The organism is Streptomyces sp. NPDC004721, from assembly GCF_053601495.1.
The window spans coordinates 1-57,671 of sequence record NZ_JBSGBZ010000050.1 but is presented as its reverse complement, the minus strand read 5'-3'; the positions used below and the strand labels follow the sequence as shown (position 1 = coordinate 57,671).

General features: G+C 70.0%; 43 protein-coding genes and 4 pseudogenes. 31 read left to right on the top strand and 16 right to left on the bottom strand.

Features of this window, described 5'->3' with window-relative positions; all coding sequences use genetic code 11:
* The first annotated feature begins 165 nt into the window (after positions 1-165).
* Positions 166-1,083 carry an IS5 family transposase gene (locus tag ACWEK3_RS32815; protein ID WP_453251290.1) on the top strand — a complete coding sequence of 306 codons (918 nt, stop codon included), beginning with the start codon at positions 166-168 and terminating at the stop codon, positions 1,081-1,083.
* On the opposite strand, the gene ACWEK3_RS32810 is transcribed toward ACWEK3_RS32815, so the two are convergent.
* Positions 1,040-1,591, bottom strand: coding sequence for a hypothetical protein (locus ACWEK3_RS32810; protein ID WP_453251289.1), 552 nt, complete (start codon positions 1,589-1,591; stop codon positions 1,040-1,042). The genes ACWEK3_RS32815 and ACWEK3_RS32810 overlap by 44 nt on opposite strands.
* A gap of 253 nt (positions 1,592-1,844) precedes the next feature.
* Here ACWEK3_RS32810 and ACWEK3_RS32805 point away from each other — a divergent pair, with 253 nt between their 5' ends.
* The 6 genes from ACWEK3_RS32805 (at position 1,845) to ACWEK3_RS32780 (ending at position 11,032) form a co-directional block, all read left to right on the top strand.
* Entirely contained in the window at positions 1,845-2,321 is a 477-nt protein-coding gene (locus ACWEK3_RS32805; protein WP_453251288.1) for a hypothetical protein, read from the top strand.
* Positions 2,322-2,643: 322 nt separating this feature from the next.
* On the top strand, positions 2,644-3,609 hold the full coding sequence (locus ACWEK3_RS32800; RefSeq protein WP_453251287.1) for a hypothetical protein: 966 nt from the start codon (positions 2,644-2,646) through the stop codon (positions 3,607-3,609).
* 104 nt (positions 3,610-3,713) lie between these two features.
* Positions 3,714-5,687, top strand: a complete 1,974-nt coding sequence (locus tag ACWEK3_RS32795) for a vWA-MoxR associated conflict system protein (RefSeq protein ID WP_453251286.1) — start codon at positions 3,714-3,716, stop codon at positions 5,685-5,687.
* Complete coding sequence (locus tag ACWEK3_RS32790; RefSeq protein ID WP_453251285.1) at positions 5,684-6,670, top strand: AAA family ATPase; 987 nt, start codon at positions 5,684-5,686, stop codon at positions 6,668-6,670. The genes ACWEK3_RS32795 and ACWEK3_RS32790 overlap by 4 nt, the downstream gene beginning before the upstream one ends.
* A complete protein-coding gene (locus tag ACWEK3_RS32785; RefSeq protein ID WP_453251284.1) occupies positions 6,663-9,965 on the top strand; it encodes an SAV_2336 N-terminal domain-related protein in 3,303 nt (1,100 codons plus the stop codon). The genes ACWEK3_RS32790 and ACWEK3_RS32785 overlap by 8 nt, the downstream gene beginning before the upstream one ends.
* A 485-nt stretch (positions 9,966-10,450) precedes the next feature.
* On the top strand, positions 10,451-11,032 hold the full coding sequence (locus ACWEK3_RS32780; RefSeq protein ID WP_453251283.1) for an HXXEE domain-containing protein: 582 nt from the start codon (positions 10,451-10,453) through the stop codon (positions 11,030-11,032).
* A 272-nt stretch (positions 11,033-11,304) separates the two neighbouring features.
* On the opposite strand, the gene ACWEK3_RS32775 is transcribed toward ACWEK3_RS32780, so the two are convergent.
* On the bottom strand, positions 11,305-12,003 hold the full coding sequence (locus ACWEK3_RS32775; protein ID WP_450541253.1) for a glycerophosphodiester phosphodiesterase: 699 nt from the start codon (positions 12,001-12,003) through the stop codon (positions 11,305-11,307).
* Between the two features lie 29 nt (positions 12,004-12,032).
* Positions 12,033-13,196, bottom strand: a complete 1,164-nt coding sequence (locus tag ACWEK3_RS32770; RefSeq protein WP_450541255.1) for an adenosine deaminase — start codon at positions 13,194-13,196, stop codon at positions 12,033-12,035.
* 133 nt (positions 13,197-13,329) lie between these two features.
* On the opposite strand from ACWEK3_RS32770, the gene ACWEK3_RS32765 reads away from it, so the two are divergent.
* Positions 13,330-14,019, top strand: a complete 690-nt coding sequence (locus tag ACWEK3_RS32765; RefSeq protein ID WP_453251282.1) for a DUF4190 domain-containing protein — start codon at positions 13,330-13,332, stop codon at positions 14,017-14,019.
* 119 nt (positions 14,020-14,138) lie between these two features.
* Here the strand turns inward: ACWEK3_RS32765 and ACWEK3_RS32760 are convergent, their stop codons facing one another.
* The gene (locus ACWEK3_RS32760; protein WP_450541258.1) at positions 14,139-14,708 is read right to left on the bottom strand and encodes an NADAR family protein; all 570 of its coding nucleotides are present in this window, start codon (positions 14,706-14,708) and stop codon (positions 14,139-14,141) included.
* A gap of 211 nt (positions 14,709-14,919) precedes the next feature.
* On the opposite strand from ACWEK3_RS32760, the gene ACWEK3_RS32755 reads away from it, so the two are divergent.
* The 8 genes and pseudogenes from ACWEK3_RS32755 to ACWEK3_RS32720 all read left to right on the top strand — a co-directional run bounded on the left by ACWEK3_RS32755 (position 14,920) and on the right by ACWEK3_RS32720 (position 24,764).
* Complete coding sequence (locus ACWEK3_RS32755) at positions 14,920-16,455, top strand: gamma-aminobutyraldehyde dehydrogenase (protein ID WP_453251281.1); 1,536 nt, start codon at positions 14,920-14,922, stop codon at positions 16,453-16,455.
* A gap of 47 nt (positions 16,456-16,502) precedes the next feature.
* Positions 16,503-17,750: a polyamine ABC transporter substrate-binding protein gene (locus ACWEK3_RS32750; RefSeq protein WP_450541260.1), complete on the top strand. Its 1,248-nt coding sequence runs from the start codon at positions 16,503-16,505 to the stop codon at positions 17,748-17,750.
* The gene (locus tag ACWEK3_RS32745) at positions 17,747-18,919 is read left to right on the top strand and encodes an ABC transporter ATP-binding protein (RefSeq protein ID WP_450541262.1); all 1,173 of its coding nucleotides are present in this window, start codon (positions 17,747-17,749) and stop codon (positions 18,917-18,919) included. Before ACWEK3_RS32750 ends, ACWEK3_RS32745 begins: the two co-directional genes overlap by 4 nt.
* Complete coding sequence (locus ACWEK3_RS32740; RefSeq protein WP_453251280.1) at positions 18,919-19,842, top strand: ABC transporter permease; 924 nt, start codon at positions 18,919-18,921, stop codon at positions 19,840-19,842. Before ACWEK3_RS32745 ends, ACWEK3_RS32740 begins: the two co-directional genes overlap by 1 nt.
* Positions 19,843-20,643, top strand: coding sequence for an ABC transporter permease (locus tag ACWEK3_RS32735; RefSeq protein ID WP_361421546.1), 801 nt, complete (start codon positions 19,843-19,845; stop codon positions 20,641-20,643).
* A gap of 49 nt (positions 20,644-20,692) precedes the next feature.
* Positions 20,693-22,120 (top strand): NAD(P)/FAD-dependent oxidoreductase, encoded by a 1,428-nt coding sequence (locus ACWEK3_RS32730; RefSeq protein WP_453251279.1) that lies wholly within the window; start codon positions 20,693-20,695, stop codon positions 22,118-22,120.
* A gap of 201 nt (positions 22,121-22,321) precedes the next feature.
* Positions 22,322-24,196: a chitinase gene (locus ACWEK3_RS32725; protein WP_453251278.1), complete on the top strand. Its 1,875-nt coding sequence runs from the start codon at positions 22,322-22,324 to the stop codon at positions 24,194-24,196.
* Positions 24,197-24,310: 114 nt separating this feature from the next.
* Positions 24,311-24,764: pseudogene (locus ACWEK3_RS32720) on the top strand (hypothetical protein).
* Between the two features lie 41 nt (positions 24,765-24,805).
* Here the strand turns inward: ACWEK3_RS32720 and ACWEK3_RS32715 are convergent.
* Together ACWEK3_RS32715 and gabT are read right to left on the bottom strand one after the other, a co-directional pair.
* Positions 24,806-25,429, bottom strand: a complete 624-nt coding sequence (locus ACWEK3_RS32715) for a phosphatase PAP2 family protein (protein ID WP_450541268.1) — start codon at positions 25,427-25,429, stop codon at positions 24,806-24,808.
* A 464-nt stretch (positions 25,430-25,893) separates the two neighbouring features.
* Positions 25,894-27,228, bottom strand: coding sequence for a 4-aminobutyrate--2-oxoglutarate transaminase (gabT, locus tag ACWEK3_RS32710; protein ID WP_390723662.1), 1,335 nt, complete (start codon positions 27,226-27,228; stop codon positions 25,894-25,896).
* A 280-nt stretch (positions 27,229-27,508) separates the two neighbouring features.
* Here gabT and ACWEK3_RS32705 point away from each other — a divergent pair, with 280 nt between their 5' ends.
* The 4 genes from ACWEK3_RS32705 (at position 27,509) to ACWEK3_RS32690 (ending at position 34,049) form a co-directional block, all read left to right on the top strand.
* A complete protein-coding gene (locus tag ACWEK3_RS32705; protein ID WP_450541270.1) occupies positions 27,509-29,941 on the top strand; it encodes an ATP/GTP-binding protein in 2,433 nt (810 codons plus the stop codon).
* 190 nt (positions 29,942-30,131) lie between these two features.
* Positions 30,132-31,799, top strand: a complete 1,668-nt coding sequence (locus ACWEK3_RS32700) for a PucR family transcriptional regulator (RefSeq protein ID WP_450541271.1) — start codon at positions 30,132-30,134, stop codon at positions 31,797-31,799.
* Positions 31,800-31,973: 174 nt separating this feature from the next.
* Positions 31,974-33,419 (top strand): aldehyde dehydrogenase family protein, encoded by a 1,446-nt coding sequence (locus ACWEK3_RS32695; RefSeq protein ID WP_450541273.1) that lies wholly within the window; start codon positions 31,974-31,976, stop codon positions 33,417-33,419.
* Between the two features lie 282 nt (positions 33,420-33,701).
* Positions 33,702-34,049, top strand: a complete 348-nt coding sequence (locus ACWEK3_RS32690) for a helix-turn-helix domain-containing protein (protein ID WP_390723666.1) — start codon at positions 33,702-33,704, stop codon at positions 34,047-34,049.
* A 10-nt stretch (positions 34,050-34,059) separates the two neighbouring features.
* Here ACWEK3_RS32690 and ACWEK3_RS32685 read toward each other — a convergent pair whose 3' ends face one another.
* The 5 genes from ACWEK3_RS32685 to ACWEK3_RS32665 form a co-directional block, all read right to left on the bottom strand.
* A complete protein-coding gene (locus ACWEK3_RS32685) occupies positions 34,060-34,296 on the bottom strand; it encodes a hypothetical protein (RefSeq protein ID WP_453251277.1) in 237 nt (78 codons plus the stop codon).
* Positions 34,257-35,009, bottom strand: coding sequence for an IS3 family transposase (locus tag ACWEK3_RS32680; protein WP_450541277.1), 753 nt, complete (start codon positions 35,007-35,009; stop codon positions 34,257-34,259). Before ACWEK3_RS32680 ends, ACWEK3_RS32685 begins: the two co-directional genes overlap by 40 nt.
* A gap of 218 nt (positions 35,010-35,227) precedes the next feature.
* The gene (locus ACWEK3_RS32675) at positions 35,228-35,917 is read right to left on the bottom strand and encodes a hypothetical protein (protein ID WP_453251276.1); all 690 of its coding nucleotides are present in this window, start codon (positions 35,915-35,917) and stop codon (positions 35,228-35,230) included.
* 33 nt (positions 35,918-35,950) lie between these two features.
* Complete coding sequence (locus tag ACWEK3_RS32670; RefSeq protein WP_450541279.1) at positions 35,951-38,077, bottom strand: hypothetical protein; 2,127 nt, start codon at positions 38,075-38,077, stop codon at positions 35,951-35,953.
* Positions 38,017-38,229, bottom strand: coding sequence for a hypothetical protein (locus ACWEK3_RS32665; RefSeq protein ID WP_361425617.1), 213 nt, complete (start codon positions 38,227-38,229; stop codon positions 38,017-38,019). The genes ACWEK3_RS32670 and ACWEK3_RS32665 overlap by 61 nt, the downstream gene beginning before the upstream one ends.
* A 734-nt stretch (positions 38,230-38,963) precedes the next feature.
* Between ACWEK3_RS32665 and ACWEK3_RS32660 the strand changes: the two genes are divergently transcribed.
* Complete coding sequence (locus tag ACWEK3_RS32660) at positions 38,964-39,290, top strand: hypothetical protein (protein ID WP_450541282.1); 327 nt, start codon at positions 38,964-38,966, stop codon at positions 39,288-39,290.
* Positions 39,291-39,418: 128 nt separating this feature from the next.
* Here ACWEK3_RS32660 and ACWEK3_RS32655 read toward each other — a convergent pair whose 3' ends face one another.
* Entirely contained in the window at positions 39,419-39,658 is a 240-nt protein-coding gene (locus ACWEK3_RS32655; RefSeq protein WP_453064735.1) for a hypothetical protein, read from the bottom strand.
* 96 nt (positions 39,659-39,754) lie between these two features.
* Complete coding sequence (locus ACWEK3_RS32650) at positions 39,755-40,255, bottom strand: helix-turn-helix domain-containing protein (protein ID WP_384438584.1); 501 nt, start codon at positions 40,253-40,255, stop codon at positions 39,755-39,757.
* A 211-nt stretch (positions 40,256-40,466) separates the two neighbouring features.
* Here ACWEK3_RS32650 and ACWEK3_RS32645 point away from each other — a divergent pair, with 211 nt between their 5' ends.
* From ACWEK3_RS32645 to ACWEK3_RS32635, 3 genes are all read left to right on the top strand, one after another.
* On the top strand, positions 40,467-40,736 hold the full coding sequence (locus ACWEK3_RS32645) for a helix-turn-helix domain-containing protein (RefSeq protein ID WP_453251275.1): 270 nt from the start codon (positions 40,467-40,469) through the stop codon (positions 40,734-40,736).
* A 102-nt stretch (positions 40,737-40,838) separates the two neighbouring features.
* Positions 40,839-41,414, top strand: a complete 576-nt coding sequence (locus tag ACWEK3_RS32640) for a sigma-70 family RNA polymerase sigma factor (RefSeq protein ID WP_384438578.1) — start codon at positions 40,839-40,841, stop codon at positions 41,412-41,414.
* Positions 41,411-42,364, top strand: a complete 954-nt coding sequence (locus ACWEK3_RS32635) for a BN159_2729 family protein (protein WP_450541288.1) — start codon at positions 41,411-41,413, stop codon at positions 42,362-42,364. Before ACWEK3_RS32640 ends, ACWEK3_RS32635 begins: the two co-directional genes overlap by 4 nt.
* Before the next feature lie 73 nt (positions 42,365-42,437).
* Here ACWEK3_RS32635 and ACWEK3_RS32630 read toward each other — a convergent pair.
* Positions 42,438-45,065: pseudogene (locus ACWEK3_RS32630) on the bottom strand (glycoside hydrolase family 3 C-terminal domain-containing protein); the annotation flags it as partial.
* Between ACWEK3_RS32630 and ACWEK3_RS32625 the strand changes: the two are divergent.
* The 3 genes and pseudogenes from ACWEK3_RS32625 to ACWEK3_RS32615 all read left to right on the top strand — a co-directional run.
* Positions 45,053-45,745: pseudogene (locus ACWEK3_RS32625) on the top strand (beta-galactosidase); the annotation flags it as partial. The pseudogenes ACWEK3_RS32630 and ACWEK3_RS32625 sit on opposite strands and share 13 nt — an antisense overlap.
* The gene (locus ACWEK3_RS32620) at positions 45,742-47,979 is read left to right on the top strand and encodes a glycosyl hydrolase family 95 catalytic domain-containing protein (RefSeq protein WP_453251274.1); all 2,238 of its coding nucleotides are present in this window, start codon (positions 45,742-45,744) and stop codon (positions 47,977-47,979) included. The pseudogene ACWEK3_RS32625 and the gene ACWEK3_RS32620, both read left to right, overlap by 4 nt.
* 39 nt (positions 47,980-48,018) lie before the next feature.
* Positions 48,019-48,733, top strand: a pseudogene (locus tag ACWEK3_RS32615) (glycoside hydrolase family 12 protein).
* A gap of 72 nt (positions 48,734-48,805) precedes the next feature.
* Here the strand turns inward: ACWEK3_RS32615 and ACWEK3_RS32610 are convergent.
* Positions 48,806-50,857: a glycoside hydrolase family 31 protein gene (locus ACWEK3_RS32610; RefSeq protein ID WP_450541294.1), complete on the bottom strand. Its 2,052-nt coding sequence runs from the start codon at positions 50,855-50,857 to the stop codon at positions 48,806-48,808.
* 302 nt (positions 50,858-51,159) lie between these two features.
* Positions 51,160-52,173, bottom strand: a complete 1,014-nt coding sequence (locus ACWEK3_RS32605; RefSeq protein WP_453251273.1) for a LacI family DNA-binding transcriptional regulator — start codon at positions 52,171-52,173, stop codon at positions 51,160-51,162.
* A gap of 349 nt (positions 52,174-52,522) precedes the next feature.
* Here ACWEK3_RS32605 and ACWEK3_RS32600 point away from each other — a divergent pair, with 349 nt between their 5' ends.
* From ACWEK3_RS32600 to ACWEK3_RS32585, 4 genes are all read left to right on the top strand, one after another.
* Positions 52,523-54,463, top strand: a complete 1,941-nt coding sequence (locus ACWEK3_RS32600; RefSeq protein ID WP_453251272.1) for an acyl-CoA dehydrogenase family protein — start codon at positions 52,523-52,525, stop codon at positions 54,461-54,463.
* Between the two features lie 230 nt (positions 54,464-54,693).
* A complete protein-coding gene (dxr, locus tag ACWEK3_RS32595; protein ID WP_453251271.1) occupies positions 54,694-55,956 on the top strand; it encodes a 1-deoxy-D-xylulose-5-phosphate reductoisomerase in 1,263 nt (420 codons plus the stop codon).
* Between the two features lie 8 nt (positions 55,957-55,964).
* On the top strand, positions 55,965-57,257 hold the full coding sequence (locus ACWEK3_RS32590) for a M50 family metallopeptidase (RefSeq protein WP_453251291.1): 1,293 nt from the start codon (positions 55,965-55,967) through the stop codon (positions 57,255-57,257).
* Between the two features lie 171 nt (positions 57,258-57,428).
* The coding region (locus ACWEK3_RS32585) for a flavodoxin-dependent (E)-4-hydroxy-3-methylbut-2-enyl-diphosphate synthase (RefSeq protein ID WP_359863214.1) at positions 57,429-57,671 on the top strand (243 nt) is incomplete at its 3' end.

Below are 57,671 nucleotides of genomic sequence, written 5' to 3'. Positions count from 1 at the left end.
AGCGGGGATAAAAATCAAGCTGAGAGGCTGTTGTCTTTTCGATCTTGAGCGGTGGCAGTCGAATGCGGGTTCCCGGTCGGGTGATCCTGCCGTGGCGAGGGCATGAGGAAGGGACCTCCTGAACAGCTCGTGGGTGTCGAATCCATAGAGCAACAGGAGGCCCCGGTGCCGCAGTCTTCCGTGTCGATGGCGGGGCAGTCCAACTCGGCCGCTCCATCGTGTGATTGCCTCGCGCACGTGTACGGCAACGCGGCTGACCGGCCCGAGCGGCAGCGCCGGTACCCGTCGGACATGACGGACGGGGAGTGGGCTGAGGTCCGGCCGCTGCTGCCGGTGCCGGGCTGGATGCGCGGGCGGGGCGGCCGGCCGGAAGGGTATTGCCACCGCGGGCTGCTGGACGCGGTCCGGTATCTCGTGGACAACGGGATCAAGTGGCGGGCGATGCCGGCCGACTTCCCGCAGTGGGACCGGGTGTATGCCTTCTTCCGCCGCTGGCGCGACCACGCCCTGGTCAAGGAGTTCCATGACCGGCTGCGCGCGCAGGTCCGCGAGCGGCTGGGCCGGGACGCAGAGCCGACGGCGGGCGTGATCGACTCGCAGTCCGTCAAGGCGGACGCCGTCGTCGGCGCCGACAGCCGCGGCTTCGACGGCGGCAAGAACATCAACGGGCGCAAGCGGCACGTCGTGGTCGACACCCTCGGCCTGCTGCTCGGCGTCATGGTCACCGCCGCGGATGTCGGCGACCGTACCGCCGCCCAGGTGCTCCTGCACCAAGTCGCCGATGCGCACCATCGCCTGGCCCTCGTCTGGGCCGACGGCGGCTACACCGGCAGCCTCGTCGAGCACTGCCTGGCCGCGTTCGCCCTGGTCCTGGCGATCGTCAAACGCAGCGACGACCAGAAGGGGTTCGTGGTGCTGCCCAAGCGGTGGATCGTCGAGCGCCTCTTCGCCCACCTGATGCGAAGTCGCCGCCTGGCGCGCGACTTCGAACGCCGCACCACCAGCGCCGAGGCGATGATCTACTGGTCGATGACCCTGCTCATGACCCGCCGCCTGGCCCGCTCACCCCGCGGGCGGGCGTGAACCGGCCCGGTGCCGCCTCGGCCAGCCAGCCGCGCGCGACCAGACGTTTCGCCTTCGACCTCAGCGCCTCCACCCGCGCCGGAACCACGTCCATGCCGAACAAAGCGGCCATCTCCTGGCAGGTCATCGGCCCCTGCCCGAGCCGGGCATGGTCCGCGAGTGCGGTGAGGATGCGCTGGTAGTCCGCCGACAACGCCGACCACGCAAGCCCTTCACGCCACACCGGCACCTGCGACTTCATCTTCTCCGCTTCCGGCGTTGACGATGCCTTCCCGGCCTGCCCGTCGGCGGTCGGCGCTGTCCGGTCGGCCCGGTCGTGGCCATGCCCGGTCTCATCCGCCGGGGCAAGCAACTCGCCCACCCGCGAGCGAGCGATGGCCCATTCCTTCCAGTCCCGCTCGGCCACGGCCAGTTCAGCCTGGACGCGCTCGGCCTCCTCCCGCAGCTCCTCCACACGACGGCGAGCGACGAGCTCGCGCTGTTCCAGCAGCCCCACGACCGACGGCATCCATGACCTCCACAGCAGCGGCGACACGACAGACCACCACTCCCACAGGATCGTCGACCCTACGCCCGACCAGCGAAAACGCCGTCCTCAAGCCCGGAAAGACAACAGCTTCTGAGCACGGCGAAGCCCCGGCCGGGTGCCAGATCACGGTTGCGTCATGTGTGTGGAACCCATGGAGGTCTCGTGGTTAACCTGTGTCGCCCGACTCTCTGTGCGCGATCTGGCTGCCGGTCAGGGCCTTGAGGAGCTTGCGGTGGAGAACACGTCGCCACTTCCCCCGAACGTCCCCCCATGCCCTTCCCGCGCTCCCACGGCGCACATAGCGGCAGACTCGACGGACTCGCCAAACGGCTGGCGGGATGAGTACGAGAACCATCCGGAGTACCAGCGCATCCTGGCAGGGCTGGAGAAGCCGTGGTGGAAGCGGCCGGTAGCCCTGTGGGGTGGCGTCGTCGCGGTCGCCGTCGCGTCGTTCTTCCTGGGCGGTGTGGTCCTGGGCTCCAATGGCGGCTCGGACGCCTCTTCCCCAGACCCCTGGGTGCAGGGGCAGGTGGATGACCAGTCGCAGAGCAACCAGCCGGCTGGAGTGTCGGCCGCAGAGAAGTTCCAGATCCTCAACAAGTTCTGCAACCAACAGGCTGGCGGCCCGTACAACGTCTCGGAATCCGCGTTCATGGAGTGCAACCGCAGCTACTACGTGACGGATCAGGGTCAGGTACTGCCGAGGTAGCCGGGATCGCCAGTCCGCGCTTGGCCTTGGCCCTCGCGACGCTGCCGCCCGTCAGCTGACGGCCTCCCGGACCGTCAGCCAGATCTCGTTCTCCACTGAAGCCCTCCGGGCACGCGAAAGGTCCCGGTTTCCTGAGAAGTCGGGAGTCGCGCGAGGACGTACTGGTGAGCGTCATGACGGGTCACAGCGGCGCGTGTCCCTGCCGCGCAACCACGTCACATCAGTGTGTCTTTGAGGTTTCAGGCCAAAAATGCGGTCCAGCTGCCTGGCGGCATCCGGATCTAGCAGAATGTTCTCTCCGCCGGGAAGGGGAAAGGGCGTCATGGCCAGGGGGAAGCCTCAACTGTTGTTCATGCATGGCATCGGCGGTCTGCGGGACACCGCTACTGACCGCCGCGAATGGCTGGAGGCGCTTGCGACCGGAGCACGGGACGCCGGGATGGCTGATGCGATCTCCGGACTGACCCAGGGCTGGCTGGCGGATGTCACGTTCGCCAACTACAGCGACCTGTTCAACCGCAGAGGAGCCCAGGGCGACACGGCAGGGGAGCTCGGGGAGGATGAGTTTCCCTTTCTCGCAGGGCTAGTTGACGCGATGCTGGAGGAACTTGCCGAACGGTTCCCGGCCGAGAGTAGCCCGCAGAATGCCCGGGTCATCGCTGACGCGCGGTACCAGCTCGACGCTGCCACCCAGGGACGGCAGTCCCAGGGGGTGGGAGAGGGCTTCCGTGGGCTGGTCGGCGTCACGACGACGATGCTCCGCCTGCCGGGGTTACGTCAGGCGGCACAGTGGATGAACGGCCGGGCGGTCCTGTTCCAGCTCGCTCAGGTCGGCCGGTATCTCGATCGTCGTGCCAGGAAGACGGAGCTCGGCGCGGCTGTCCGTGCGCGGGCGCTCGAGGGTCTGGACCCGGCGCGGCCTCTCGTGGTGGTCTCGCACAGCCTGGGCACGGTCATTGCCTACGAGGCGCTACACGAGTACGGCGGAGCGGTGCCTGTCTGGATCACTGTGGGCTCTCCTCTGGCCCTGGGCGCGGTGGTGCTGGACCGCCTGGTCCCGCGTCCGGCGTCCTGCCCGGCGAACGTTGCCTCCTGGCGCAACTTCTGGGATCGCGACGACGTTGTGGCGGGCCGGCCGCACCTGGCCAACTGGATCGGTCCGAGTAAGAGCGGAGTCAAGGCCGTGACGGAGCGGGTTGACTCCCATGGGCTATGGACGCACACCGCGACGAAGTACCTGGAGCACGGGGCTGTGGCCCGTCCGGTGATCGAAGCGCTCAGGCCGTGACCGCCTTTACGAACCCACCGCGCCACGTGCTCGTGGTGGGCGCTCAGTGCGAAGGCGGTGCGAGGCTGGAGGGGCTGGAGGACGCTGCTCGTAGTCTTCACGCGGTGCTGGTGGACCCCAGGCTGGGGGGCTGCGTCGACCGTGGTAGCGACTCCCTGCTCGTCGGTACCGGCCTAGGCAAGACCCAGGTCGAGGCCGCCGTGGAGAAAGCCGCTCAGCTGGCACGGCGTGACGGCGGCACCCTCATACTCGCCCTGCTCGGTCACGGTGAAGGCTCTAGGGGGGCTGCGCTGCACTTCGTCACGTCGGGCAAGAGGAACGACCCGCCACTGACGAACGTGAACGTCACCTCCCTGTTGAACGACACGCTTAACCACCCTGGTCTGAACGGGCTGGTCGCCATTGTCGACACCTGCCTGTCCGGCGGCGCGGTACCGGCCGCTCCGGACGTCACTTCGGGTCAGCAGGAGGGCGATGTAAGGTTCTCCCTCCTCTTCGCAGCCACGGCGCATCAGCCTGCTTTCGACATGCGACTGAGTACGGAACTCACTCGTCTCATCGCAGAGGGCCTGCCCGACTCCGGGAAGTTCCTGAAGGTTGACGACGACTTGATGGAGCGACTTCGTGAGCGGATCCGTGGTCAGCATCCGGGGCGGAACATCTTCGACGGAGGCTCACGCGTCGGTGATGCTCTCTGGCTGGCCCACAATCGCGTGGCCTTCCGTAACGGCCCGCTTGGACCGATCGCAAAGCAGGCGCTGCAAGATGCCAGCCGGAGGGTCGACAGCAGCCTGCTGTTGTCCACGGAGGACGAGCTTGCCACCTGGCTGAAGGAGAACGCGCACACGACCGGCGGCGGCTCCTGGGTCGCCGTGCAGCGGCTGCGCGAAGTACGGGCTGAGCTGGAGGCCGGCCGCAAGACGCTGAACGTCGTCAGCAAAGTGTTCGGTCCGGTCCTGACCGAGGAGAGCCTGCGGCTAGTCGGTGTGCTGGCCGGTCTTCCGCTGGGCTTTATGCGACAGGAACCACCCCGGACTTTGCGGGACACCATCGAGCATGCCGCTCACCACGGGAGCACCGCAGAGGGCCAGCAGCGCGCCTTGGCCCACGTGGTCGCGGCCATGACCCACGTGACGGGACACCGGGGCCAGTTGCCGCCAGAAGTCCTCGCCTGGGCGCAGGACCTTGAGCTCACGGCCGTGGTCAACAGCCGCCTGGACGAGCTCAATCATCAGCCTGACGGTGACCAGGCACCGCGCCTGGTTCTGGTGCTCGCCGACGACGGAGGCGAGAGCGTCGTCCGCGTGGACGCCTGGCTGCTCTTCGGACGCGCTGTGCTGAGTAGCAGCCGCTTTCCCTGTGGTACCGGGGACAAGGAACTGAAGTTGGCCATGGCCGAAGCCGTCGCGTGGGCGTTACCGTGGGCCAACATCGCCGAGCGGCCACTGCAGCGCATCGACGTGGCCGCACCCACCCTTGTGCTGCTGGACAGTCCTCCGGAAGAACACGTCGTCCGCAAGCAGAAGCTGGCGGTCAACTACACCGTCACAACACGCTGGTCCGGGCTTCTGGCGCCGCCTGTCGGCTTTACGGTCGAGGACATGATCCAGGTGGGCGCACAACTGCTGGCCTCCCTGGACGACAGCGACTGCTGCGGCCCCAAGTGGCTCCAAGGCGAACATCTGCAAAACGTTGACCATCTACAGCAACACCTGAGCAACCACGGCTTTGGACAGCACGTTTGGGCGCTGTCCTCCCTGCCGGAGTCGGATTGGGATTACGTGGCGCAAGAGCTCCTGGAGCACACGCCCGCGCTGGTCTGGCCTCGGCGGAAGGACGTCAGCGATGAGCTGGTTATCCAGGCATCCGTGGGAAAGCACTGGCAGGCACTGCCACAACAGATCTCCCACGCCTACCGAAAGCATCTGAGCGGGGCCGGCCCGAGCGACGATGACCTAGGACCCCTCGCGACCGTACGCGCCGCCTGGCATGACGGAGACTGGCATGCGTTCTGCCTTAGACGGGCGGACACGGTTGTGGCAGCACCGGACGAGATGGCGTCGAAGGAGCGAGCATGAGCTGGACCCCGTACTACAGGGGCACGGGTGTTTCTCCGCTGGACGGTGTGGAGCTGCCGAAGCTCCCGGCGCCGCCTCCGTGGCGCGCCCCGTCTCGGCAGCAGGAGGCCGAGTCGGGCAAGGACCCGGCGACTACCTACCGGCCCATCCCCGGCCTCGTCGATGCGGTGAACGCCGCCCTGCACCTGCGCCGCCCTCTGCTGCTGACCGGCCGCGCGGGCTCGGGCAAGTCCACCGTCATCCGGCAGATCGCTGTCGAGCTCGGCCTGGGCCAGGTACTTCACTGGCACATCACCTCGCGCAGCACGCTCGCCGACGCGCTCTACCGCTACGACGCGCTTGGCCGCATCCACGCCCACAACCTGCGCACCGTCGATGGCAAGATCCGGACCGACAGCGAGGACCACGGGGACGACATTGGCGAGTTCGTCCAGCTTGGGCCTCTGGGCACCGCTCTCCTGCCCGGCGACCGGCCCCGCGCCCTGCTGATCGACGAGATCGACAAGAGCGACCTTGACCTGCCCAGCGACCTTCTCGACGTCCTGGAACGCGGCGGCTTCGAGATCCCCGAACTGGCCAGGCACCACAAGGCAGAGATTGCGGCCCGCACTGCCGACAAAGACGGCACGCACGTCATCGAGCGTGGCTGGATCCAGTGCACCGAATTCCCCGTCATCGTGCTGACGAGTAACGGCGAACGCGACTTCCCAGCCCCCTTCCTGCGCCGCTGCATCCGCTTCAGCATGCCAGCGCTCTCCGAGGAAACGCTCACAGATATCGTGACCGCCCATCTCGGCGACATCGAGGACAGCACCACCGCCGCCCTCGTGCAGGACTTCCTCAAGAAGTTGAACGCTGGTGAGTATGTCGCAATCGACCAGCTCCTGAACGCGGTCTACCTGCTGCGCGGCGGCCAGATCCTGGACTCTGACCAGCGACAGAGCCTTAAGGACATGTTGTTGCAAGGGCTGGGCCGTGGCTGAGGACGCCGCCGCCCTCCTGGCGCGGCTCGCTTCGGCGGAGAGCGGCGAGATCGATGTCAAGGAACTCCTCGACGCCGTCGTCCTCGCCTCCGCCTGGGCCCACTGGGACCAAGGTGACGCCAGCAGCGCGTCCACCGATGCCACAGGCGACGCGGAACGGCACCACAAGCCAGAACAAGCCGACAGCACCGCCCTCGCACATCGGGCCCGGGCCGAAGCAAGCGGGCACACGATGGGCAGAGCCCGTGATCCTGCCGCCTCGGTGTGGCTCGAGGACCAGACGGGATCTCACACGATCACCGGCAAGCGGACCAGCGTGGGACGTTCCCCCGCCCTTCCTGACGCCCTCGACATCGGCCGTGCGCTGCGCCCGCTGCGCCGCCCCTGGCTCTCCGGCGTCCACCAGCGCCTCGACGTCGACGCTACCGTCGAGCACTACACCCGCACCGGAACGCTCGTCCCCCGCCTCACCCCCGCGCCGGAACCATGGCTGGAGGTCATTGTCGTTCTGGACCGCGGCACCGCCATGGCGGTCTGGGACGAGACGGTCCGCGCCCTTACCAAGACCCTGCGCGCCCTGGCGGCCTTCCGTGACGTCCGCGTCTGGCACCTTGAGCACCCGCCCGGCGAGGACCCCGTCCTGCACGACCATCACGGCGGTGTTCTGCCCCTGAATGGGGACGCCACTCACCGCACTCAGCCGGCACGCCGCCTCCTTCTCGTCGTCACCGACTGCGCGGCACCCGCCTGGCGGCAGGACACCCTGTGGAAGACCCTTCACACCTGGGGCCGCACGGCTCCGGTCGCTCTCATCAACCCGCTGCCCAAGCGGCTCTGGCAGCGTTCAGGCTTGGACCTCCCGCACACCACCGCGGCCGCAACCATCCCCGCTTCTCCCGGCCGGCTGCTGTCCTACCGACGCCCACGGCTTCTGCGTGAAACCCAGGACACGAAGCCCTGGCAAGCACTGCCCGTGCTCCAATTCGACCCCGCTCAGATCCTGGCGTGGGCCCGCACACTGATGCGCACTGATCCGTCCGGCTGCGAGGCCGTCCTCGTCCCCTCGACCGGCCGACCACCCATGCGTCGGCGCCTTCCCGGCCCGACCGGCCAGCCCGCCCCTGCACCCACCGGCGAGCAGGTGCGCGCGCGAGCTGAGGCATTCGCGGACGACCGTGAATCACCTGCCGTCCGCCTCGCCATCGCGGCTTGTCCGCTCGGCTCCTTCACGCTGCCCGTCCTCGACGTGCTCCGCGACCGCCTCGTCCCGGAGGCCGCGCTCGCCGACACTGCGGAGTTCCTCACCGCCGGCCTCCTCACCGCCACCCGCGCCGAAACGGCCGACACGATCTACCGGTTCCACCCCGAAGCGGTCGACCACCTGACGAGCCTGCTCACCCGAGACCAACTCTGGGACACCCACTTCGCCCTCAGCGACCACCTCGCCACCCGTCTTCAATCCCCTCACGGCATTCCAGTCATCCTCCGCTCCGCCCACGCCGACGAAACCCTGCCGGCTGGCATTCGCCCGATCGCCTACGCGGCAGCTACTACGGCAAGGATGCTGGGCGTCGAGGCAGGGGATCATCTGCCTGAAGCCAGACCCTTCTTGACGCCCGGTCCAACAGCGCCATCACCGGGTGAGGTACAACACCGGCCTGCCCCCGCCACCGTGAAGAGACCGCAGGACAGGCTCCGGGTGGACCTGTACAACACTCTGGCGCAGCTCTTCCACTCATTGCTTGCCAGGACCTCGGACAGTCACACAGCCCGCCCCGGTGGGTCGGTGCAACCTCCAAGCCCAGTCGAGACGACAAGCGGAAGCGGACCGGACGGGCAGAGGGCAGCGGCGGCCAGCGACGCCCTGAAACTCGGCCCAACGAATGCCGAGCTGGTTATCATGGTCGACGTCGTCGCTTCCGGAATGCACAACCATGATGATTTCGTGGCAAGACGTCAGCAAGTGTTTCAGGTGCTGGCAAGGGCATTCGAATACGCCGACGTTCCGCCAGAGGCCGTACACATGGAAGACCGCGGCGACGGCGCACTGTTCACAGTCGACGGCCAGGTGCCATCGGCCCAGATGGTCGGCCCTTGGCTTATCTCCCTGTACGAGGAACTGCGCTTCGCAAACCGTGGGCGGCGTCCGACGCTGAGGCTGCGGATCGGCATGCACGACGGCCCGGTCAGGCGCGATGCCACAGGCATCAGCGGTAGCACAGTCAGTCACGTCAGCCGGCTCGTCGACTCCCCGATCACCCGGCAACTGCTCGATGTCGAAGATGCCGACCTCCTTATCGTAGCCTCTCAGTCACTGTACGAGGGTGTGATCAGGCACGGCGGTAGTTTCATCGAGCCTGCGCTCTATTCCGCAGCCGTATTGGAATTCGAGCAGGGCGACGTCATCGCCTGGTTCCACCTGCCCGGTCGTCCCGCTCCGGATATCTCCGCCGCGCTGGCGCAGCGCAAGGGACCGGATGAGCTCGCTTTGATTGTGCGGGAGCTGACGTTCCTGTTGGATAGCATCAAAGTGAGACTGCAAGAGGGTAGATACCCCAACTCGGGGCCCAGAAAGACGCTCGTCGGAATGTTGCGCAGTGTCGCCGATCAGTTTGACGTCTACGGCGGCAGTACCTCAACCCGTAATGCCGCGCATCAGCCATCGTTGTTCGATGCTGAGGGCGAAGTCGCCCATGACCAATTAGTCACAGACACGTATGACGCACTGGTCGCAGCGGTGATGTCGGCGTGCCAGGAGCTTCTCGGTGCAGCCGTCGCAGGTGAGTCCGACGTGGAGGTGATCGGGGGCTCGACGCTGAACGGTGTGGAACTTCCTACTGGTCTGACCGACGCAGCCATCGATGACATCACTCCGGACACGGATTCAATCGTCTGGGACACTGTGGAGGACTATGAACATGGCCTGGTCCTTGGGCAGGTGAGGGTAGGCGTTCGGCTCGTCCTTGAGGGGGTTATGCACAAGGGCGACTACACCGACTCAGACGATGTGGACGTGCTGTGGGAGGTCAACGACCATACGGTCGAGGTAAGTTTTGAGCGGGATGCCCAACTGCTCTTCGACGGACGGATGGATTCGGGGAATGTATACCTGGAGTTCCGCGGTCTTGAGGTCCCTGTGCTCCACTCGCACGTGGAGGGCCGGCTGCACGAGACCGAGGCACTGGAGTTCACACAGAACGTGACGACAACGGGGAACCAGGGCTCCGGTGTCACGGTGCGCGACTCTGCAGCCCAGGCGCAAGACATCAGCGGCACTCGGCACGACGCTGGCTGAAGGCTGTCTTGCAGTACGTGGAGCCCCACTTGCTTCGTCGCGGCCTCATGTCACACGGCTGGGCCTGCCGCCCCGTCGAACAGCGGGATCCAAAGCAGAGGTTGAGGTTCCTGGGCCCTGACGCGAAGCTGCCTGGGTCTGATGGGGCATTCATCGAGACTGAGGTCGTGGTGCTTGCGTGTGCGATGTGCGGACGGCGACCGCCCTTAACACTCGTGTCAGTGGCATTCCGGCCGTCAGTCTTACGCATGGAGGGAAGGGGTTGGGGTTCGTACGGATCTGGGCTGGTCGCCATCCCACGGCCCAACTACGTCACGTGCTTAGTAGGGGACTCTCGCGGCTGAGACTGCTAGGTGTAGTGGATGCCCAACTGCGGCGACACGCCTCGCGACCTGCGCTGTACCAAAGTGCCAACTATCCCTCTGATTCCGTGCCTCCAGCCGCTGCGGCTACTTGGCATCAGTGCAGGTCGCGAAGGATGCCCGATGCCAAATAGGAATCCTGGTCACACTGGCGTGACACACACCCCGAACGACCAACAGGTGGGCAGCGCCGTCACGTTCGGGCTGCTGGCGGCCTGGGCCCTCCACGACGTGGAGGAGTTGGTCACCGTGCCGGGCTGGCAGCGGCGCAACGTGCCGGTACTGCGGGAACGCTTCCCGGGGGTGCCGGAGGCGGTGTGGCGGCGCCTCGGATCCGTGGACGCGCGTGAATTCGCGGTTGCCGTGGGGATGATGGGCGCGATCGTCGCCGCAGCGTCCGCCGCGGGCCGGGCGACCGGCGGCCGTTCCGACTTCTACCAGACGGCGCTGAACGCCTTCGGGCTGCACGGCCTGGTCCACCTGGCCCAGGGCGCGGCGGTGCGCGGGTACACCCCCGGCTCCGCGACCTCGCCCGTCCTGGTCGTCCCCTTCACCCTCTGGGCCCGCGCCCGTCTGCGCCGCGCCGGTGTCCTGCGCCCCACACGTCCCCGCGACCTGGTCCTTGGCCTGGGCCTCGCGGGCGCGGCCACGGTGGCGTCGCACGCGGCGGCCCGCCGGCTGCCGGCCGGACGGTCCGCTACCTGAGTGCCGCCGGCGCGATGCGTTCGGCCCCCGGGTTCATCGACTCGCCCTTTGCGTCGACGGAGTTGACCGAGTGGACGAGGGTGCGGCTCAGGCCGCGGTCAGGGGCGTGGCGCGTGCGTGCATCGAGTGCTCCCGGAGAGTACTCGGCGGGTTGGTGCCGAACATCCTTCAGGCGGGCGGCGCCCGGCGGATCGCCGTCGGGGAGGGCACCCGACGGCGAGGCGCCCCGGAGCAAGTGCCGGACCGTACGGGGGTGTTGTCGGGGCGGTCCCCTACGGTGCCGTGGTCTGTGCGGTGCGCAGGGTGTGCAGCAGGTCGACGCGGTTGGTCGTGATGGAGTCGGCGCCGAGGTCGAGGAGGCGGCGCAGGGAGCGGCGGGTGTCGGGGGTCCAGACGGACAGCAGGTAGCCGCCGCGGTGGACGCGGGCGGCGAGGTCCCGGTCCACCAGGGTGAACCGGTAGTTCAGCCACCGGGGCCGCACCGCGTCCAGCAGCCCGGCCCGTGGGGGTGCCAGGCTCGTCCAGGTCAGCGCGATCTCGGCAGCCGGGTCGGCGGCGCGCACCGCGAGCATGGCCTCGGCTCCCGCGCAGTAGTACACGCGGTCCCGTGCCCCGCACGCGTCGACCACGTCGACGATCCGTCGCACCGCCCGCGGGTGGGCCGGGCCCGGCAGGTCGATCATCACCCGGCCGGTGTCCGTCGCGGTGAGCGCGTCCTCCAGCGTGGGCACCCGGCCGTCCGTCACGTCGCGCAGCTCTGCCGCGGACAGCGCGTGCAACGGCCGGTCGTGGGCCCACAGCCGCTTCAGCGACTCGTCGTGCAGCAGCACCGGAACACCGTCCCGGGTCAGCCGTACGTCGATCTCGACCGCGTCCGCGCCCCGGCCGAACGCGGAGCGCAGTGAGTCGACGGTGTTCTCGCGGAAGTGGTAGGGGTCGCCGCGGTGCGCCACGGCGGTCACGGTCTGCATGGGCCCCATTGTGTCCCGCCGTGTCCCGCTCAGGGCGCGAGCCACCGCGCGGTGTAGGCGTCGATCTCCTCCACGATGCGCGCCTTGCCGGCCGTGTCAAGGAAGGAGGCGTCCACCGCGTTCTTGGCCAGCTCGGCCAGGCCCCGCTCGTCGAGGTCGAGCAGCCGGCCGGCCACGGCGTACTCGTTGTTGAGGTCGGTGCCGAACATGGGCGGGTCGTCGGAGTTGACCGTGACGAGGACCCCGGCGCGGACGAATTCCTTGATGGGGTGCTCATCCATGGTGCGCACGGCCCGGGTGGCGATGTTGGAGGTCGGGCAGACCTCCAGCGGGATGCGGTGCTCGGCGAGGTGGGCGAGCAGCTTCGGGTCCAGGGCGGAGCTGGTGCCGTGGCCGATGCGCTCGGCGCGCAGCACGGTCAGCGCGTCCCACACCGTCTCGGGTCCGGTGGTCTCGCCCGCGTGCGGGACCGAGCGCAGCCCGGCGGCGATCGCCCGGTCGAAGTAGGGCTTGAACTGGGGCCGCGGTACGCCGATCTCGGGCCCGCCGAGCCCGAACGACACCAGGCCCTCGGGGCGCAGCCGGTCGTCGGTGGCGAGCCGGATCGTCTCCTCGGCCGACTCGAGACCGGCCTCACCGGGGATGTCGAAGCACCAGCGCAGTACGGTCCCGAACTCGGCCTGGGCCGCCTTGCGGGCGTCCTCGATCGCGTCCATGAAGGCGCGCTCGTCGATGCCCCGCCGGGTGGAGGAGAACGGCGTGATGGTGAGCTCCGCGTAGCGCACCTGCTGCCGGGCCAGGTCGCGGGCCACCTCGTAGGTCAGCAGCCGGACGTCCTCCGGGGTGCGGATCAGGTCCACGACGGACAGGTACACCTCGATGAAGTGGGCGAAGTCCGTGAAGGTGAAGTAGTCGGCCAGGGCCTCGGGGTCGGTGGGCACCTTGGAGTCGGGGTGGCGGGCGGCCAGCTCGGAGACGATCCGGGGGGAGGCGGAGCCGACGTGGTGCACGTGCAGTTCGGCCTTGGGCAGCCCGGCGATGAAGGCGTGCCGGTCACGCGGCGCGTGCGGGTCGAGCAGTGCGTGCGGGTCACGGGGTGCGTGCTGGTCGGTCAACGGGTCCCTCCCCGGGAAGGGCGCCGCGGGCCCTGCGGGCGCGGCGCGGGTGATCGGCTGATCGGTGAGCACGGTCATCGTAGGCGCATGCCTCGCCGTGACCGCGGGCCGCGTTCCTGACCGGGGGCGGGGCTGCCCGGTGCCCGGCGGTCCGCCCGCGCCGACGAGGCCTTAGCATGGCGGGGCGATCGATCGAGGGGGAGACGACGAGATGACGGACGGAACGCAGGCCGGCGGGGGCGCGGGAGCCGAGGATCCATGGGCGCCGCCCGGCAGCAGGCCTTCTCTGGAGAAGGACACGTCCGCTCCGGCGCCGTCCGCCGGGCCCGAGCAGCCGCCCGGCTTCACCCCGCCGTCCGTGCACGACCAGGCGACGATGGCCTCGATGCCGGCGGCCGGTTTCCCGCCGCCCGCCTTCGGCGCCCCCACCGCGGACTCCGCCGTGCCGCCGCCGCCCGTCGCTCCCACTGGTCCGGGCATACCCGCCGGTCCCGTACCCGGCGGGTACGGCTATCCCGGCTATCCGGGAGCGGGCCAGGGCTGGCCCGGCATGCCGATGCCCCCGGAGAACGGGATGGGCACCGCCGCGATGGTGCTCGGCATCCTGTCCTGCAGCATGTTCTGCTTCTACGGCATCTTCGGGGTGGTGCTCGGCGTCCTCGCCGTCATCTTCGGCATCAAGGGCCGCCGGAAGGCCGAACGCGGCGAGGCCAACAACCGCGGCCAGGCCCAGGCCGGCCTGATCACGGGAATCATCGGCATCGTCCTCGGTCTCGTCGTGATGGCCCTGCTGATCGTCGGCTTGTTCTACGCCAGCACCATCGAGCCTTCCTCGACGTCCTACGACGAGGGCCTCGGCCGCACCCCCCTGCCGGCCGTGACCGTCCTGGCCGAGCGCTGACACCTGAGCGCCTGTGGCGGTCCTGGCCGAATGTTGACCCCGACCCCGGGCCGGCCGTGACCGCCCTGGCCGACCTCTGACCCTGACCGGCCCGCCCTCCGCGCGGGCCGGTCGCAGCACTAGCGCACCCGCGTACCGGCCCGCAGCCGCTCGCGCGCCTCCATCAGCGCGAAGCCCAGCAGGTTCGGCCCCCGCCAGCGCTCCGGATCGGCCGCCTCCTCGTCGCCGGCGGCCAGTCCGATGCCCCATATGCGGTCCACCGGGCTGGCCTCCACCAGCACACGCTCGCCCGTGGCCAGCAGGAACTCCCGCAGTGCGGGGTGGGCGGCGAACTTGTGGACGCCGCCCTCCACCACGATCCGGAACCGCTCCCGCTCCCACACGTCCTCGTCGAAGCCGCGCACGAGCCGCCCCGCATTCTTGGCCTCCGCCGGATGCCGCGCGGCCAGCACCTGCCGCTCCGCCTCCGCGTCCCCGAACAGCCGCGCCTTGCCGGCCATCATCCAGTGCTCCGCGGTCGCGTACGGCACCGCGTCCACCGTGAACGGCGACGGCCACCACTGACTCAGACAGCTCGGGCCGACCCGGCCGTCCGGGTGCGGCCGATGCCCCCAGAAGTAGACGTAACGCACTCGGGTCCCGGCGCGGACTTCCCTGGTCAGAGCCTGCCAGGAGTCGATGTTCCCCATGCACGCGAGTGTGGCAGGCACCACTGACACACCGTCCTGCCTTTTCCGTGCCCACTCGACACCTGGTCGACAGATTCCGTCGCGTAACCAAAAGGCAACAACGGAATCACTTGTTGGAGTCCCAGGGCTCTGTCAGGATCGGCACTCAAATCGAGCTGGAGCTACGCCACCCGCCCTCGGCGACCGAGGGACTACGGCGGAGGAGAGCGACATGCACAACCCGGGCACCGCCACCCCGGACCGATTCCCGGCGCAGGACCGTTTCGCCGAGGGCGCGCAGTACATCGCCGGAAGGCTGACCAAGGGCACGTCGGGCCGCAGTCACGCGGTCGTCGACCCCGCCACTGGCGAGGAGGTCTACACGTACGAACTGGCCGGCCACGAGGACGTCGACGCCGCGGTGGCCGCCGCGCGTGAGGCGTTCCCCGGCTGGGCGGGCGCCACGCCCGGTGACCGCTCGGACGCGCTGCACCGCTTCGCGGCCGTGCTCGCCGACCGGGCGGAGGACTTCGCCCGCGCCGAGTCCCTCCAGTGCGGCAAGCCGCTGAAGCTGACCCGCGAGTTCGACGTGCCGGGCACGATCGACAACGCTGCCTTCTTCGCGGGCGCCGCCCGGCATCTCCAGGGCCAGTCGGCCGGCGAGTTCTCCGGTGACCACACGTCCTACGTCCGCCGCGAGCCCATCGGGGTCGTCGGTTCCATCGCACCCTGGAACTACCCCCTCCAGATGGCCGCCTGGAAGATCCTCCCGGCCGTCGCCGCGGGCAACACCATCGTGCTCAAGCCGGCCGAGCTGACCCCGCTGACCTCGCTGATGTTCGCCCAGGCCGCCACCGACGCGGGCATCCCGGACGGCGTGATCAACATCGTCACCGGCACCGGCAAGGTGGCCGGCGAGCACCTGATCGGCCACCCGGACGTGGTCATGACGTCCTTCACCGGTTCCACCGCCGTCGGCAAGCGTGTCGCCGAGATCGCCACCGCGACCGTCAAGCGCCTGCACCTGGAGCTCGGCGGCAAGGCGCCCTTCGTGGTCTTCGACGACGCCGATCTGGAGGCCGCCGTCAACGGCGCGGTCGCGGGCGCGCTCATCAACACCGGCCAGGACTGCACGGCCGCCACGCGCGCGTACGTGCAGCGCCCCCTGTACGAGGAGTTCGTCGCGCGGACGGCCGCCCTGATGGAGACCGTCCGGCTGGGCGACCCGTTCGCCCCCGGCACCGACCTCGGCCCGCTGATCTCGCACGTCCACCGTGACCGCGTCGCCGGTTTCGTCGACCGGGCGCGTGCCTACGCGCGCGTGGTCACCGGCGGTGAGGCTCCCCAGGGCGAACTGAAGAACGGGGCGTACTATCGCCCCACCCTCGTCGCGGACGCGGCGCAGGACAGCGAGATCGTCCAGTCGGAGATCTTCGGTCCGGTGCTGGTCGTTCTGCCGTTCGACAGTGATGATGAGGGGATTCGGCTGGCCAACGACACTCCGTACGGTCTGGCGGCCTCGGCGTGGAGCCGGGACGTCTACCGGGCCAACCGCGCGACGCGGGAGATCAAGGCGGGGTGCGTGTGGGTCAACGACCACATTCCGATCATCAGCGAGATGCCGCACGGCGGTTATAAGCAGTCCGGATTCGGCAAGGACATGTCCTCGTACTCGTTCGAGGAATACACGCAGATCAAGCATGTCATGTTCGACAACACGGCGGTGGCCCGCAAGGACTGGCACCGCACGATCTTCGGGGACCGATAGCAACGACCAGGCCTTGAACCAGGCCTTCCCGAAAGGGCACCACGCGCATGGAGCAGTACGAGCCCGACCGCCTCACCCCGGCCCAGCTGGCCGCCGTGCGGCGCAGCTTCCGCAACGGCAGGGCCTCTTTCAGCCGCCGCTCGATGCTGCGCGCCTCGGCGGGCGGCGCGCTCGCGGTCGGGGGACTCGGGGCGCTGAGCGCCTGCGGGATCCCCCCGGCCGGCCAGGCACAGGGTGGCACCTCCGCGGAGGACCACTCGGCCAAGGAGAAGATCCTGAACTTCTCCAACTGGCCCGTGTACATCGATGTCGACGACAGCGGAAAGAAGCACCCCACGCTCGACACGTTCACCCAGCAGACCGGCATCAAGGTCAAGTACAACGAGGACATCAACGACAACAACGAGTTCTTCGGCAAGGTCAAGCCGGAGCTCGCCGCCGGCCAGGACACCGGCCGGGACCTCATCGTCCTCACCGACTGGCTGGCCGCGCGGATGATCCGGCTGGGCTGGGTGGAGAAGCTGGACCCGGCGAACCTGCCGCACGCCTTCGCCAACCTGTCCGAGCAGTTCCGCAGCCCGGACTGGGACCCGGGGCGCGCCTACTCCTATCCGTGGCAGGGTGTCTCGAACGTCATCGCCTACAACAAGAAGGCGCTCGACGGCATCGAGGTGAAGTCGATCTCCGACATGCTGGACAACCCCAAGCTCAAAGGCCGGGTCGCCTTCCTGTCGGAGATGCGCGACACCATGGGCATGATGCTCATCGACATGGGCAAGGACCCGGCGAAGTTCACCGACGACGACTACGACGCGGCGATCGCCCGCCTGCAGAAAGCCGTCGACAAGGGGCAGATACGCCGCTTCACCGGCAACGACTACACGTCCGACCTGACCAAGGGAGACGTCGCCGTGTGCCTCGCCTGGGGCGGTGACATCGTCCAGCTCCAGTCGGACAGCGCCAACGTCGACTACATCATGCCGGAAGCCGGATTCACGACGGCCACCGACAACCTGCTCGTCCCCCGCGGGGCCCGCCACAAGGCGAACGCCGAGCGGTTGATCGACTTCTACTTCCGGCCCCTGCACGCGGCGCAGCTCTGTGCCTACACCGCCTTCATCAGTCCCGTCGACGGCGCGCAAGCGGAGCTGGCCAAGATCGACAAGTCTGCGGCGGAGAACCCGCTGATCATCCCCACCAAGGACATGGTGGCCAGGTCCCATTCCTTCCGCGCCCTGAGCGACAAGGAAGAGGCGGCCTACGAAGCGAAGTTCGCGAAGCTCACAGGGGCGTGACGACAATGATGACGAAAGACAACAGCGGCGACGTCCGCCTCTCCCAGATCGGCAAGCGCTACGGCGCCTTCACCGCCGTGCACCCGCTGGACCTGACCGTCCCGCAGGGGTCCTTCTTCGCCCTGCTCGGCGCCTCCGGCTGCGGCAAGACCACCACCCTGCGCATGATCGCCGGCCTGGAGGAGCCCACGCAGGGCTCCGTCCACCTCGGTGACCAGGACGTGACGCACCTGCCGCCGTACAAGCGCCCGGTGAACACGGTCTTCCAGTCCTACGCCCTCTTCCCGCACCTCGACATCTTCGAGAACGTCGCCTTCGGTCTGCGCCGGCGCGGCATCAAGTCGGTGAAGAAGCAGGTCGAGGAGATGCTCGACCTGGTGCAGCTCGGCGAGCAGGCGCGCAAGAAGCCGCACCAGCTCTCCGGCGGCCAGCAGCAGCGCGTCGCGGTCGCCCGCGCGCTGATCAACCACCCCAAGGTGCTCCTCCTTGACGAGCCGCTCGGCGCCCTGGACCTGAAGCTGCGCCGCCAGATGCAGCTGGAGCTCAAGCGCATCCAGACCGAGGTCGGCATCACCTTCATCCACGTCACGCACGACCAGGAGGAGGCCATGACCATGGCCGACACGGTCGCCGTGATGAACGGCGGCCGGGTGGAGCAACTCGGCTCGCCCACCGACCTCTACGAGAACCCGCAGACCACGTTCGTCGCGAACTTCCTCGGCACCTCCAACCTGATAGAGGCCGAGGTCGACGCCAGGAGCGGCGAGGAGATCGTCCTGAAGGCGGGCGGCGGCAAGCTCACCCTGCCCCAGGCGCGCTGCTCCGCCCCGGCCACGACCGGCGGCAAGGTGCTCGTCGGCGTCCGCCCGGAGAAGATCTCCCTCACCCACGCCGACGACGCGGGTGAGATCCCCGACAGCCGCAACCGCATCACGGGCCGGATCTCCCAGTCGAGTTTCATCGGCGTCTCCACGCAGTACGTGATCGACAGCCCCGTCTGCCCCGAGTTCGAGGTCTACGCGCAGAACATCGACCGCGACGCCCGCCTGGTGTCCGGCGCCGAGGTCGTCCTGCACTGGAACCCGGCCCACACCTTCGGCCTGGACGCGGCGCAGGATATCGACGCGGGCGTCGAGAGCCTCGGGACCGAAGAAGGGGACGCAGCCTGATGGCCGCCGTCACCGAGGCGCCCGCGCCGCCCACCGCCCAGCAGACGAGACCGCCGCGCAGGCGGGGCCGCTTCACGCCGTACTGGCTGCTGCTGCCCGGCATCCTCTGGCTCGTCGTCTTCTTCGCGCTGCCGATGATCTACCAGGCGTCCACGTCCGTGCAGACGGGCTCCCTGGAGCAGGGATACAAGGTCACCTGGCACTTCGCGACCTACTGGAACGCGCTGTCCGAGTACTGGCCGCAGTTCGTCCGCTCGGTCCTGTACGCGGCCTCCGCGACGATCATGTGCTTGCTGCTCGGCTATCCGCTGGCGTATCTCATCGCCTTCCGCGCGGGCCGCTGGCGCAACTTGATCATGATCCTGGTGATCGCGCCGTTCTTCACCAGCTTCCTGATCCGCACCCTGGCCTGGAAGACGATCCTCGCCGACGGCGGCCCGGTCGTGGGCGCCCTCAACACACTGCATGTCCTGGACGTCACCAACTGGCTCGGCTGGACCGCGGGCGACCGGGTGCTCGCCACCCCGTTGGCGGTGGTGTGCGGTCTGACGTACAACTTCCTGCCGTTCATGATCCTGCCGCTGTACACCTCGCTGGAGCGCATCGACCCTCGGCTGCACGAGGCGGCGGGCGACCTGTACGCCAGGCCGTTCACCACCTTCCGCAAGGTCACCTTGCCGCTGTCGATGCCGGGCGTGGTCTCCGGCACGCTGCTGACCTTCATCCCGGCGGCCGGCGACTACGTCAACGCGGACCTGCTCGGCTCGACCGACACCCGCATGGTCGGCAACGTCATCCAGACGCAGTTCCTGCGGATCCTGGACTATCCGACGGCGGCGGCCCTCTCCTTCATCCTCATGGCCGCGATCCTCGCCATGATCACCATCTACATCCGCAAGTCCGGCACGGAGGATCTGGTTTAAATGGCCTTCGTCAACTGGCTCAAGCGCCACCTCGTCGTCATCGCCGGACTGCTGACGCTCGGATACCTGCTCCTGCCGAACATCGTCGTCACGGTCTTCTCCTTCAACAAGCCGAAGGGCCGCTTCAACTACCAGTGGCAGGCGTTCTCCACGGACGCCTGGAAGGACCCGTGCGGTGTCGCCGACATGTGCGGATCGCTGTCGCTCAGCCTCCAGATCGCCGTCTGGGCCACGATCGGCGCCACCGCCCTCGGCACGATGATCGCCTTCGCGCTGGTCCGCTACCGCTTCCGCGCGCGGGGCACCGTGAGCTCGCTGATCTTCCTGCCGATGGCGATGCCCGAGGTGGTCATGGCGGCCTCGCTGCTCACCCTGTTCCTCAACATGGGTGCGCAGCTCGGCTTCTGGACCATCCTGATCGCGCACATCATGTTCTGCCTCAGCTTCGTCGTCGTCGCCGTCAAGGCGCGCGTGATGTCGATGGACCCGAGGCTGGAGCAGGCCGCGCAGGACCTGTACGCCGGACCGGTGCAGACCTTCGTCCGGGTCACCCTGCCGATCGCGGCCCCCGGAATCGCCGCGGGCGCGATGCTCGCCTTCGCGCTGTCGTTCGACGACTTCATCATCACGAACTTCAACGCGGGCTCGACCGTGACCTTCCCGATGTTCGTCTGGGGCTCGGCACAGCGCGGAACACCCGTCCAGATCAACGTCATCGGTACGGCCATGTTCGTCATCGCCGTACTGCTCGTCCTGGTCTCCATGGCCATCGGCCGCCGCCGTACCAGGCAGAAGGCATAGCACCCGCCTCACCGCAACAACGAAATTGACTCTGTAGGGAGTTGAAATCATGGCCCCTGGCGCCATGAGCCGTGAGCACGACTGGACCACATCCCTCTCCGAGGCCCAGCCGGTCCCGTACTGGCTGGACGACCCCGGCAGGCCCCGCCCGGAGCCGGCGCTGACCGGAGCCGAGACCTGCGACCTGCTGGTGGTCGGAGGTGGTTACAGCGGACTGTGGACCGCGCTGATCGCCAAGGAGCGCGACCCCGCCACGGACGTGGTGCTGGTGGAGGGCCGCGAGGTGGGCTGGGCCGCCTCCGGCCGCAACGGCGGCTTCTGCGCCGCCTCCCTCACGCACGGCCTGGCCAACGGTCTCGCCCGCTGGCCGGAGGAGATCCACAAGCTGGAGGAACTGGGCGCCCGCAACCTCGACGCCATCGAGGAGACGGTCGCCCGCCACTCCATCGACTGCGAGTTCGAGCGCACCGGCGAACTCGACGTCGCCACCGAGCCGTACCAGGCCCGGGAACTGGAGGACTGGTACGCGGAGATGCAGGAGCACGACCTGGCCGAGGGCTTCGAGTTCCTCGACCGGGACGCGGTGCGCGAGCAGGTCGCCTCACCGACCTTCGAGGCCGGCCTGTGGGACCGCCGGGGCGTCGCCATGGTCCACCCGGCCAAGCTCGCCTGGGGCCTGAAGCAGGCGTGCGTGCGCCTCGGCGTGCGCGTCTACGAGCGCACGCCCGCCCTGACGCTGAGGCCGTACGGCGCCGGAATGTCCGTACGCACGCCCTACGGCCGGATCAGGGCCCGCCGGGTCGCGCTCGGCACCAACGTCTTCCCCAACCTCGTCAAGCGGGTGCGCTCGTACACCGTCCCGGTCTACGACTACGCCCTGATGACCGAGCCGCTCAGCGCCGAGCAGCTGGCGTCGATCGGCTGGAAGAACCGGCAGGGCCTCGGGGACTCGGCGAACCAGTTCCACTACTTCCGGCTGTCGGCCGACAACCGCGTCCTGTGGGGCGGTTACGACGCGATCTACCCGTACGGCGGCCGGGTGCGCGCGGAGTACGACGACCGCCCCGAGACCTACGCCAAGCTGGCCGGGCACTTCTTCACCTGCTTCCCGCAGTTGGAGGGCGTCCGCTTCACCCACGCCTGGGGCGGGGCGATCGACACCTGCTCGCGCTTCTCGGCGTTCTTCGGCACCGCCCACCAGGGGAAGGTCGCCTACGCGGCCGGCTACACGGGCCTCGGCGTGGGCGCGACCCGCTTCGGCGCCGAGGTGATGCTCGACCTGCTGGCCGGCCGGCGCACTGAGCGCACCGAGCTGGAGATGGTCCGCAAGAAGCCGCTGCCCTTCCCGCCGGAGCCGTTCGCCTGGACCGGCATCGCGCTCACCAAGTGGTCACTGGCCCGCGCCGACGAGCACGGCGGCCGGCGCAACCTGTGGCTGCGGACGATGGACCGCCTGGGCCTGGGCTTCGACAGCTGACACCTGCGAGGAGACCTCCCTCCCTCACGACGCGCCCCCGCGCGTCCACGGGGAAGGGAGGTCTTCGCATGCCCACGTGAGGACGGCAACCGCCAGGGCCCGGGACATGCCGCTGAAGCCGCAGGCCTTGACAACCGAATTGGTCTGGACCAAATTGGCCGCGCTCCACCCTCCCCAATCCCCCCATGACCGGAGGCAGTTGTGGACCGCGACATACGGAGACCAGCCAGGCCGGCCAGGCCGGCCAGGCCGGCCGGACCGGCCAGGCGCCGGCTGCTCGCCGCGCTGACGGCCACGTTCCTCGCCCTGCCCGGTGTCACCGCGCTCACGACGACCGCGCGAGCGGCCGACGCGGACATCCTGCGCAACGGCGGCTTCGAGGCGGGCCTTGACGGCTGGACCTGCTCGGGATCCGGTACGACGGTGAAGTCCCCGGCCCGCAGCGGCAGTTCGGCGTTGCAGGCGACGCCGGCCGGCAGCGACAACGCCCAGTGCACGCAGACGGTGTCGGTCCAGCCGAACTCCCAGTACACGCTGAGCGGTTACGTCCGCGGCTCCTACGTCTACCTGGGCGCGAGCGGCACCGGCACCACCGACGTCTCCACCTGGACCCAGTCGGCCCCCGACTGGCAGCAGCTCACCACCACCTTCCGCACCGGCGCGCAGACCACCAAGGTCACGGTCTACACCCACGGCTGGTACGGCACGGGCGCCTACAACGCCGACGACCTCTCGCTCGTCGGCCCGGGCGGGAACACCGGCCAGCAGCCGCCCGCCGCGCCGCCCGGTCTGAAGACCGGCACCGTCACCTCGGCCGGCGTGGCCCTGTCCTGGTCCCCGGTGGCCGACGCCACGAGCTACACGGTCTACCGCGACGGCACGAAGGCCCAGACGGTGACCGGCACGTCCGCCACGATCACCGGCCTGTCGCCCTCGACCACGTACGGCTTCCAGGTCGCGGCGGTGAACGCCGCGGGCGAGTCCGCGAAGTCGGCGACGGTGACGGCGAAGACGGCCGCGGACTCGGGCGAGCCCGGTGGCGGCAGCGCGGACCTTCCGCCGCACGCCCTGGTCGGCTATCTGCACGCGAGCTTCGCCAACGGCTCCGGTTACACGCGCATGGCCGACGTCCCCGGCAGCTGGGACGTCATCGACCTGGCCTTCGGCGAGCCGACGTCGGTCACCTCGGGCGACATCCGCTTCAACCGCTGCCCGGTCACCGAGTGCCCGAACGTCGAGAGCGACGCCGAGTTCAAGGCGGCCATCAAGGCCAAGCAGGCGGCCGGCAAGAAGGTCCTGATCTCCATCGGCGGCCAGAACGGCCAGGTGCAGCTGACCACGACGGCGGCCAGGGACACGTTCGTCTCGTCCGTTTCGCGGATCATCGACGAATACGGCCTCGACGGCCTCGACATCGACTTCGAGGGCCACTCCCTGTCCCTCAATGCGAACGACACGGACTTCCGGAACCCGACCACGCCCGTGGTCGTCAACCTGATCTCGGCCCTGAAGACCCTGAAGGCGAAATACGGCGCCAGGTTCGTCCTGACCATGGCCCCGGAGACCTTCTTCGTGCAGATGGGCTACCAGTACTACGGCACGGGCAAGTGGGGCGGCCAGGACCCGCGCTGCGGCGCCTACCTCCCGGTGATCCACGCCCTCCGCGACGACCTGACCCTGCTCCACGTCCAGGACTACAACTCGGGCCCGATCATGGGTCTGGACAACCAGTACCACTCCATGGGCGGCGCGGACTTCCACATCGCCATGACCGACATGCTCCTGACAGGCTTCCCGGTGGCCGGCGACGCGGCGAACGTCTTCCCGCCGCTGCGCCCCGACCAGGTCGCCATCGGAATGCCGGCGTCCACCAACGCGGGCAACGGTTATGTCGCCCCGCCGGAGGTCACCAAGGCCCTGGACTGCCTGACCAAGAAGACGAACTGCGGCTCCTCCACCACCCACGGCACCTGGCCGGCCCTGCGCGGCCTGATGACGTGGTCGGTCAACTGGGACCGGTTCGGGAACTGGCAGTTCCAGAACACCTTCGACGCCTACTTCGGGCGCGGCCGCTGAACCGTGAGCCGGTTCACTCCAACGAGGGGCCACAATCCGCGTAATGGCTGATGGGATACCTCCCTCTCCCTTGTGACGCGGCCCGCGTCCACGAACGATGAGGGAGGTCTTCTCATGACTGGGGCGAAGACGGAGGTCGCCTGGCCGGCATCGGTCGCGCCGAACCCCGAGGCCTGCCGCCGGGAGTGGGAACGCGACCCCCAGGGGGGTCGCCCTGCTGCCCGCGGGCAAGGCCTGGGACGTCCTGATCCTGCCCGGCGTGCTCGGCTGTCCGACGCTCGACGTCCTGATCCGAGTCCTCGACCGACCAGGGCCGGTGCTGGCCGACTTCGGGGACGAGCGCACGGGTTTCTTCGTGCCGCCGGGCACCGCGGCCCGCCGGCTCGGCACCGGTATCCGCGCCGCGGGGCTCGGCACCTGGATCGTCGTGCCGTATCCGGGGCGGAGCACCGGCAGGGTGCGCTGGCTGGTCACCCCGGACGGCTCGGGCACCCTCACCGACCCGGCACTGCTGGAACTGGCGATGCACGCGGCGGCCGCGGCCCTGGCCCTCAAGGAGGAGGGCTGATGTGCGGGAGCCGACTCGAACACGCAGATGGGATACCGGTTCTAGGGTGCGGCGTCAGTGGTCGCGGCGGCGCCGATCAGCAGCCACAGCGCGGACAGCAGCACGGAAGCCAGGCACCAACCGGCCACGACATCCAGTGGCCAGTGGTAGCCGCGCCGCACCAGCCCGAAGGAGGCGCCGGACACGAGAGCGGCGAACACCGCGACGACGGTCCGGCGGGCGGCGGCCGTGCGCAGCCAGGGCAGCAGCACGAGCGCCGCGGCACCGTAGGCGACGGCGGCGGTGGCCGCGTGCCCCGACGGGAAGTACCCGGTACCGGGCGGCATGACCGCGGTACCGGGCCGGGCCGTCCAGGCCTTCAACGGCACGACCAGCGCCGGGAGCAGGGCCATCGCCACGGCTGCCGTGAGGGGCGCGAGCCACCAGCGCTCCGCGCCGGCGGCGCGTCCCCGCCAGGCCGTGTGGATCAGGACGGCCAGGAGCACGGGTATCGCGATCTGCACCTGGCCCAGATCGGAGAGCAGTTCGGAGAGGCGGTCCGGGTGCAGCAGGGCGTGACTGACCTCCCGGTCCGCGTCCAGCAGCGGGCCGCCCGCCGTCACCTGCCAGGTGATCAGTGCGAACAGGAGGGCCGGGACGGCGAGCAGGCACACCACGAACACCACGGTGCACAGCTTCGCAGGCAGGGTGAGTGAGCCCGGACCCGGGCCGGTCGGTCTTGAGCCGTGCCGGTCCCGAGCCGTGCCGGCCGGTCCCGGACACACCGAAGGGCCGGCACAAGGGGGGGTGTGCGCCGGCCCGACGGGGACGGCCGTCCCATCTGTCTGCGACCGTCCGGATCGGAAGGCCGCGCGCCCCGGGGGGTCTGGGGCGGGCGACTGTCCGATCATTGAGGAGAACCGGAACCCGTGGGTTCCGGGTGTGTGCGCGAGGCACGACCAGGTCGAAGCTGGGGAGGCTACGGCCTGAGGCCGCCCACAGTCCCCTGTGGGCGGGTGTATCTCTCATCCGGGATGAACCTACGGCAGCCGGTGGGCGGAGGACAGCGGGAACGGCGTCCTGCCATCCACCTCGCACACCTTCTTCACACGCTCTGCCGCCGGCTGCGTCAGGCGTGCATATCCGCCGCTCAGATGCGCGCGAACGCCTGCTCGATGATGTCGAGGCCCTCGCTCAGCAGGTCCTCGCCGATGACGAGCGGGGGCAGGAAGCGCAGCACGTTGCCGTAGGTGCCGCAGCTCAGGACGAGCAGGCCCTCGGCGTGGCAGGCCTTGACGAGCGCGGCCGTCGCCTCCGGGTTCGGCTCCTTGGTGGCGCGGTCCTTGACCAGCTCGATGGCGATCATCGCGCCGCGGCCGCGGACGTCGCCGATGATGTCGAACTTGTCCTGCATCGCGGTGAGGCGGGCCTTCATGACCTCCTCGATCCGCTTCGCCTTGGCGTTGAGGTCGAGTTCCTTCATGGTCTCGATCGCGCCGAGCGCGCCCGCGCAAGCCACAGGGTTGCCGCCGTAGGTGCCGCCGAGGCCGCCCGCGTGCGCGGCGTCCATGATCTCGGCGCGGCCGGTGACGGCGGCCAGCGGCAGACCGCCGGCGATACCCTTGGCGGTGGTGATCAGGTCCGGGACGATGCCCTCGTCCTCGCAGGCGAACCACTGGCCGGTGCGGCAGAAACCGGCCTGGATCTCGTCGGCGACGAACACGATGCCGTTGTCGGCGGCGAACTGGCGGATCGCGGGCAGGAAGCCCTTGGCCGGCTCGATGAAGCCGCCCTCGCCGAGCACCGGCTCGATGATGATCGCGGCCACGTTGTCCGCGCCGACCTGCTTGGTGATCTGGTCGATGGCCTGCTTGGCGGCCTCGGGGCCGGCGTTCTCCGGGCCGGTCGGCCAGCGGTAGCCGTAGGCCACCGGCACCCGGTAGACCTCGGGCGCGAACGGACCGAAGCCGTGCTTGTACGGCATGTTCTTCGCCGTCAGCGCCATGGTGAGGTTGGTGCGGCCGTGGTAGCCGTGGTCGAAGACGACGACGGCCTGGCGCTTGGTGTGGGCGCGGGCGATCTTGACGGCGTTCTCGACGGCCTCGGCGCCCGAGTTGAACAGCGCGGACTTCTTGGCGTGGTCACCCGGCGTGAGCTCGGCCAGCGCCTCGGCGACGGCCACGTAGCCCTCGTACGGCGTGACCATGAAACACGTGTGGGTGAAGTCGGCGAGCTGGGCGGAGGCGCGGCGTACGACGGCCTCGGCGGACGCGCCGACCGAGGTCACCGCGATGCCGGAGCCGAAGTCGATGAGGCGGTTGCCGTCGACGTCCTCGATGATGCCGCCGCCGGCACGCGTGACGAAGACCGGCAGCGTGGAGCCCACGCCCTGCGCGACCACAGCGGTCCGGCGGGCCTGCAGCTCCTGCGACTTCGGGCCGGGGATGGCGGTGACGACGCGGCGCTCCTGCTCAAGTGCGGTCATGGGGGCTCCCTGATGAGATCTTGCGTACGGCGGCGTTTTTCGGACGCTTTTCCTTCTTTTCTCGCAGGTTAGGGCGGCGAGGAGGACGTGGGCATGCTCCATGTGGGCGTTGTCGGCGACCGCGGTTGTCCGCGGTGGACATAGGAGGGACGCGGGCCGGAAAACGCGGGCGCCGGCGCCGTGACCTGCGGTGTGCCGCGCAATCGGTGAACTCCCCTTGCGCGGGCGTTAGATTGACTCGCTGATGGTGGACGGAACGGCTGGTCAGGGGGCAAGGGCGATGGACGACGGGACGCAGGACGCCCGGGGTACGCACGCGAACCCCGTGCCACGCCCGGCGGTGCCGAGGGACGCTCCCGCGGCGCCACGCCGGCCGAGCATCCCCCCGACCGCGCCCGGTGCCTACGAGCAGTATCCGCAAGAGGGACCTGGGCAGCACGGGCAGCTCCCCGAGCGGCAGCCCGGCGTCGCCGAGTGGCTCGACACCCCCCGCCCGGCCGCCGCGCCCGGCATCTGGCGCTTCGGGCACCGCCCGCCCAAGGCCGCGAGGACACCGGACCGGCTGCCGTCGATCACGATCGTCGGGCTGCTGATCCCGCTGGTCGTGGCCCTGCTGGTGTGGTCGCTGTGGCGGCAGGGCGCGCTGCCGTACCAGGGGGCGCCGCTGAAACTGTTCACCCCGGACGACTGGTGGTGGGGCGGCACGGTGTCCCCCAAGGGGATGCAGGGCCGCGAGGCCATGGTGGTCTACGACGGCGTGTTCTTCGCCGTGCTCGTCTACGCCGTGGGACGACTGGGCAGCTGGCCCGACGTCGTACGGCACTTCGTGGGCCGCCGCCCGCAGCCCGCGCGGGCCCTGTTCGCCGCCGCGGGCGCCCTGATCGCGCTCAGCCTGGTCTTTCCCGGCGCCTTCCCGGGCGTCGGCTGGGACCCCCTGCCGGTCGTCGACCCCGTCTTCTCCCTGATCGTCCTCGTCTCGGGCGGCTACGGCCTGTTCGCCTCCCAGCTGTTCACCGACGCGCTGTACGCGCTCATCACCCTGCTGGTCGTCTGGCCGTTCGCCCGGGTCGGCGGCTGGTGGGCGTACGCCGGGGAACTCGCCGCGCGCCGCCGGGCGGCCGCGGACCCCGTCGCCCCGTCCGCGGCGGACCTGCCGCGCTCGCAGTGGCCCGGACCGCGCAACGCCGGGCAGTACCAGGCGGCCGACCTGCTGGCCGCCGAGGTCGCCGCGGGCCGGATGAACGACGTGGACTGCGCCCGGGTCGAGCGGGCATGGGAGGCGGCCCGGCGGGAGGCACGCCCGGCGGCCTTCACCGAGACCGTGCTGCGGCAGGGCGCCGCCGCCTGGACGCACCCTTCCGGGACGCGCGACCTGCCGGGCCGCACCGCGCGCCACGACCTGCTGGAAGGGCAGGTGCGCATCGGACGCTGGGCGGGGGAGCGGACCCCGCGCGACTACGAGGGGGCGGCGGCCGCCCTCGGCCCCGAGACGCTCGGCACCTCGCTGCTGCTGGTGGGGCCGTCCGGGTCCGGGAAGACCCGGAACGTCACCGGGCCGGTCACCGAGGCGCTCACCCTCCAGGCCCTCACCGGAGCGTGCGCGGTGGTCGCCGTCTGCGCCGCCGGGACCCCGCTCGGCCCGGACTCCGCGTACGACGTGGTGGTCCGGATCGGCGACCCCGCCTCCGTCCACGACCTCGACCCGTACGCCGGGTCGGACGACCCCGACGAGGCCGCCGCCCTCCTGGCCGAAGCCCTGGTCGGCGACCTGGACACCGTCGGCGGGCAGAGCGCCGCCACCGCGCTCGCCCAGTTGCTCGGCCCCTACCGGGCGGTGCACGGCCACTTCCCTTCGCTGCCCGTGCTGCGCGAACTCCTGGAGGGCGATCCCGGCGCACTGGCGTCGCTGCGGGCGGGGCTCGCCGCCAACGAGCACGCCGTGATGCGGCGCGAACTCGACGCCCGGACGCGGCAGGCCGGCTCCGCGGCAGACGTCGGACCGGCCCTCGCGGACCGGCTCGCGCTCCTGGACCGCCCGGCCTTCGCCGACTTCTTCGGCGCGGCGGGGCCCGGCGGCCGGCCCTTCTCGCTGCGCGCGGTGGCCCACCATCCGCTGCGGGTCCGCGTCGACCTGCCCGAACGCGGACACGAGGAGGCGTCCCGGCTGATCACCCGGCTGGTCCTGGCCCAGTTCCACACGGTCGTACGGGACACCCGGCGCTCCCACTTCGCCTGTCTGGTCCTCGACGACGCCACCGGGGTCGTCACCGCGGAGTCGGTGCGCCGCGTCCAGGGGCTGCGCTCCCGGAACGCCGGCGTCGTCCTCGCGCTCCGGTCGGTCGCCGACGTGCCCGAGGCGCTGCACGGCCCGCTGCTGGGGGCGGTCGGCTGCCGTATGGCGCTCGCCGGCGTCACCACCTGGGACGGCGGCCGGTTCGCGCAGGCCTGGGGGACCGAGTGGGTGGAGACCAAGGAGGTGGCCAAGCACACCGTCTTCGCCCACCAGCCGATGACCCGCGCCATCCACGCCCTGCGCAAGCTGGTGACCGGACGGGCCGTGACGACGGACGCCGTGACGACCCGGCAGGTGGAGCGGGAGCGCTGGTCCGCCTCCCAGCTGGCCCACGAGGTCCCGCCCGGGCACGCGGTGCTGTCGCTGACCGGCGTCCGGGGCGAGCACACGCCGCCGCTGCTGGTGGACCTGCGGGGCTGAACGGGGCGGGAGGCGAACGCGGCGTATGCGCACGGCCGTAACACGTTGACCGTACGGTGAGGCAGAATCGGCATAGGTTGTTCATACGTGACGTCCAAAAGATCACAATGATCATCCGATCTCCATAGAGCCTCCGCGCAAGAACCCGTAGAAGAAGCCCGCACAAGAACCCCGCAGACCAGAAGGCCTCATGCCCCCGACGCTCGCCTCGCTCGTCCACCACTCCGCGCTCAAGCTGACCGTGCGCGCGGGCGGGGACCGCCTGGACGTACCCGTCCGCTGGGCCCACGTCAGCGAGCTCGCCGACCCCGTGCCGTACATGGAGGGCGGGGAACTGCTGCTGATCACCGCGCTCAAGCTGGACGCGGAGAATCCCGACGCCATGCGCCGCTATGTGAAGCGGTTGGTCAAGGCCGGGGTCGTCGGGCTCGGCTTCGCCGTCGGGGTCAACTACGAGGACATCCCCGGGGCGCTCGTCGACGCCGCCGAGGAGGAGGGGCTGCCGCTGCTCGAGGTGCCCCGCCGCACCCCGTTCCTCGCCATCAGCAAGGCGGTGTCGGCGGCCATCGCGGCCGACCAGTACCGGGCGGTCACAGCCGGCTTCGCCGCCCAGCGGGAACTGACCAAGCAGGCCCTGAACGCCGGACCCGAGGGACTGCTCGCCGCGCTCGCGGCCCAGGTGGACGGCTGGGCGGCGCTCTACGACGCCTCGGGCGCCGTCGTCGGCGCGGCACCCGAGTGGGCCACACGCCGCGCCGAGCGGCTCACGGCCGACATCGACCGGCTGCGCGACCGGCCGGCCCCCGCGTCCGCCGTGGTCGGCGGACCCGAGACCGAGGACCGCGTCGAACTGCACTCCATCGGCACCGGGCGCCGCCCGCGTGCCGCGCTCGCCGTCGGCACGGCCGCCACCCTCGGCACCGCCGAGCGGTACGCCGTCCACTCCGCCGTGGCCCTGCTGACGCTCACCACGGAACGCTCACGCTCGCTGCACGCCGCCGAGCAGCGCATCGGTGCCGCTGTGCTGCGCATGCTGCTCGCCGGGCAGCCCGACCATGCCCGCGCGGTGGCCGGAGACCTGTACGGCGGCCTGCTGGACGCCCCCTTCCGCATGATCGTCGCCGAGTCCGCCTCGGCGTCCGCCGCGCGGGCGCACGCCGGCACTCACGCGCGCGTGCAGTCCGCCGCACCCTCCCCGGCCGCGGTACTGGCCGCCGCCGGCACCGGCGCCGACCCGCTCGCCGTGCTGGCAGAGATCGTGGAGGCGGCCGCCGCCCGGTCGGGGGAGGCGGTGCTGGTGGTGCCCGACGGGGAGCGCCTGGTGGTGCTCGCCGCCGACGGGGGCGCGGCCGTGGCGGTGTGCGGTCAGTACGCCGCGGCGCTGGAGGCGGCGCGGGCCGAGGCCGTGCGCGAGCAGTCGGGCGGGGAGGAGGGCGAACTGGTCGTCGGGCTGTCCGGGCCGGCCGGGCCCATCGCGGCGGCCGCCGCGTACAAGCAGGCCGATCAGGCGCTGTCGGTGGCGCGGCGGCGCGGACGGGTGCTCGTCGAGCACGACCAGCTCGCCTCCGGATCGGTGCTGCCGCTGCTGGCGGACGACGCGGTCAGGGCGTTCGCGGACGGGCTGCTGCGCGCGCTGTACGAGCACGACGCGACGGGCCGCGGTGATCTGGTGGCCTCGCTGCGGGCCTGGCTGTCCCGGCACGGCCAGTGGGACGCGGCCGCCGCCGATCTCGGCGTCCACCGGCACACCCTGCGGTACCGGATGCGCCGGGTCGAGGAGATCCTCGGCCGCTCCCTGGACGATCCGGACGTGCGGATGGAGCTGTGGCTGGCGCTGAAGGCCACGTCCACGGAGTAGGGATCCTGCCGGATAGCGCGCCGGCCACCGCGCCGGACAGGCCTCGTACGCCAATCCGGCGCACCCCCGCCCCGCACTGCTACGACTCGGACAAGCGACCCCGGGCCGCCCCCGCCCTACCGTGGACGACGAAAGCCAAGTACATCTCCTACGCGGAAGGGCCGGGACTCCTTGATGACTTCCACCCACGCCTTCTGGCTCGCCGGCCGCCAGGTCACCGGCGAGGACACCTTCGACGTCACCAACCCGTGGGACGGGCGGCTGGTCGGCAAGGTCGGCGTGCCGACCGACGCCCAGGTCGAGGAGGCCGTGGCCGCCGCGTACGCCGTGCGGGACGACTTCGCCGCCACCCCGGCGCACGTGCGGGCCGCCGCCCTCGACCACGTCAGCAAGCGGCTGGTCGAGCGCACCGAGGAGATCGCGCAGCTCATCTCCGCCGAGAACGGCAAGCCGATCAAGTGGGCGCGCGGCGAGGTCGGCCGTGCCGTGTCCGTGTTCCGGTTCGCCGCGGAGGAGGCCCGCCGGTTCAACGGCGGCGACGCCCAGCGTCTGGACACCGACGCCGGCGGCCAGGGCCGCCTCGCCTTCACCCGCCGCTTCCCCAAGGGCGTCGTCCTCGGCATCGCGCCGTTCAACTTCCCGCTGAACCTGTGCGCCCACAAGGTCGCCCCGGCCATCGCCGCCGGCGCGCCGATCATCCTCAAGCCCGCCCCGGCCACCCCGCTGTCCGGGCTGATCCTCGGCGAGCTGCTGGCCGAGACCGACCTGCCGGCCGGTTCCTGGTCGATCCTCCCGGTCGCCAACGACAAGATGCCGGCCCTCGTCCAGGACGAGCGCCTGCCGGTCATCTCCTTCACCGGTTCCGAGAAGGTCGGCTACGCGATCATGGACTCGGTGCCGCGCAAGCACTGCACCCTGGAGCTCGGCGGCAACGGCGCGGCCGTCGTCCTCGCCGACTACGCGAGCGACGAGGACTTGGACTGGGCCGCGGGCCGCATCGCGACCTTCTCCAACTACCAGGGCGGCCAGTCCTGCATCTCCGTGCAGCGCGTGATCGCCGACGCCTCGGTCTACGAGCGCCTGCTGCCGCGCATCGTCGCCGCCGTCGAGGCCCAGGTCACCGGTGACCCCTCCGACCCGAAGACCGATGTCGGCCCGCTGGTCAGCGAGGACGCCGCCAAGCGCGTGGAGTCCTGGGTGCAGGAGGCCGTCGAGGCCGGCGCCACCCTGCACGCCGGCGGCAAGCGCGACGGCGCCTCGTACGCCCCGACCGTCCTCACCGACGTGCCGTCCGAGGTGACGATCTCCTGCGAGGAGGTCTTCGGCCCCGTCCTGACCGTGCAGAGGGTGAACGGCGAGGCCGAGGCCTTCGCCGCCGTCAACGACTCCAAGTACGGCCTCCAGGCAGGCGTGTTCACCCACGACCTGCAGACCGCCTTCCGCGCCCACCGCGCCCTGGAGGTCGGCGGCGTGGTCGTCGGCGACGTCCCGTCCTACCGCGCCGACCAGATGCCGTACGGCGGCGTCAAGCAGTCCGGCGTGGGCCGCGAGGGCGTCAAGTTCGCGATGGACGACTACACCTACGAGCGCGTCCTGGTCCTGACCGGCCTCGCCCTGTAGGCCTGACGGTCCGTCGACCGACGACGGCCGGAGCCCGCTGTGCGGGGGCTCCGGCCGTCGTCGTATGCCCGTGTGCTGACCAAAAGAGAGGGTGGCTCGAGGACCGGCGACGGGACCAGCGGACCGTCTTCCCGGCCGTTGCCGCCGCCACCGTAGCCGAAGGCGGCGACCAGAGAAAACGTGCAGAACGACCTGAGGGCCACGCCGTTAGACTCATTGGCAAGCGGCCGATCAACCTCCCTCGGACAGGAAGAGCCAGGGGTGCCCAACACACTGCAGGAAATGATCAAGAACAAGCTGGACCAAAAGGGATGGTCCTACAGCGATGTAGCGCGCCGGGGCGGCATCTCTCGCTCGACCGTTCACCATCTGGCGACGTCGGCGAAGCTGGCGCAGATGCCTCAGCAGACCACGCTGGAGGGTCTCGCCAGAGGCCTGGGCATACCGGCGGCGCCCGTGCTGCGTGCGGCGGCCGAGGCCGCAGGTGTCCATGTCTACTTCGAGAACGCGCCCGAGATCACGGATCCGGAGGTGGAGATCCTCATCGCGAGCGTGCAGAAGCTCAGTCCTGCGGCCCGCCGGCATGTGGCTGTGCTCGTCGAGTCCTTGCTGCAGGCAGGGGAGTCCTAGAGAGAGTGGATCAAAACCTCTTCATTCCTGCCACTTTGATCCAGCCGATCAGTGTCCGCACTGTTGCGTAGTCGAGTTCTGCCACCCTGACAATCGCTTGTAAACCGTGGGAATCCATCGGCACGCACGCCGCATCCAGGGCGCAGTACAGCAGCACTTGATGGGCCTGCGTCGCCGAAAGAGGCCTTCCTGCATCCATTCCGGCCCTTAATTCCTCGGCGATTGGCAGGGGTGGTGTGACGTCCATGTCTCCAGACTTTTCTCGAGCCTTCGCGGATCATCCTCGTCGTTGTGGTCCGTGAGTTCGCGGCACATTCTTTCCCAGAATGCCTCGACCACTGCGTGATCGTACCAATCGCCGATGGTCCCGGAAGCAGTGCCGCGCCTCAGGGCCTGCGCACGCTCAGTGAAACAGCATCCGACAAGGTTTCCCTTTGCGGTGTCCGGGGCCTGCTCCGCGGCGGCCTCATAGGAAATCGCTTTGTCGAATGCGCGATCAATGAGCGAGGCGCTTGCCTCGGGGGCCGTGCTCCAGCTCACCAGGTGATGTGACGTCGAGTCGAGGACGACAGCAGCGGACAAGGCGCCCTTCGGTGTGCTGTGGGTGAATACGTCGATGACCCAGCGCCGGGTGGAAACCCCGGAGACAGTGGACGGCGCGCCCTCGTGCAGCCTGCCGGCCCTGCCGCGGATGCCGGCCTGAGCCATGAGGAGCTCCACCGTTCCATGGCTGACACTGATGCCGTAGCGGCGGCCGAGCTCCTGCCGGATGCGGCGGTAGCCAAAGGTCGAACCGGATGAGCTGTAAATGTCGAGAATGATCCGGGACAGCCAGGCGTGCCGCAATGATCGAGCCGACGGAAGGCGGTCACGCCACGCGTAATAGCCGGACTCCGAGACGCCGAGCAGCTGAATGATTCCGCGCGCCGGGAAGCCCTCTTCCGCCATCGCGGAAATCACTTCGTATCGTCTTTTGGGGGCACCACTTCCGACATGAGGTCAATGACTCTCCGGCACGCCGCGATCTCGCTCTCCAGCTTTTCGATGCGAGCTTGCGCCTGCTTCAGCTTGGACTGGGACATGAGATGAGCGCTGCTCACCGGACCTCGCTTCCCGACCGTGATTTCCGTACTCAGGGCTGTGGTGGGAGTCCACAGCCCTGAGCGCTTTTGCGGGACCTACCGGACGTAGCGGTGCATGGTCACGGTCGGTGCGAAGTCGGCCAACGAGTCGCTGCTGCCACCCCTTGGTGCGCGGGCCGCCTCACGGTCGAGGATCGTCTTCACCCTGCGGGCCAGCTCGTCCGCCTGTTGTGTGAGCTGGGAGATCGGCAGGCGAGACGCCTTGAGGGCCTCGACCTGGTGGTTGATCGAGTCGAGTTCGTTGCGGCCGTCGCGGCTGAGGCTGAATCCCCGAGGCGTGGCGACGATGAATTGATATGCCCCGGAGAACGTCTCGCACGACGGGCAGTGTTCGTTGATGCCCCTGCTGATGTTGGAGGCGTTGATGAGGCGCGCGTTTCGGCCGGCCGTGGTGACGATCTGGTAGGAGAGGGCGATCGAACGGCAGGGGGCGTCGATGGAGCAGCCTGAGGACACTGCCGTAGCCCGGTTGTTCGCCGTCACGGCGACGGTCGGACCGTATTCGTGGATCTTGAAGGATTCGTCGAACTGGTTCCTGTGGGCCCTGTTGGCGTGGCTCTGCGCCATGTCGACCGCGATGGCGACGCTCTGGGAGATGCGGGAACCGCCGGGGCTGGCACCCGCCGAGGTGGTACTGGCCGTCACGGCCAGTCCGGCGGTCGCGGCGATGCCGAGGCCGATCGCCGCTTTGGAGGAGGTCTTGGGGCGGGGCTTGCGGTGGTTCATCGTTCTCTCCTGCGGATGAGGTGGTGTGCGGAGTCAGGAAGGGCTGGAGCCGGATGGGGCTGTCTCGGAGGGCGAGGGGGATGCGGTGACGGACTCCGAGGGAGGGGAAGAGGGGGACGCGGAGGCCGTCCGGCTTTCGGAAGGGTGTGGGGACGGCGTGGTGGGAGTGCTGCCGGCTGGTGTGGTCGGGGTCGGACCTGCCTCCGCCGTGGAGGCGGCCGGTGTGCCGGGGGGAGGCGCCGGGGCGGTTGCCGAGGTGGCGGGCGGGGCCGCCGCGGAGCGGGATGGAACGGTTCCGGGGGACGAGGTGCTGTTGTGTCGTGCGATCCGCTTCCCCGGGGTGGTGCCGGCAGGGTGGCCCGCCTGGGAGTCCGTGGGGGTGGGGTGCGGGGCTCGGACGGTGGGCACGCCGGGTTGCAGGACAGGAGTGACCGGGGCTGATTCGGGAAGCGGCTTGGGCGCAAGTCCCTGCACCCAGGCGGTTCCGAGAACGGCGCAGCCGGCGACGACTGCGGCTGCCAGAGCCAGACGCATGGCCGGCTTGCCCTCTGTCGCTCTCCGGGCGGCTCGGTACAGGCGGGCCGTCAGCCGCCCCGCGAGATAGGCGCCTCCTGCCATCGGGCAGAGCAGCATGAGTGTGCCGATGACTCCGACCAGCCCGGCGGTGATCTGCCCCGCCGTGAACGCCGAGTACGTGCCGAGGCATTGGGCCGAAAGGCTGCGCAGTGCGGTGGCCAGGAGGCGTGGAAGGTTCCACAGGGCGTACCCGGCCTCTGCCAGGAGCAGGGGGATCATGGTCAAGACCCACACCGTCACGATGATCCGGGCGGAGCGCTTGAGGTCGGCCGCACCTGCGACGGGGCGTTTCCGCCCGGGCAGCATGCTCAACAGGATGGGCTTGACCTTGCCGTACAGGTCGGGAACACCGGCCAGGTCGCCGAGGATGTAGTAGCCGTCGAGCCGCACCGCCGGCACCAGCTGTTCGAGGACCTCGAAGTGCGTGAGGTAGACCGCGGCAAGGAAGAAGGACTGGCCCGTGAGAAGGTAGCCCGCGGTGAGGGCCAGCATGAAGATGACGTTGAAATACACGCCCCCCAGCCCGGTACGCAGGCGGCCGGTCTTCCCGATCCGGTACACGTCGGTGACGTCCGTGTACATGGATGGCCAGATCAGGAAGATGCCGCATCCGATCTTTCCGGGTACGCCCCCGCTGTACCGGCAGGCCGACGCGTGCCCGAACTCGTGAAAGACGAGGGAGGCGACTGTCAGCACGAAGAGGATGAGCATCCACAGCGGCTGTTCGAGCACTTGCAGCACGGACGTGATGGCTCCATGAACACCGAAAAGCCAGATGTCCATGGCCGCGGTGCCTGCGAGTACCAATGCCACAACAAGGGGCCGGTGCAGCCAGGAGAGCGCGGCGGCGATGCGAGCCACCTGAGCCTCGTGGAAGATCACTTTGTGGCCACGGAGGGCGAGGAGCAGGTCCGAGCGCGGGGCCGGGGGCTCTTCCGGCAGGTCTCCGAAGGGGACCGTGATACCGAGGGGAGTGAGCTTTCGCTCCACCAGGTGGACGACGTTCTCCGTGGTGACTTCAGCCCCGTAGCGCCCGCTCACCCGATGGGAGATCGCTTCGGCGTCGCGTACGCCGTCGATGGAGCTCACGACGAGGTACAGCAGGCGCGACAGTTGGATTACCTGACCGTCACCTCGGCGGACAATGTACTTGCGCTCGGTGAAGCCAGACCCCTGGTATTCCCCGAGGGTCTGCAAGCCGTGGCTCAGTCGGGGAACGGGCGCGGCGTTCCACGGCATGAAGGTGCCGGCCGCCTTGGTGTGCATCGAGTGGGTGAATGAGTCCGGCGTGCCGTTGATGGCCGCTTCCTGTGGGAAACCGTCCCAGGGGTGCGGAACCTGAACATCCAGCGTTCTGAAGCCGCTGGGTTCTTCGGACCCCGTCATTCTCTTCTCCAAGGCGCGTCTGATTTTCTGACGAATGGCCACAGCACTGGACAGCAGGCGTGCCGTATGGAATACCGGGCATGGAGCGGGTGCAGGGCCAAGTCCGTCGACCTGGCCCTGCACACCGCCTGCCGGAGTTACTGCTGAATGCTGATGGCCTGCTGCGCCTCGGACTGGGCGACGGCCCAGGGCGAGCACGAGTTCAGCGCGGCGGACTCGTTGTGAGCGTCCACGTGCGCGGTCTTCTTAGTGATGCTGGTCATCTTGGTGAAGTTGAACGAGAACTTCCCCAGCGCCTCCCGGCCGGGCAGCAGTTCCGCGGTCTCGGCCTCGAGCTGGTCCATGTTCATGGGGACACCTTTCATTGAAGGGTTGTTGGGGGTTCTGGCGGCAGAGATCCGCTCTTCGCAGCCGGGTCATGCGGAAGACCCTGCTGTGGAGCCGGAGGCGGCGGAACCGCTGGGGGAACCAGCAGGCACACACCAACCGCGCCGTCCAGAGACTCCGAACGGTTTGTCCGGAGGTCCCGGACAGTAGCGGAAGCGGAAGTGGGAGTGCAAACCACCTATATGCGACATGCGTTCAAAAGCGCACGGTCGTTCCCTTCCGGGTCCCCGCGGGGGAGGGTGTGCCGGCGCCCCGGAGCTGTGTCTCGACCTGTACGCGGGCTTTGAGGGGCGAGCGAACTCTGTAAAAGTCAGGGCAGATCAAGGGCGATTGTCGCGCTCTACGGGCTGCGAAGTAACAGGTGGTGGGGTTCCTGCTCCTTTTTTACTCCTGGAAATACGGGTCGTTTAAGAGCGGGAATTAGCCTGCGGGAGTCATTGATTCAGTCCCGAGAACCGGTCGGACGGCTAATCTCGCCACGCCGCATAATTCGTCTGGACGGGTGTTTCGAAAAGGCGGGGCAGTGCTGCTTCACACATGCTCGGCAAGGCGGTTGAGCTGCTGCTTTCTAATCCCGGTCGGCTGCCCCCTCGTGCCTGACCGCGCACCGGCTTCAGCGGTGGGCCCAGTAATTCGATGTAACGTCGGATGCAGCGGCAGGGAAACACCGAATTCCTGCCGTTCGAAAGGAGAGCAAGTGAAGACCATTGCGAGATCGGTGGCGGTCGCGCTTCTGACTGCCGGCGCCGTCGTGGTGCCTGCCTCCGCAGAGGCGATTGCGGCCCCGCTCCATGCCCCAGCCTCCGCGACGTTGGCGGCCCACTCGTTCGACCGAGGCGACCGTTACAGCCCCTACGAGTACCGCCACGGCTCTGACCTGCGGCGACACCGCGACTACTGGCGTCATGACAGCTACCGGTACCGGTACTGCGACCGCTACTCGAGGTGGGACCGGGACTGCGACCGAGACTGGCGCTACCAGTCGAACCGATGGGACTGCTACCCCTACGGGCGTCGCTACTAGTACCGCTCCCGTGAAAGGCCGAGCCGCCCGCCGTCGAACCTTCCGACGGCGGGCGGCTCGCCTTTTGCTGAGGCGGGGGTGATCTCGGAACTTGGTGGTGGAGGGATTTTCCTATTCGCGCCCGGTAATCAGTCGATGGTCAGCCTATAGACCGTCAGGGCCATTCCGTCGACTGAAACACAGGAATCCATCTGGCTTGTTGTCAACCTGAGGACAACACTGCTGAGGGTCTGAAGTTCGGCCGCACTGAGAACGGCGGTGGCGGCCTTGATCAGGTCGGTCAGTGTTGCCTCGGACACTTCCTGGCGTGCGTCACCGGGGAGCAAAATAACCGTCTCACCAGTGCTGCCGCGGACGACAGCGGTCATTGAAGTTCCTCGTACGACGAGCACCTGCTACCCCTCTCGCCAGCGCACCATTTTCGACCCGCTGATACTGGCGCGGCAGGAGGGAGGGTATCCGGTTCACCCCAGTGCGACGGCCTCCCAGCCGTCGGCCGCGTCGAGCTCCTCTTGGAGTCTGATCGCGTGGACGATACTCGCGTTGAGTGTCTTGCGAATGATGGGATCGGAGATCCCCCACGCGTTCATGGCCTCGTTCGGGGACAGTGCCGCTGAGGCTGCCTCGTGGCTTGCGGTTCGGGCCCCTCGTTGTTCAGGGATGAGACCGCTCTCCACCAGCATCGCTCGGTGATCGAGGTCGAGGACCGTGGCCCACTTCGTCAGCTGTGAGGGGAGCGGCAGGGTTCTGCCGTCCAGCGTCCGGCTGATGGTGGTCAGGCTCAGCCCGGTCAGGGCCGCCAGTTGCGCTCGGCCGCCCTTGCGCCGGCGGATGTCGTACCCGGCCGCGGTCGCGGCCGCGGAGAGGTAGGCGCCGACACGCCGCGCTTGAGCCTGTCGCCCGGTCCGATTCCCCTGATGGAGATCTTCCGTAATCCGCATGTCCGGAGGGTAGCGCGCATGCATGTACTTTCACGCTAGTTGCATGCGTGCACCTTTGCAGGTCAAGGGCCTAGATCGGCATTCCTCCAGGCCAACTCGTCGATCGAGTACTTATGTGCGAATAAAAATAGCCTTGCGTCACATCAGCCTGGCAACTTCCATACGTCCGTGCGTGTGGGTTAGCCGCACGGATGCAAGTCCCTTAGGGGGTCTTCTGACCATGCTCCGCCTCCATATGGCCAAGCTCCTGGTGAAGGCCAAGGAGCTTGGTGACGAAAGTGTTGCCGACGTGGCGCAGCGCACCGGTATCAGCAGGTCGACGCTCCACCGGCTCGCGGCCGGGACGAAAGAACCGAGCCTGGCCACGCTCTGGACGCTGCGCGACGCCTACGGGGTCGGGCTCGACACTCTCGTTTACGACGACCCGCTGACCACGCGGCGCACCGCCGTTCCACGCCGGTGGCCGACGCCCGCTCCAGTCGGACGCCGGCGCGAGTCCGGCTGACGGCCCGCGGAGCCCGCGGGGGCGGTCTCTCCTCGTCACCCAGCCCCACACAGTTCCTCCACTCACGATCGGAAGCAGGCTTTGATTTCTCATGCCCAGGCCGTGTCCGGCGGCCTCACAACGAGGGAACCGGCCCTCATCACCCGCGCCCAGCAAGGCGATCCCGAGGCATTCGGCGAGCTGTACCGGATGTACCACGACGTAATCGCCGCGTTCATCGGCCTCCGCGTCAGATCGAACCCGACGCTCGCCGAGGACCTCACGGCCGATGTCTTCATGAAGGCGTGGGCCAAGATCGGCACCTTCCGGTGGACCGGCACGTCGATCCGTGCCTGGCTGTGCACGATCGCCCGCAACGTGGTCGCCGACCACTTCAAGGTCGCCGCGACACGGCGCCTGACCTTCGTGGACCAGATCACCCACGTGTGGGACGCCTGGGTGACCCCGGTGAGCACCGCGGAGGACACGGTCCTGTCCACCCTTGCCGCTGCCGACCTGCACCATGCCCTGTCCGGGATCACGCCACGTCAACAGGCCGTCATCCGGCTCCGGTTCCTCCGCGAGCTGTCCGTCAGCGAGACGGCCCGCACCATGGGCACCACCGACGCCGCCGTCAAGACCCTGCAGTGGCGCGCGCTCGACTCCCTCCGCAGGGCCTATGTGGAGGCGGGAGCATGACGACCACTCCCGACAGCCGTAGCGACGCCGAGATCGAGCGCGAACTGACCGAGCAATTGGCGCAGTTGGCCCGGAGGTTCATCGCGGGCCTCCAGGCGCAGGGGCGCCTGGTGGAAACGGGCGGCGCCGAAGCCCTCAAACGGCTCCAGGAACAGGACGAAGCGCAGCGCGGCCTGCCCGAAGAGGACCAGCCGGCCGCCGACGTCACCGAAGCCGCCGCCGACCCGAAGCCGCCCGCCCCGGCACTCCTCCGCGTGATCGCTCTGCCCGGCACCGGACTTGACACGCCCCCGGCGCCCGACACCGCGGCGAGTGTGCCGCAGCCGGCCGTCGTGCCCGTCGCCGAGCAGACCCCCATGATCAGGCCCGCCGCCGCTCGGACCACGAGCACCGAGGAGCAGGGCGCGGCCGACTGGACTCCGGCGCAGGCCCGTACGGCCGCTGTGGCGGCCAAGCTGCGGGCCGAGAACGCGGGCCGGCTCGAGACCACGCACATCACCTCGGACCACGAGCGCGTCGTCATCCACATCCACGCCCTCTCGCTCGACCACTGGGAGTACTGGCTGACCGCCATCGGCGCAGCACTCGACGCTCCCACCCACCGCGCCGGATGGGCCCAGACCGCCGCCGGACAGATCGACGCCGTCGACGTCCACCTCACCGCGTACCAAGTGCCGCACCTTCTCGACACCGCCGCGGAGGCCGCCGGCGAACCGTTCTTCCTGGGAGGCCGCGTTTACGACCTCGCCCGCGGCCAGGTCGACCGGCACGGCCAGATGTGGAGCTACCTCGGCCAACGACGGGAAGACGGCATGCCGCTGCTGACCCTCTGCGGCACCAGCAGCCCTCCTTACCCGCTCGCCTCGATCGTCACGGCCAACGGCCCCCTCTCCGCCGTTGAGACGCAGACCGCCGAGGCCTCGTCCCCGGACGCCGAAGACACCCGGTGAACACCGACCCCGATCACGGTGAGTCGCATCCAGGGGACTCACATGGTCCGAAGCGGGCCGGGACGGGTCGTTCTCAACTCGTGAAGCCGATCCGCGCGAGGCGCAGGGGGCCGCGCAGCCCGAGGCGCAGATCGTGTACGCCGGCGGCGGTGGCCGGAACGGTGAGGGTGGTGTAGTCGTACGGGCCCGACGTGGGGCTGTCCAGGACGACCACCGCGAGTACCGGGCCGCCGTCCAGGGACAGTTCGACCGAGCCCTCGCCCGCCACCTCCACGCTCACCCGCGTCACACCAGTGCCGAAGTCGCAGTCACGGTAGAGCAGTTCGCCCGGTCTGCCGGGAGCGGGTGTCACCGCGTCGCCCGTCGTCCTCGTCCGGTCGACGATCTCGATGCCCGACTGCTCGTCGAAGTCGGCGGCGTTCAGGCCGTGTTGCAGGACCGGGCGCGGAGTGCCGGGCTCTCCGTCGAGGATGAGGGTGGTACGGATGCGGATGTCCTCGCCGGAGGCGCCGACGAGGAAGTCGTACGGGCCTGGCTCCAGACGCCGGCGGCCCAGTGACACGTCCCAGAACTCCAGTGTGGAGAGGGGGACTTCGAAGGTCAGGGCAGCTTTTTCACCGGGCGCGAGCGTGATGCGGCGGTGGGCGGCCAGCTCCCGGCGCGGCCGCGGGACCGACGGGTTCACGGCGCGGGTGTAGAGCTGGGCGACCTCGTCGGCGGTGACGCCCCCGTGGTTGGTGACCGTGAAGGACACGCGCACCGTGTCCTGCCCGACCCGGACCGTCAGGTCTCCGTATCCGAACGAGGCGTACGACAGCCCGTGTCCGAAGGGGAACAGCGGGGTGCCCTCGAAGTACAGGTACGTCTGGCGGCTGCCGATCACGTCGTAGTCGAGCAGGTCCGGCAGGTCGGAGTCGTCCGCGTACCAGGTCTGCGGGAGCCGGCCGGCGGGGGAGGAGTCACCGGCCAGCACCCGGGCCAGGGCGGTGCCCGCCGCCTGGCCGCCGTGGGCGGTCCACAGCACCGCCCGCAGGGGAGCGGGGTCGACCGCGTACGGGTACGACGAGACCAGCACCAGCGCCGTGTTCCGGTTCGTGGTGCGGGCCGCGCGCAGCAGCCGCTCCTGGTGCTCCGGCAGCCGCAGGGTCGTACGGTCCTGCGTCTCCCGGCCGTTGATGTGCGGGTCGTTGCCCGCCACCACCAGCACCACGTCGGCCCGGCCGGCCGCGCGCGCCACCGCCTCCTCCCCGCGCTCGGACACGACGAGCTCGAAGACCTCCGCGGCCTCCGCGCCGTCCGGCCCGTTCTCCTCGGCGATCCTCACGCCGTCGGCGGTGACATGGACGTGGCGACCGGTCCCGATGTGCCGCAGGAGGTGCCCGCCGCGGTGCGGTTCGAGGCGGAACGTCTCCTGCACCACCCAGCCGCCGGGCTGGTCGGCCGAGGCGCGCACACAACCGTCGCCGGCCACCGACAGGTAGCGGCCGTCCGGTGCGCGCAGGGTCAGGACGCCCTCGCCCCAGTCCATCAGGGACAGCACGGTGCCGGTGGCGTCGGTGGTGAGCGGCGGCAGATCGGTGCGGCCGGCCAGCAGGGCCGGGTCCAACGCCCCCTCCGCGCCGCGCGTCGTACCTTCGGCCTTCCCGGGCGGCACGTGCAGGAAGCGGCCGTCGGCCGTGCGCAGCCGCACCCGGTCCAGCCCCTCCGCGAACTCGACGCGCTCGGCGCCGAACCGCTCGTACAGACCCTCCAGCGGTGTGGACCGGCGCAGCAGCGTTCCGCTGTACCAGTCGAGCTTGCACTCGTCGGCGAGCGGGCCGACCACGGCGACGCGGGCGCCGGCGGCCAGGGGCAGCAGCCCGTCGTTGCTCAGCAGCACGACCGCCTGCTCGGCGGCCTCCAGCGCGAGCGCCCGGTGCTCGAGTGTGTCGAACTCCCCGGTGCCGGCGTGCGGATCCTCTCGCGGGTCGAACTCCCCGAGCCGGAAGCGCACCGAGAGCTGCCGGCGCACGGCCGTTTCGACGTCGGCCTCGGTCAGCAGGCCCTGCTCCAGGGCGCCCCGCACCCGCGCCACGGTCTTCGCCGGATCCGTGCCGTGGTCGGTGAGGCTGTCCACGCCGGCCAGCAGCGCGGCCGCGGTGGCCTCCTCGTGCGTGGCGAAGTAGTGCTCGGAGCCGACCAGGTTGGAGGGCGCGCCCGCGTCCGAGCAGACCAGCAGGTCCTCTTCGGTCCAGGTGCGCAGATGCTCGCGCAGGTACGGCGAGACGTGGTTGGGGCGGCCGTTGACCAGGTTGTAGGCGGGCATCACACCGGCCACCGCGCCCGCCGCCACCGCCTCGCGGAAGGCCCGCAGGTCGTACTCGTGCAGGACGCGCGGGCGCACCGAGGAGGACGTGGTGTCCCGGCGGGTCTCGTTGTTGTGTGCCAGTCAGTGCTTGAGGACCGGCGCCGTGCGCCAGTACGTCGGATGGCCGCCGCGCAGGCCGCGGGTGTAGGCGACGGCGATCGCCGACGTCAGCCTCGGATCCTCCGAGTAGCCCTCCTCGTTGCGGCCCCACAGCGGGTGGCGCAGCGGATTCACCACCGGCGCCCAGACGTTGAGGCCGACGCGGTCGTCGCGGGCGCGCATCGCCCGGACCTCGCGGGACACCGCCTCGCCGATCCGTCGCACCAGGTCGTCGTTCCAGGTGGCGCCGAGCCCTGTGGGAAGCCCGCCTCGCCACCGACTTCGCCCATCCCGAGCACGACCTCACCGCCTACCGGCTCGTCGTCGTCCCCCAGCTCTACCTGCTCACCGACGCGGCGATCGACAACCTCCTGGCGTACGTCGCCGGCGGCGGCACCCTCGCGTGCGGTTTCCTCACCGGGGTCGCCGACGAGGACGACCGCATTCGCCCCGGCGGCATGGATCCGCGGCTGCGCGAACTGTTCGGCATCCGCACGCTGCACGAGTGGTGGCCGCTGGACGCGGGGGAGAGCGTCGCGTGCGCGGGCGGACTGCGCGGGACGCTGTGGTCGGAGGAGATCGAGGCCGCCGGCACCGCCGACGAGACGGTCCCGTACCAGGGCGGCGAGCTCGACGGGCTGCCCGCCGTGCTCCGCCGGGACCGCGCCTGGTACGTCTCCACCCTCCCGGAGCCCGAGGCGCTGCGCGCCCTGCTCACCCGCGTCGCCGCCACTGCGGGCGCCCGCCCGGTGCTGGACGGGCTGCCCGCCGGGGTCGAGGCCGTCCGGCGCGGCGAGCTGCTGTTCCTGCTCAACCACGGGCGCGAGCCGGTGACCGTCGACGTGCCGGGCACCCACCGCGACCTGCTCACCGGGGCGCCCGTGACCGGCCGCACGACGCTCGGACGGTACGGAGCGGCGGTGCTGAAACCGTGACGGGCGGACTTCGGCACGGAACCTGGGAACCCCTCCCGGCTGCCCGCTGGGAGGACGCCTTCCTCAGCGGCAACGGCCACCACGGCGCCCTGGTGTTCGGCGATCCGGACGACGACCGCGTGATCGTCACCCATCACACCCTCGTCCGCCCCAACGGCGGCGAGCACGCCAGGCCCCCGCTCCTCGCCGATGAACTGCCCGCTCTCCAGGACCGGTTGCTCGCCGGTGACCGCACCGCTGCCGAGTCCTTCACGGATGGACGGGCGTTGCAGTGGGTGCAGCCCTTCCACCCGGCCTTCCGGATCCGGCTGAGCCGCCCGCCCCGCGCCCGGCAGGTCCCCCGCGTTCTCGACCCCGCTCGAACAAGGGGGACTCTCTTCCGCCGCTCGGTCGACTTCACCAGCGGCGAGGCGACGGCCGTGTGCGGGGACCGGATCAGCCGCGTCTTCGTCTCCCGCGCCGACGACGTGATCGTCCAGCACGTCACCGCGCCCGGTCCCACGCTCGACGTCCGCCTGGACCACCGGCTGCCCGGCGTGCCGCCCGGCCTCGGCGTCGGCCACGGGGCGCTGCTCACCGCCGAGGGCGCGGTACTGAGCCTGCACGCCCGCTACCCCGGCAGCGACCGCGCCTACACCGGCGTGCTGCTGATCGCCGTCACCGATGGCGCCACGGCGCTCGCCCCGCCCGGAGTGCGCGTCACCGGCGCGGACTCGGTGCTGCTGCTCACCCGGGTGCGCCGGCACACCGGCGAACCGGCCGTGACCGAGGATGCCGGGGCCCTGCTCGACCTGCTGACCGGGCGGGCGTACGACGACCTCCTCGAACGCCATCTGCCCGCGCACCGCTCCGCCTACCACCGCGTCACCCTCGACCTGCGCGGCGAGCCCACCGAACGCGCCCTGCCGGGATCGGAGTTGCTGAAACGGACGGGCAGCGCGGCCCTGGCGGAGCGGCTGTTCGCGGCGGGCCGCTACCATCTGCTCTCCGCCAGCGGCCTGCTCCCGCCCCGGCTCACCGGACTGTGGACCGGCGACTGGCACACGGCCTGGTCCGGCGCGTTCACCACGGACGCCAACCTCAACCTCCAGACCGCCTCCGCCGCCGCGGCCGGCCTCCCCGAGGTCGGCGAGGCCCTGGCCCGGCTCGTCGAGGCACAACTCCCCGACTGGCGGGACAACGCCCGCGCGATCTTCGGCACCCGGGGGGCCGTCGCGCCCGCGCACACCGACGGCGAGTCCGGCCACGCGTACCACTTCAGCCGTGAGTACCCGCTGCACCTGTGGACCGCCGGCGCCGACTGGCTGCTCAAGCCGCTCGTCGACCTCGACGAGACACGCGGCGCCCAGGACCCCCGCACCGCCGCCGCGCTCGCCGAAGTCGCCCGGTTCTACGAGGACTTCCTCACCCGCACCGACGAGCACGGCCACCTCGTGGTCGTCCCCTCCTACTCGCCCGAGAACCGCCCCGCCAACGCGAGCTGGGGCACGCTCAACGCGGCCATGGACCTCTCCGCCGCCCGGCACGCCCTGCGGACGGCCGCCGCCTACCACCCCGGCACCCCCGACGCCGACCGCTGGCAGGCCCTCGCCGACCGCCTCCCACCGCACCGGATCAACGCCGACGGCGCCCTAGCCGAATGGGCGTGGCCCGGCCTGGCGGACGCCTACGACCACCGCCACCTCAGCCACCTCTACGCCGTCTGGCCGCTGGACGAGATCGACCCCCACGACACCCCGGACCTGGCCGCCGCCGCCCACCGCGCCCTCGCGTTGCGCGGCGCGGAGAACGACTCGGCCCACGGCCACCTCCACCACGCCCTGATCGCGGCCCGCCTCGGCGACGGCGACCGCGTCGGCCGCGCCCTTCGGAACGTACTGGAGGGCGACTACTTCCACGCCTCCCTGATGAGCGCCCACTACCCGGACCGGAACGTCTACAACGCCGACGCCGCCCACGCCCTGCCCGCCGTACTGGTCGAGACGCTGGTGCGGTCCACCCCGGACCGGCTGGTCCTGCTGCCCGCGCTCCCGCCGGCGTACCCGGAGGGCGAACTGCGCGGGATCCGTACCCGGTTCGGGGCCGAAGTCGACCTGGCCTGGAGCCCTGACGCGGCCACGGCGCTGCTGCGTCCCACCCGCACCCTCCGCGTCGACCTGAGGACTCCCTCCTGCGCACGGCCGCTCGACCTGGTCGCCGGAGAGGCCCGCGCCCTCGATCTGAGGACGTGGTGACCCCCCGCAACTCCCCCCACCCATGGAAGGGACACCACCATGGCAACACGCACCCGGAGCAGGCTCTCCACGGCGCTGCTCGCGCCCGCCCCTCGCCCTCGGCGCCACCGTCGGCCTCGCCTCCGCCCCTGCCCAGGCCGCCGTCTGGAACTCCTGCGACCAGTGGGGCAACACCACGCTCAACGGCTACACGCTGTACAACAACATCTGGGGCTCCGGCACCGGCAGCCAGTGCATCTGGGCCAACTCCGGCACCAGCTGGGGCGTGTGGGCGAACCACCCCAACACGGGCGGCATCAAGTCCTACCCGAACGCCAAGAAGGTGGTCAACAAGCCGATCACCTCGCTCGCCTCGCTCACCAGCGGCTACAACGTCACCGTCCCGTCCTCCGGCGCGTACAACACCTCGTACGACATCTGGGACACCGGCTACAAGTACGAGGTCATGCTCTGGGTCAACAAGACCGGGGCCGTCGGCCCGCTCGGCAGCTCCCAGGGCAGCGTCACCCTAGGCGGCTCGACCTGGAGCGTCTACAAGGGCAACAACGGCTCGAACGACGTCTTCTCGTTCATCCGCAGCTCCAACTCCAGTTCCGGCACGGTGAACATCCTGCCCATCCTGAAGTGGATCAAGGACACCAAGGGCTGGTTCGGCAACGTGACCATCGGGGACGTGCAGTTCGGCTACGAGATCACGTCGTCGTCCGGCGGACTGGACTTCACCACCAACAGCCTCACGGTCAGCAGCAGCTGACCCGGGGCCCATGAGTGTGCGGCCGGTCCCGCATAGGGGAGGGACCGGCCGCACGTCCGTGTCCGGGCCGCGCTACCCGGCGAACGGCAGCTCGGCTCCGTCCCGCAGGAACAGCGGGATCCGGTCCAGCGGGGCGTCGACCGTCACGGCCGTACCGCCCGCGTACTCCCGGCCGGTCCACGCGTCGGTCCACCGCGCGCCCGCCGGGAGGTACGCGGTGCGGGCCGTGGCCCCGGCCGTCAGCACCGGGGCGACCAGCAGGTCCCGGCCGAGGAGGTAGGAGTCGTCCGCCGTCCACGCCGTCTGGTCCGCGGGGAACTCCAGGAACAGCGGCCGCATCACCGGCAGCCCCTCCTCGTGGGCCTCCCGCATGACCTCCAGCACGTACGGCTTCAGGCGCTCGCGCAGCCGCAGGTACTTCTCCAGGACGGGGTACGCCCGCTCGCCGTACGACCAGACCTCGTTGGGGCCGCCGGTCATCTCCGGGCCCAGCGGCATGCCCGGGTCCCGGAAGCCGTGCAGCCTCATCAGCGGGGACAGCGCGCCGAACTGGAACCAGCGCACGAGCAGCTCCTGGTAGGCGGGATCGTCCGGGTCGCCGCCGTGGAAGCCGCCGATGTCGGTGTTCCACCAGGGGATCCCGGACAGTGCGGTGTTCAGGCCGGCCGCGATCTGGCGGCGCAGGGTCGCGAAGTCGGTGCCGATGTCACCGGACCACAGGGCGGCGCCGTGGCGCTGACTGCCCGCCCACGCCGAGCGGTTGAGGGTGATCACCTCGTCCACGCCGGCGGCGCGCAGGCCCTCCTCGAAGGCGCGGGAGTTCTCCGCCGGATAGAGGTTGCCGACCTCCAGGCCGGGGCCCGCCCAGTAGCGCAGGTTCTCGGCGAAGCCCGGCTTCAGCTCCGGCTCGCAGGCGTCCAGCCAGAACGCCGTGATGCCGTACGGGTCCAGGTAGTTCTCCTTGATCCTGGACCACACGAACGCGCGTGCCTCGGGGTTGGTGGCGTCGTAGAAGGCCACCTGGACGGTGGAGGCGACCTGCTTGTCCGGCCATTCGGCGTGCGCCATCGGGCCGTACTGGGTGCCGATGAAGTAGCCGCGCTGCTCCATCACCGGGTGGTTCTCGCTCAGCGGGGACACCGACGGCCAGACGGACACCACCAGCTTGATGCCGAGGTCCGCCAGCTCGCGCACCATCGCCGCCGGGTCCGGCCACTCCTCGGGGTCGAACTTCCACTCGCCCAGGTGGGTCCAGTGGAAGAAGTCGCAGACGATCGCGTCGATGGGCAGATTCCGCCGCTTGTACTCCCGGGCCACCTCGAGGAGTTCGTCCTGGGTGCGGTAGCGCAGCTTGCACTGCCAGAAGCCGGCCGCCCACTCGGGCAGCATGGGCGTACGTCCGGTCACCGCGCTGTAGCGGCGCTGGGCGTCGCCCGGGGAGCCCGCGGTGATCCAGTAGTCGATCTGGCGGGCGGAGTCCGCCACCCAGCGGGTGCCGTTCCCGGCCAGCTCCACGCGGCCGATGGCCGGGTTGTTCCACAGCAGGGTGTAGCCGCGGCTGGAGGTGAGCACGGGGATGGTGACCTCGGCGTTGCGCTGGACCAGGTCGACGACCAGCCCCTTCTGGTCCAGCCGGCCGTGCTGGTGCTGGCCGAGGCCGTACAGCCTCTCGTCGTCGTAGGCGGAAAAGCGCTGCTCCAGGCGGTGGTGGCCGTTGCCGACGGCGGTGTAGAGGCGGGAGCCGGGCCACCAGAAGTGGGCCCGCTCCTCCGCCAGCAGCTCCGTGAGGTCGTCCGTGCGCAGGAAGCGGACCAGGCCCGCGGCGTCGACGTCGACCGTGAGCGCGCCGACGGTCAGGCGCCCCCGGCCGTCCTCGATCTTGACGGTGCTCTCGGTGGCCGGCGCGTGGGCCAGGAGCGCGCCGGGCAGGCCGTCCAGGACCGGGCCCCCGAGCCGGGCGCGCACCCGGACCGCGTCCGGCCCCCACGGCTCGATGCGTACGGTCTCCTGGCGGCCGCTCCACTCCAGCACGCCGTCCCGGTCGCGGAACATGCCGACCGTGGGGGAGGACTGGGCGAGGCTGACCGGGCCGTGCGGGGGCTGGGTCTCGGCATGCTGGTTCACCGGGTTCCTCCGAGGATGCCCCGCCCTTCAGAGCGGGGAGGAATGGGACGGGCCGGTATGCTCTCCGGCGTGCTGAGCGAGAACCAAGCTGGCACAGCAACTCCTTCGCTTGCAGTGCCAAACCGGGCTGGTTACACCCCGGCTGGTGTTGATCGTGTAAGACCTGCTGGTCCGCTGGATCCGCAGGCGACGTGAGCCAGGAATCTCCCTGCTTCAGCTGGGAGAGGGTTCAAGAGTGCTCCTTGAAGGAGTGGGTGGGGGCGGAGGCGTCCTGGGCGGGCCGGGGCCGGAGCGGACCGGTGTCAGGAGCCGGAGTGGACCGGCCCCGAACTCGCCCGGACCGTCAACTCGGGCGCGATGAGCACCACTTCGTCCGTGCCGTGCCCGTCGAGCTTGGCCACCAGGTGCGCGACGGCGTGCCGGCCCATCTCCTGGGCGGGGATGCCCACCGAGGTCAGGCGCACCGAGGCCTGGACGGCGACCTGGTCCGGGCAGATCGCGACCACCGACACGTCCTCGGGGACCGCGCGGCCCTGCTGGCGCAGCAGGGCGAGCAGGGGTTCGACGGCGGACTCGTTCTGCACGACGAAGCCGGTGGTGCCGGGGCGCTCGTCGAGTATCCGGGCCAGGGTCACCGCCATCGCGTCGTACCCGCCCTCGCACGGGCGGTGCAGCAGGCCCAGGCCCAGCTCGCGGGCCCGGGAGCGCAGACCGTCGAGGGTGCGCTCGGCGAAGCCGGTGTGCCGTTCGTAGACCGCGGGCGCCTCGCCGATGACGGCGATGTCACGGTGCCCGAGCAGTGCCAGGTGCTCCACGCACAGCGCGCCCGTCGCACCCCAGTCCAGGTCCACGCAGGTCAGCCCGGTGGTTTCGGCGGGCAGCCCGATCAGGACCGACGGCTGGTCGGTCCCGCGCAGCAGCGGCAGCCGTTCGTCGTCCAGCTCGACGTCCATCAGGATCATGGCGTCGGCGAGTCCGCTGCCGGTGACCCGGCGCACCGCGTCGGGGCCCTCCTCACCGGTGAGCAGCAGCACGTCGTAGCCGTGCGTGCGGGCGGTGGTCGCCACGGCGATGGCGATCTCCATCATCACCGGCACGTACATGTCGGTACGCAGCGGGATCATCAGGGCGATGATGTTGGACCTGCTGCTCGCCAGGGCGCGGGCGCCCGCGTTCGGGTGGTAGCCGAGCTCCCGGATGCTCTCCTCGACCCGCTGGCGGGTGCTCGCGGAGATGGACCGCTTGCCGCTGAGGACGTAGCTCACCGTGCTCGCCGAGACTCCGGCGTGCTGGGCGACCTCGGCGAGGGTGACCATCCAGCTCTCCAAGTTTTGTGAAGCGCTTCGACAGTGCGCGGTGCTGACATCGGGGCGTGAGAGTGGTTCGACAGTAACCCCGGCGAGGGTGGGTGTCCATAGCCTGTCGAAGCGCTTCGATTGTTTTCTTCCCTGGGTCCGGGGCGGGCCATCCGAACGGAGTACGCGAGTGGTCGTCACGCCCCGCACACAGGATGCTGGGGGTGGCATCACGCCGAAACAGACGGTGGACTGCGAGCGTCCGTACGCGTGGGGTGGTGGATCCGCCCGGTATCGGGTACATACGATCCAGTAGCACCGGTCGGTAACGTACCGCCCCCACATCCCTCTTCGCGGCGAGGTGAGCCTCATGTCCGCACCAACGTCCAACAAGCCCACCGTCACCGAGCGCGAGGCCCGCCAGGTGGCGGAGGCCGCCCGGGAGCAGGACTGGCGCAGGCCCAGCTTCGCCAAGGAGCTGTTCCTCGGCCGCTTCCGGCTCGACCTCATACATCCGCACCCGCTGCCGGCCGCCGACGACGCCCAGCGCGGCGAGGAGTTCCTGGCCAAGCTCCGCGACTTCTGCGAGACGAAGATCGACTCGGCCCGCATCGAGCGCGACGCGCGGATCCCGGACGAGGTCATCACCGGGCTCAAGGAGCTCGGCGCCCTCGGCATGAAGATCGACACCAAGTACGGCGGCCTCGGCCTGACCCAGGTCTACTACAACAAGGCACTCGCCCTGGCCGGCTCCGCCAGCCCCGCGATCGGCGCGCTGCTCTCCGCGCACCAGTCGATCGGTGTACCGCAGCCGCTGAAACTCTTCGGCACCCAGGAGCAGCGGGACACCTTCCTGCCGCGCTGCGCCCGCACCGACATCTCCGCCTTCCTGCTCACCGAGCCGGACGTCGGCTCCGACCCGGCGCGCCTGGCGACCATGGCGGTCCCGGACGGCGACGACTACATCCTCGACGGGGTCAAGCTCTGGACGACCAACGGGGTCGTGGCCGACCTCCTCGTCGTCATGGCGCGCGTGCCGAAGTCGGAGGGCCACCGGGGCGGCATCACCGCCTTCGTCGTCGAGGCCGCCTCCGAGGGCATCACGGTGGAGAACCGCAACGCCTTCATGGGCCTGCGCGGCATCGAGAACGGCGTCACCCGCTTCCACCGGGTCCGGGTTCCGGCCGCCCACCGCATCGGCGCCGAGGGTCAGGGCCTGAAGATCGCCCTGACCACCCTGAACACCGGCCGACTGTCCCTGCCGGCGATGTGCGCGGGCGCGGGCAAGTGGTGCCTGAAGATCGCCCGCGAGTGGTCCGCGGCGCGCGAGCAGTGGGGCAAGCCGGTCGCGCTGCACGAGGCGGTCGGCTCCAAGATCTCCTTCATCGCGGCCACCACCTTCGCGCTGGAGGCGGTGCTCGACCTGTCGTCCCAGATGGCCGACGAGAACCGCAACGACATCCGCATCGAGGCCGCCCTCGCCAAGCTCTACGGCTCCGAGATGGCCTGGCGGATGGCCGACGAACTGGTCCAGATCCGCGGCGGCCGCGGCTTCGAGACGGCCGCGTCCCTCGCCGCCCGCGGGGAACGCGCGGTGCCCGCCGAGCAGATGCTGCGCGACCTGCGCATCAACCGCATCTTCGAGGGCTCCACCGAGATCATGCACCTGCTGATCGCGCGCGAGGCGGTCGACGCCCACCTCTCGGTCGCCGGCGACCTCATCGACCCGGACAAGACCCTCTCGGACAAGGCGAGGGCGGGCGCGAACGCGGGCGTCTTCTACGCCAAGTGGCTGCCCAAGCTGGTCGCGGGCCCGGGCCAGCTCCCGCGCTCGTACGCCGAGTTCCACCCGCCCGGGCACCTCGACCTCTCCGGCCATCTGCGCTACGTCGAACGCCACGCCCGCAAGCTCGCCCGCTCCACCTTCTACGCCATGTCCCGCTGGCAGGGCCGGATGGAGACCAAGCAGGGCTTCCTCGGCAGGGTCGTCGACATCGGCGCCGAACTGTTCGCGATGAGCGCGGCCTGCGTCCGCGCCGAGCTCCTGCGCTCCCAGGGCGACCACGGCCGCGAGGCCTACCAGCTCGCCGACGCCTTCTGCCGCCAGTCCCGCATCCGCGTCGCCGAACTCTTCGACCGCCTGTGGACCAACACCGACGACCTCGACCGCAAGGTCGTCAAGGGCGTCCTCGGCGGCGCCTACGCCTGGCTGGAGGAAGGGGTCATCGACCCGTCGGACGACGGCCCCTGGATCGCGGCGGCGGACCCCGGCCCGAGCGAACGGGAGAACGTGCACCGCCCGATCAGGTGACGGCCGGCCGCGGCCACGACACGCGGTACGGCCACCTGTCGGCGATCTCCACCGGTCACCCGCCGGCGATCTCCACCGGCCGCCCGGAGGCATCGGCCACCGGGCGGCCGACCGCGTCCGCCGGCGGGGGCGCGCCGTGCCGCGTCCCCGGCGCGGCGACCGGCGACTCGTTCCCCCTCCGGGAGGGACTCGCTGTCCGTTCGGGGAGCCGCTGCCGCCACAATGGGGGAATGAGCGACAGTCCAGCCCCTCTCGCCGACCCGCACCTCGTCTTCGACCCCGTCGCCGGGGACGGGCCCAAGGACGTGGTGGTCCTCGGGTCCACCGGGTCCATCGGCACCCAGGCCATCGACCTCGTACTGCGCAACCCGGACCGCTTCCGGGTCACCGGGCTCTCCGCCAACGGCGGACGGGTCGGTCTCCTCGCCGAGCAGGCGTACCGGCTGCGGGTGCGGACCGTCGCCGTGGCCCGCGAGGACGTCGTACCGGCCCTGCGCGAGGCGCTCGCCGCGCAGTACGGGACGTCCGAGCCGCTCCCCGAGATCCTCGCCGGACCGGACGCGGCCTCCCAGCTCGCCGCCTCCGACTGCCACACCGTCCTCAACGGCATCACCGGCTCCATCGGCCTCGCCCCGACCCTCGCCGCCCTGGAGGCGGGCCGCACCCTCGCGCTCGCCAACAAGGAGTCGCTCATCGTCGGCGGCCCGCTGGTCAAGGCGCTCGCCAAGCCCGGTCAGATCATCCCGGTGGACTCCGAGCACGCCGCCCTCTTCCAGGCGCTCGCGGCGGGGACACGGGCCGACGTGCGCAAGCTGGTCGTCACCGCCTCCGGCGGGCCCTTCCGCGGCCGGACCAAGGCCCAGCTCGCCGACGTCACCGTCGAGGACGCCCTCGCCCACCCCACCTGGGCGATGGGTCCGGTGATCACGGTCAACTCCGCCACTCTGGTCAACAAGGGGCTGGAGGTCATCGAGGCACACCTGCTGTACGACATTTCCTTCGATCGCATTGAGGTCGTCGTGCATCCGCAGTCGTATGTCCACTCGATGGTTGAGTTCACCGATGGATCCACCCTCGCCCAGGCGACGCCCCCCGACATGCGCGGGCCCATCGCCATCGGCCTGGGCTGGCCCGAACGCGTTCCCGACGCCGCGCCCGCCTTCGACTGGAGCAACGCGTCGACCTGGGAGTTCTTCCCGCTCGACAACGAGGCCTTCCCCTCCGTGGGGCTCGCCCGGCACGTGGGCCGGCTCGCCGGCACCGCCCCGGCCGTGTTCAACGCGGCCAACGAGGAGTGCGTCGACGCGTTTCTGCGCGGCACACTGCCCTTCAGCGGGATCATGGAGACCGTGACACAAGTGGTCGAGGAACACGGCACACCCCGCACGGGAACTACCCTGACGGTGCCGGACGTCCTCGAAGCGGAGACCTGGGCCCGCGCCAGGGCCCGGGAACTGACAGCGCGGACGGCGACAGCGGAGGCGCGTGCATGACGTCCTTGATGATGATCCTCGGCATAGTCGTCTTCGTGGTGGGCCTGCTGGTCTCGATCGCGTGGCACGAGCTGGGGCATCTGTCCACCGCCAAGCTCTTCGGCATCCGCGTGCCGCAGTACATGGTGGGATTCGGCCCGACGCTCTGGTCCCGCAGGAAAGGCGAGACGGAATACGGCATCAAGGCCATCCCGTTCGGCGGCTACATCCGCATGATCGGCATGTTCCCGCCGGGCGACGACGGCCGGATCACCGCCCGCTCCACCTCGCCCTGGCGCAGCATGATCGAAGACGCCCGCTCGGCGGCCTTCGAGGAACTCGGCCCCGGTGACGAGAAGCGCCTGTTCTACACACGTGCCCCGTGGAAGCGGGTCATCGTGATGTTCGCAGGCCCCTTCATGAACCTGATCCTCGCGGTCGCGCTGTTCCTGACCGTCCTCATGGGCTTCGGCATCTCGCAGCAGACGACCACCGTCAGCTCGGTCTCCCAGTGCGTCATCGCGCAGAGCGAGAACCGCGACAACTGCACGAAGTCCGACGCCCCGGCGCCGGCCGCGGCCGCGGGCCTGAAGGCGGGCGACAAGATCGTCTCCTTCAACGGGATGAAGACCGACAACTGGAACCAGCTGTCCGACCTGATCCGCGCCAACCCCGGCAAGGAGGTGTCGATCGTCGTCGACCGCAAGGGCCAGGACGTCACCCTGCACGCGAAGATCGCCACCAACCAGGTCGCCAAGAAGGACTCCCACGGCCAGATCGTGCAGGGGCAGTACGTCAGCGCCGGCTTCCTCGGCTTCAGCGCCGCCACCGGCATCGTCCGCCAGGACTTCGGCCAGTCCGTGACCTGGATGGGCGACCGGCTGGGCGAGGCCGTCCACTCCATCGCGAGCCTGCCCGGCAAGGTGCCGGCCCTGTGGAACGCGGCCTTCGACGGCGCTCCCCGCCAGCCCGACTCCCCGATGGGCGTGGTCGGCGCGGCCCGCGTCGGCGGCGAGATCTTCACCCTGGACATCCCGCCCACCCAGCAGCTGGCCATGGCCCTGATGCTGGTCGCCGGCTTCAACCTCTCCCTGTTCCTGTTCAACATGCTCCCGCTGCTCCCGCTGGACGGTGGGCACATCGCGGGGGCGCTGTGGGAGTCGCTGCGGCGGAATCTGGCGAGGGTGCTGCGCCGGCCGGACCCGGGTCCGTTCGACGTGGCGAAGCTGATGCCGGTGGCCTATGTGGTGGCGGGCGTCTTCGTCTGCTTCACGATCCTCGTCCTGATCGCTGACGTAGTTAACCCGGTCAAAATCTCCTAGCGGACCCCTGACGAAGGCGGCCGGACGGGTCTCCCGTCCGGCCGCCTTCCAATGAGTGGGTTTTGACGGGTGGGATGTGCTGGGGCACATGGACGTGCCGTAATCTCGATGCCTGGAGCCCGCCGCTGAACGAGGCCGGACCTTGATCCACGACTTGGGGTTGCACAGCAGATGACTGCGATTTCTCTCGGCATGCCGTCCGTTCCGACCAAGCTCGCCGAGCGCCGCAAGAGCCGGCAGATCCAGGTCGGCTCCGTGGCGGTGGGCGGGGACGCGCCGGTGTCGGTGCAGTCGATGACGACGACGCGTACGTCGGACATCGGCGCCACCTTGCAGCAGATCGCGGAGCTGACGGCTTCGGGCTGCCAGATCGTGCGGGTGGCGTGTCCGACGCAGGACGACGCGGACGCGCTG

Bases quoted from the DNA above. Each gene is read 5' to 3' on its own strand.
- gabT (WP_390723662.1), bottom strand. From the start codon at position 27,228: ATGACCGCACTTGAGCAGGAGCGCCGCGTCGTCACCGCCATCCCCGGC.
- ACWEK3_RS32650 (WP_384438584.1), bottom strand. From the start codon at position 40,255: ATGCATGCGCGCTACCCTCCGGACATGCGGATTACGGAAGATCTCCAT.
- dxr (WP_453251271.1), top strand. From the start codon at position 54,694: ATGAGCGACAGTCCAGCCCCTCTCGCCGACCCGCACCTCGTCTTCGAC.
- ACWEK3_RS32705 (WP_450541270.1), top strand. From the start codon at position 27,509: ATGGACGACGGGACGCAGGACGCCCGGGGTACGCACGCGAACCCCGTG.
- ACWEK3_RS32675 (WP_453251276.1), bottom strand. From the start codon at position 35,917: ATGAACCACCGCAAGCCCCGCCCCAAGACCTCCTCCAAAGCGGCGATC.
- ACWEK3_RS32740 (WP_453251280.1), top strand. From the start codon at position 18,919: ATGGCCGCCGTCACCGAGGCGCCCGCGCCGCCCACCGCCCAGCAGACG.
- ACWEK3_RS32770 (WP_450541255.1), bottom strand. From the start codon at position 13,196: ATGACCGTGCTCACCGATCAGCCGATCACCCGCGCCGCGCCCGCAGGG.
- ACWEK3_RS32690 (WP_390723666.1), top strand. From the start codon at position 33,702: ATGATCAAGAACAAGCTGGACCAAAAGGGATGGTCCTACAGCGATGTA.
- ACWEK3_RS32760 (WP_450541258.1), bottom strand. From the start codon at position 14,708: ATGGGGAACATCGACTCCTGGCAGGCTCTGACCAGGGAAGTCCGCGCC.
- ACWEK3_RS32700 (WP_450541271.1), top strand. From the start codon at position 30,132: ATGCCCCCGACGCTCGCCTCGCTCGTCCACCACTCCGCGCTCAAGCTG.
- ACWEK3_RS32790 (WP_453251285.1), top strand. From the start codon at position 5,684: ATGAGCTGGACCCCGTACTACAGGGGCACGGGTGTTTCTCCGCTGGAC.
- ACWEK3_RS32590 (WP_453251291.1), top strand. From the start codon at position 55,965: ATGATGATCCTCGGCATAGTCGTCTTCGTGGTGGGCCTGCTGGTCTCG.
- ACWEK3_RS32685 (WP_453251277.1), bottom strand. From the start codon at position 34,296: ATGGACGTCACACCACCCCTGCCAATCGCCGAGGAATTAAGGGCCGGA.
- ACWEK3_RS32735 (WP_361421546.1), top strand. From the start codon at position 19,843: ATGGCCTTCGTCAACTGGCTCAAGCGCCACCTCGTCGTCATCGCCGGA.
- ACWEK3_RS32750 (WP_450541260.1), top strand. From the start codon at position 16,503: ATGGAGCAGTACGAGCCCGACCGCCTCACCCCGGCCCAGCTGGCCGCC.
- ACWEK3_RS32800 (WP_453251287.1), top strand. From the start codon at position 2,644: ATGGCCAGGGGGAAGCCTCAACTGTTGTTCATGCATGGCATCGGCGGT.
- ACWEK3_RS32645 (WP_453251275.1), top strand. From the start codon at position 40,467: ATGGCCAAGCTCCTGGTGAAGGCCAAGGAGCTTGGTGACGAAAGTGTT.
- ACWEK3_RS32755 (WP_453251281.1), top strand. From the start codon at position 14,920: ATGCACAACCCGGGCACCGCCACCCCGGACCGATTCCCGGCGCAGGAC.
- ACWEK3_RS32775 (WP_450541253.1), bottom strand. From the start codon at position 12,003: ATGCAGACCGTGACCGCCGTGGCGCACCGCGGCGACCCCTACCACTTC.
- ACWEK3_RS32765 (WP_453251282.1), top strand. From the start codon at position 13,330: ATGACGGACGGAACGCAGGCCGGCGGGGGCGCGGGAGCCGAGGATCCA.
- ACWEK3_RS32605 (WP_453251273.1), bottom strand. From the start codon at position 52,173: ATGGTCACCCTCGCCGAGGTCGCCCAGCACGCCGGAGTCTCGGCGAGC.
- ACWEK3_RS32730 (WP_453251279.1), top strand. From the start codon at position 20,693: ATGGCCCCTGGCGCCATGAGCCGTGAGCACGACTGGACCACATCCCTC.
- ACWEK3_RS32810 (WP_453251289.1), bottom strand. From the start codon at position 1,591: ATGCCGTCGGTCGTGGGGCTGCTGGAACAGCGCGAGCTCGTCGCTCGC.
- ACWEK3_RS32600 (WP_453251272.1), top strand. From the start codon at position 52,523: ATGTCCGCACCAACGTCCAACAAGCCCACCGTCACCGAGCGCGAGGCC.
- ACWEK3_RS32635 (WP_450541288.1), top strand. From the start codon at position 41,411: ATGACGACCACTCCCGACAGCCGTAGCGACGCCGAGATCGAGCGCGAA.
- ACWEK3_RS32655 (WP_453064735.1), bottom strand. From the start codon at position 39,658: ATGACCGCTGTCGTCCGCGGCAGCACTGGTGAGACGGTTATTTTGCTC.
- ACWEK3_RS32695 (WP_450541273.1), top strand. From the start codon at position 31,974: ATGACTTCCACCCACGCCTTCTGGCTCGCCGGCCGCCAGGTCACCGGC.
- ACWEK3_RS32780 (WP_453251283.1), top strand. From the start codon at position 10,451: ATGCCAAATAGGAATCCTGGTCACACTGGCGTGACACACACCCCGAAC.
- ACWEK3_RS32665 (WP_361425617.1), bottom strand. From the start codon at position 38,229: ATGAACATGGACCAGCTCGAGGCCGAGACCGCGGAACTGCTGCCCGGC.